Origin of the sequence: Faecalibacterium sp. 9, assembly GCF_048320955.1 — a bacterium.
Taxonomy (GTDB): Bacteria; Bacillota; Clostridia; order Oscillospirales; family Ruminococcaceae; genus Faecalibacterium; species Faecalibacterium wellingii.
In genome coordinates, this window is record NZ_JBLWGB010000002.1 from 110,729 (window position 1) to 168,399 (window position 57,671).

Sequence of the window (57,671 nt, forward strand, 5' to 3'; positions counted from 1 at the left end):
AGAGTAGCTGGGAGCTGCCTCCACAGCGGCCGGACGGGCAGGCGCTGCGTTCTGGTAGGCGGGAGCAGAATTATTCTGATAATTTGCTCCGCCGCCTGCATTGCTGCTCTTGGGGCCTGCGAAGTTGATGTTGTTGGCTACCACTTCCACAGCGGTGCGGTTGTTGCCATTCTTATCCTGATACTGGCGGGTCTGAAGACTGCCTTCAATGGCAATCAGACTGCCTTTCTGGAAATACTTGCAAACAAAATCGGCCTGCTGGCGCCATGCAACGATATCAATGAAATCGGCCTGACGCTGCTCGCCCTGACGCGCAAAATTGCGGTCACAGGCAATGCGGAAACTGCACACATTGGTACCCTGCTGGGTGGTGCGCAGTTCAGGATCCGCCACAAGACGGCCCATGATGGCAACAACATTCAACATACTACGGTCTCCCTTTCTGCCACGGAAGGATTACTCCTCGTGAGCAATGATCAGGCTGCGCATAACGCCTTCAGTGATCTTGTACACACGGTCCAGCTCAGCGGGGAAGCTGGGCTCGCTGGTGAAGTCGATCACGGTGTAGACGCCTTCCTCCTCGTCGTTGATGGGATAGGCCAGACGGCGCTTACCCCACTCGTCGATGGAATCGATCGTACCGTTAGCCTCGATCAGGGACTTGAACTTACCAACCAGAGCGGCGGTAGCCTCCTCGTCGAGAGCGGCGCTGGTAATCAGCATGGTTTCGTACTTTGCCATTTTGTAGCACCTCCTTTTGGACTTAAGGGTCCTGCAATCACAGGACCAAGGGTACACACAAAACGCGGCGTCGCGCCTTGTGTGCGGCGTGTCTGTTCAGACAGCAATTCATTATAGCAAGCTGTAAAGGATCTGTCAAGTGTTTTCTGAAAAAAGATACAACAAAAAATGTTTTGATTTTTTGTTGAAAGAGGACTATAATATAGTCGCTTTCAGAGGATGAACAGAAGGGCAGCCGGGGATCGGCCGTCTCTCTGCTCTCTGTTATCCGTCTTCGAAAGAAATGTATATATGGTTTTGGGAATTTTATAGTAAAGGAAGGATTCTTTGTGTATTTGGTTTTCCGTGATCTGGCAATTATCATCCTCAGCGCAAAGTTCTTTGGCCTTGTGGCCCGCAAGTGCAAGGCACCGCAGGTGGTGGGCGAGATCATTGCCGGCCTGCTCATCGGTCCGTGCATCCTGAACCTCGTGCAGACCAGTGATGCCATCTCCACCTTTGCGGAGATCGGCGTGGTCATGCTGATGTTCACCACGGGCCTTGGCACCAATCTGAAGGAACTTATCAAGGCTGGCCCCATCGCCACCTTGGTCGCCTGCGTGGGCGTTGCCGTTCCGCTGGTGGGCGGCACCCTGCTGTACAGTGCGTTCTACGGCTTCTCTGCCGTGGGCAGCCCTGAGTTCTACCGTGCCCTGTTCATCGGCACCATCATGACCGCCACCAGCGTGTCCATTACGGTGGCGACCCTGCAGGAGCTGGGCCACCTGAAGAGCTTTCTCGGCACTACCATCGTCAGTGCCGCCGTCATTGATGATGTCATCGGCATCGTAGTCCTCACCTGCGTACTGGGCGCAAGCTCCGGCACCGGCACAGGTCTGGGCAAGGTGCTCATCAATACGGTGCTGTTCTTTGCCACTGCCGTGGGCGTGGGCGTTGTGGCTCACTTTGCTATGACATGGCTGGACAAGCGCAATCCCCACACCCAGCGCATCACCATCGTGAGCATGGCGTTCTGCTTTGCCATGGCCTACATTGCCGAGGAATACTTCGGCATTGCAGATATCACCGGTGCCTATATCGCCGGTATCGTTCTGTGCACCATGGACGATGCCCCCTACGTGGAGCGCCGCGTGGACATCAGCAATTATATCATTTTTGCACCCATCTTCTTTGCATCCATCGGCTTGAAGACCGACATCAGCGGCCTGACGCCGGAAATCTTCCTGTTCTGTGTCTGCTTCGTCATTGTGGCACTTATCACCAAGATCATCGGCTGCGGTTTGGCCGCAAAGCTCTGCCGCTTTAACTGGGGCGACTCCCTCAAGATCGGCGTTGGCATGATGACCCGCGGCGAGGTGGCACTGATCGTGGCCCAGAAGGGCCTGGATGTCGGCGTGGTGGACTCGGTCTACTTTACCGCTGTGATCCTGCTGATCGTGGTGTCCAGTGTGGCAACGCCGCTGGTGCTCAAGGCACTCTTTACCAAAATGCCGCCGCAGCTGCACCCCAGTCAGGCGGAATAAAGAATGAGGCTGCTACGCAAATGATGTGGCTTACGCCATGATGTCTGCTGTGCAGATGATGTGCACCGCACAGCGGTGCAATGAAAACACCCCGGAAGCTTTCGCATTCCGGGGTGTTTTTTTGCTGTCGTATCGTCCTTCATGCGCCGCAGCGCGCATCATTTTTGCGAAGCAAAATATCATTTGAAGAACATCATTTGCGCAGCAACCTCATTTATTTACAGTGTCTTGCAGAACTCCTTCAGGTACTCGCGGAAGGCTTCGCCGATCTCCGGATGCTGCAGGGCCAGCTCCACCTGAGCCTCTACCACCTTGAGCTTGTTGCCCATGTCGTAGTGCTTTCCGGTGAACTCTACGGCCGTCATTCCGCCGCAGGTGCGGGCATACTCGGCCATGGCATCGGTCAGCTGGATCTCACCGCCGGCACCGGGCTTGGTGTGGGCGAGGATCTCGTAGATCTGCGGAGTCAGCAGCACACGGCCCAGAATGGAGTAGTTGCTGAACTCCTGCCCTTTCTTGGGCTTCTCAATCATGTCATCCACAAAGAAGTAGTTGTCGTGGATGGGGGTGGTCTTCAGGCTGCAGTACCGGCTCACATCCTCCCAGGGCACAGCGGAAACACCCGCGACCGGGCGACCGAACTCCTCGTAGGCGCGGATCAGCTGAGCGCAGACCGGGTCCTCGCCCCAGATCACATCATCGCCGTAGATGACAACGAAGGGATCGTCACCGGTGAAGGCCTTGGCGGTGTTCACGGCATGGCCCAGACCCAGCGTCTGCTTCTGACGCACAAAGAAGATGTTTGCCATGTTGGCGATGCCAAGGCACTCTTCCAGAGCCTTTTCCTTGCCGGGCTTTGCCAGCTTTTCTTCCAGCTCAGGGCTGCGGTCAAAGTGATCCTCAATGATGCTCTGGTTGCGGCCCAGAATGATGAGGATATCGGTGATACCGGAACGCACCGCCTCTTCCACCAGATACTGGATGGCAGGCTTGTCCACAATGGGCAGCATACCCTTGGGCATGGCCTTGGTAGCGGGCAGCACGCGGGTGCCAAGACCGGCGGCAGGAATGACAGCTTTTGTGACTTTCTTCATCATGATCCATATTCTCCTTACGATTTTGAAATCCGCAATGCCAGCCTTTGCAGGCGGCATTGCAGATCAGAGCATCCCGACCAAAGCGTCCAGATTCGGGCCCATGAGCATGGTGGCACAGGCACCCAGAACCATCAGCAGCACAAAGGCACCGATCACACCGGCGATGCTCACGCCGCCCTGTGCAGACAGGACCGCACGGCGCTGAGCAGCGTCCGGGAACTCGGCACGGATGCGGCGGATGCGCTCGGCTGCGCTTTTGCGGTACAGCCACTTGGCGTACAGGGTGCGCAGCATCACCAGCGCAAAGCTGAACACTGTCATAATGCGGGAAAGCACGACGATGGCAGTGCTGCTGATGCCCGCAGTGAGCGGACTGCCGGTGGCCTGCATCATGCTCAGCAGGGTGGGCAGGGCAACCACCAGCTCTGCGGCCAGAAAACCAAAGGCCGGCTTCCACGCCTTGCGGTAGAAGAAATAGAACGGGCCGAACACCAGCGCCGAGAAGCACATGGAAATTTTGGTGTGCTGCAGCTGCATCCGGCTGTAATCGTTCAGGTAGACGGGCGCGGCCTTGCCAATATAATCGTTCCAGTCGCTGTAGGGGATGCCGTCGATCAGCTCTTCTTTGCCAAAGGCCGCCTGCACGTTGCGGCGGGTGGGCTCCTCCACCGTCTGCTGATACTGGCGGTAAAGGTCGTTGTAATCAAAGCGTCCGTCTGTGTCGGTGCCGGGCTGGCTCTGGGTGGGCGGCTCCGGGCACTGGCTCTCCGGCGGAAGAACGGCACCGCAGCAGCGGCAGCGCTCTTCGGTGCGCAGGGTGCGCTCACCGCAGCTGGGGCAGGTGCGCAGAGCATCGTCTTTGTACGGGAACGTCCATTCATAGCCCGCGCCATGGGCGGGGGTGTGGATGCAGCGGCCAAGCTTTTCGTAGCACTCGCGGTGATAGGGTGCGCCGCAGTCCGGGCAGACCACGATATCATCGGTCAGCGCCAGCGGTCTGCCGCAGCCTTCGCAGGGACAGCCATAATATTTTGGCATGATTTCCTCCTGTTATATGATTCATACTGGTATTATACTCCCCTGAGAACGAAAAGAAAAGGCAAAAATCTTCAAAATTCCAGCAGGATAATCCATTTACCTCTTTACTTTAACACAGATTCTCGGTATACTAGTGAAGTATCTGTGTATAAACTGTGTCTTTTGAGAATAAAAGACTTTACCTTATTATCATTTCGAGAGGAACTGAAAGAATGATCACGATTGACGAACTGAAGGTGCAGCTTGCCGATTATGGCAAGGCGGTCAAGGACCTGGAAGAGGCTCTGGCCATCGATGCCTCCCGCAAGCGCGTGCAGGAGCTGGAGCACACCATGTCCCGCCCCGGCTTTTACGATGATGCAGACCTGAGCAAAAAGGTGTTTGACGAGGTGGGCGACCTGAAGGGCAAGCTGAGCCGTTTTGAAAAGCTGCAGGGCCTGTACGATGACGCCGAGACCATGCTGGAAATGCTGGATGAAGAATATGACCCTGCCATGATCCCCGAAGCAGAGGAGTCTGTGAACGCTGTGGGCAAGGCGGTGGACGAGCTGCAGCTCATGACGATGCTGAACGGTGAGTACGACCACAGCAACGCCATCCTCACCTTCCACGCCGGTACCGGCGGCACCGAGGCACAGGACTGGGCCGAAATGCTGTACCGCATGTACAATAAGTGGGCTTCCAACCACGGCATGACCGTGGAGGTTCTGGATTATCAGGACGGTGATGAAGCCGGCATGAAGAGCGCCTCCATGATGGTGAAGGGTGCCAACGCCTACGGTCTGCTCAAGAGTGAGAACGGCGTGCATCGTCTGGTGCGTGTGTCGCCCTTTGACGCTAACGCCCGCCGTCAGACCAGCTTTGCTTCGCTGGAAGTGATGCCCGAGCTGGACAACACCATTCAGGTGGATATCCGCCCCGAGGATATTGAGATGCAGGTGTACCGTTCCTCCGGTGCCGGCGGCCAGCACATCAACAAGACTTCTTCCGCTGTCCGTCTGATCCACAAGCCCACCGGCGTCGTGGTCAGCTGCCAGACCCAGCGCAGCCAGTTCCAGAACCGTGACTACGCAATGGAAATGCTGAAGGCAAAGCTGTATCAGATCGCAAAGCAGCAGCATATGGATAAGATCGACGACATCAAGGGCGTGCAGAACGAGATCGCATGGGGTCACCAGATCCGCAGCTATGTGTTCATGCCCTACACCATGGTCAAGGATCACCGCACCAACTACGAGACCGGCAATGTGGACGCCGTGATGGACGGTGATCTGGACGGTTTCATCTTCGCATACCTCAAGGCTGCAAGCCGCGGGGAACTGCAGGATACCTGATCTTGAACGTATAAAATGCAAAAGCCGTGCTTCCTTTTGTGGAGGCACGGCTTTTTTTGTGTTCTTATGCCAGATCGGGCAGAATGGTGTCCCAGAGGTTTTCCTCCTGCCGCAGGGCGTTGAAGCAGCAGTCCAGATACATTTTGTTTGCCGCTGCAAGGATCGTGCTGCGCAGAAGCAGCTTTTCATCTGCGGCATCCACGGCAAGGTCACGGATCTCCTTGGTGCAGCCGAATACGAACGGCAGGCAGTTCTCCATCTCGTCGCAGAAGTAGTCGTAAGCTGCCCCGGCGGAACAGTGCGCCCGCTGCATTTTAAACAGGGCATCGATGTTTTCCATCGAAAGAACGGTCTTGGAGACTGCAATGTACATCAGGGATGCGATCTGATCGCGGGCATACTTCTTGCGCACCGGGTGGGACAAAATGCCCTTTTTGACGTAGTTGCTGACCATGGAAGAGGTGAGCTCCATGCCGCAGAAGGTGCGGAAATAGCTGTTGACGTACTGCACGGTCTGGTCAAGGTAAAGCCCCATCTGCGGGAGATCGGCGTACCGGGGCAGGGCAAACCCGGCGGCGCAGGCCGCAACGCGGCATTTGGTTTCAGTTTTCATATCGTAAGCAGTTCTCTAAGGTTGGCGCAGCTGGGCTGCGCGGGATACAGAAAATGGTTTTATGGCGGTATTATAGCGCAAATCTGTACTTTGGTCAACGGATTTTTAAAACTTTTGAAAGAATGCATAAAATCCCTTGACAGGTTTTTGAAAAACTGCTATGATGTCTGCAGTGAACCGAAAAAACCATGCAGGCAGAAGTGCGTGTAAGGCACGGAAAATACAAAAATGACCTGCTATCACAAAATAGATTTGGAGCGTGCATTTTATGAAAACCAAGATCGTTGTGGATTCTTCGTCCAGCCTGTATGCCCTGCCGGGCGTGGATTTTGCCTGTGTGCCGTTGAAGATCGTCACGGATGAACAGGAATATCTGGATGACGGCACTCTGGATGCTGTGGGCATGGCCCGGTCTCTGCGTACTTACAAGGGCAAGACCAGCACCTCCTGCCCCAATGTGGCAGATTGGCTGGCTGCTTATGAGGGCGCAGAGCAGATCTTTGTTGCCACCATCACGGGCACACTGTCCGGCAGCTACAATGCTGCACTGCTGGCAGCGGAAGAATACAAGGAAACACATCCGGAGGCCCGTATTTTTGTGCTGGACAGCCTGTCTGCCGGGCCGGAGCTGCGTCTACTGGCGGAGCGTCTGCGGGACCTCGTCCGGATCGGGATGGAGTTTGACGAGATCTGTGAGGCGATCCTGGCTTACCACAAGCACACGCATCTGGTGTTTTCGCTGGAATCGCTGGCAAATCTGGCCCGCAACGGCCGTGTGAAGCCCGCCGTTGCCGCTGTGGCACGGATGCTGGGCATCCGGGTCATTGGTCAGGCCAGTGAGAGCGGCGAGCTGGAGGTGCTGTGCAAGACCCGTGGCGAGCACGGCGCACTGGAGCGCATCGTGCTGGAATTGAAGGATCACGGCTTTACCGATGGCAAAGTGCACATTGCCCACTGTGATAACCCGGAAGCTGCCAAGCGCCTGAAGCTGATGATCCATGCGGTGTTTGCAGGCGCACAGGTGGATGTCACCGAGTGCGGCGGCCTGTGCAGCTACTACGCTGAGCAGGGCGGCCTGATGGTGGGCTTTGAGGACGGCGAAGCCGAAGCATAAAGCGGCTTTCAATGGCTCCGCATTTGCGCGGGAACTGCAATAGCTGTCTCTTTGACGAAAAAATCATTTCTTTGTTTGCCGACCGGAAAAATCTGCGGATTTTTCCGGTCGGCTTTTTGCGGGGCGCATCAGGAAACAACGCAAATCTTGAAAAAGCTGCAAAACCGCGCTATACTTACACATATTATAATAAAGGAGGAGGGCAGGCCGATGTTTTTTCGTTCGCCGATCGTGCGCTTTTTCAACCGCATCCTGAACCGCGTCACCATCACGGTGGTGCTGGTAGCGCTGCAGCTGCTGTGGCTGTGCTGGGTGTTCTATTCCATTACCACCGGTACAGGCCGTGTATGGGTGAACGGTCTGCTCAACGCCCTGAGCCTGCTCATTATCCTGTACCTTGTGCGCAAGGATGAGAACAGCGCCTATAAGGTGGGCTGGATCGCACTGATCGGCATCCTGCCGCTGCTGGGCGGTGCACTGTATCTGGCCTTTGGCAACAAACGCCCGAGCAAGCGCCTGAGCCTGAAAATGCATGCTGTGGACAGCGCACATAAAAAAGACCTGCAGCAGCAGCCGGGCGTACTGGACAGTCTGGATGCCGGCGGGCAGGGCCAGAGCCGTTATGTGGCAAAGTATGGCCCCTATCCGGCATGGCAGAACACCCGTGCGCAGTATTTTGCCAGCGGCGAAGCGATGTATCCGCAGCTGCTGGCCGATCTGGAAAAGGCCCAAAAGAGCATCTTTCTGGAATTTTTCATCGTGAGCCATGGCTGCATGTGGAATGGCATCGAGAAGGTCCTGCGCCGCAAGGCGGCACAGGGTGTGGATGTGCGTCTGATCTACGATGATTTTGGCAGTCTGCTGGGCCTGCCTGCCGATTTTATCGTGCGGATGGAGCGGGCGCACATCCGCTGCATCCCGTTCAACCCGGTGGTGCCCCTGATCTCGCTGGTGATGAACCACCGCGACCACCGCAAGATCGTAGTCATTGACGGTACGGTGGCCTACACCGGCGGCGTGAATCTGGCAGATGAGTATATCAACGCCGAGCAGCGCTTCGGCTACTGGAAGGATGCAGCCCTGCGTGTGGAAGGCGACGCCGCGTGGAACTTTACGGTGATGTTCCTCAACTTCTGGAATGCTTTTCGCCCCAGCGAGACGGATTATGATGCGTTTCGCCCCATGCCGCGGGTGCCGCTGGTGCCGGACGGCGTGGTGCAGCCCTATGCAGACAGTCCGCTGGACGAGGAGCCCATGGCAGAAACCGTTTATCTGAATATCCTTGCGCAGGCAAAACAGTATGTCTACATCTATACACCCTACCTTGCGATCGGCGAGGAAATGCTGGATGCGCTGAAAAACGCCGCCAAGCGCGGGGTGGATGTCCGTCTGGTGCTGCCGGGCATCCCGGACAAGAAGCTGGTATTCCGGTTGAGCCGGTCGTACTATCTGCCGCTTTTGCGGGCGGGTGTACGCATTTACGAGTTCACCCCCGGCTTCCTGCACGCCAAGTGCTGGGTGAGCGACGACAGCACCGCTGTGGTGGGCAGCATCAACATGGATTACCGCAGCCTGTTCCTGCACTTCGAGTGCGGCGTGCTGCTGCAGAACAACAGTCAGGTGACCGTCCTGCGGGATGACGTGCGGGATACACTGCTCAAATGCCGGGAGGTACAGGTATCGGACTGCCATACCGGTCTGCTGGGCACTGTGCTGGACAGCGTGCTGCGGCTGCTGAGCCCTTTAATGTAAAAGAAACGACAGACCGCGGTAGACGCGAAATAAAACCGCTGCTTTCCGGGCAAACTAGCCCAAAAGCCCCTTTACGATGGGGCAGGAAAGGGAGCGTTTCGATGATAACGAAAAAGATATCCTGCACGGTTTTGGGCTGCACGCTGGCGGCGGCGCTGACACTCACCGCCTGCGGTGGGAGCGGCTCCGGTTCTTCCGGAAGCATGAGCACAGGCATGGGCGGCAGCTCGTCCCAGACCACGCAGAACGCCGCATGGCGCACCGGCCTTGGCATCTTGACGGAAGCGGACGGAGAGGAGCGTGCCGGGAAGATCAACACGATTGCTGCCGCCGTTTTGCTGGATGCTGAGGGGAAAGTGGCCGATGTGATGCTGGATGAGGTGGAACTTTCTGTAACGGGGGACGGCACCGGCAAGGTGACGATGCCCGGCGAAACTCTTACCAAGCGCCAGAAAGGGGAGGACTACCCGCTGGCTGCGGTGTCCTCGCTGAAAAAAGGCTGGGCAGAACAGGCAGATGCCTTTGGCGATTTTCTCACAGGTAAGACGCCGGACGAGGTGAAAAAGCTTGCCACCGACGATGACGGCAAGCCCAAGGATGCCGACCTGCTTTCCGGCTGTACCATTGCAGTGGACGGCTATCGGGATGCAGTGGTGCGCGCCTGTGAGAACGCAAAGGCGGTGGGTTCGGCCCGCGGCGACCGTGCTGTGCTGGGCGTGTCGGTGCGCAATGATACCAAAGATCTGACCGCCGCCGACGACCACGATGTGACTGCGCAGGTGGATATTACGGTGACAGCTCTGACGTTGGATGCCGACGACCGCGTGACTGGTGCCATCGCTGACGTGACGGAGCCTGCCCTGACAGTGAGCGCGGACGGCACCGTATCGGCACCGGAGCTGGTGAAAACCAAGCTGGAGCAGGGTGATCAGTACGGGATGCGCAGTGCATCCGCTCTGGACAAAGAATGGTATGAGCACAGCGAGGGCTGGTGCGACTACCTCAAGGGCCGGACCCGCGCAGAGGTGGCGTCCATCCCGGATGACGGCTCGGATGCCGACCTTGCGGCGGTATGTACTATTTCAGTGACTGAGCTGCAAAAGGCGGCACTGGCAGCGTTCGCAGAAGAATAAGCAATCGGAAAGGGGAAAGACACTGCGTCTTTCCTCTTTTACTTGTGCAATTCAACAAGAGACGAAACGAAAAGAAAAAAATAAAGGGCAATATGCACTAACTTTTATATTTCCTCTTGCCAAATGCCCTCAAACGCGCTATTCTATAGTCACGGTTTAACACTTTAGCATGATAAAACGCTAAACCGAGAGGGAACATCTTTTGGGAAATAACGAGGGAGGAAACCTGTTATGAAACGTTTAGTCTCCGCTTTTCTGGCCGGTGCCATGGCACTGAGCCTTGCCGCCTGCGGCGGTGCCGCATCCACTTCCACCGTGGCATCTTCTGCCGCGTCCGGCAGCGCAGCTGCTTCTGCTGCCGAAACCGCTGCCAGTGATCTGGATTACATCAAGGAAAAGGGCAAGATGGTCATTGGCTACACCGTCTACGAACCCATGAACTACACCGATGCAGACGGCAACTTCACCGGCTTTGACACCGAGCTGGCAACGGCTGTGTGCGAAAAGCTGGGGGTCGAGCCGGAGTTCGTGGAGATCAACTGGGACACCAAGGTGGTTGAGCTGGATGCCAAGAGCATCGACTGCATCTGGAACGGCATGACCCTGACCGATGATATCATGGCCAACACCGCCACCACCAAGGCCTACGCCAAGAACGCACAGGTCGTGGTCGTGAAGGATGGTACCGACTACAGCTCCACTGCAGATCTGGTGGGCAAGACCGTAGTGGCTGAAGCCGGCTCTGCCGGTGAGGCTGCCATCGAAGGAGACGAGAATCTGGCACAGGCCGATTACGTTTCCAAGAGCGTGCAGACCGACTGCCTGATGGAAGTTGCCGCAGGCACTGCAGATGCTGCTGTTCTGGATCTGACTCTGGCCAACGCCATGATCGGTGAGGGTACCGACTATGCAAGCCTGAAGATCGTGGACGAGCTGAACGCTGAGGAGTACGGCGTGGCCTTCCGCAAGGGCAGCGATACCGCCGCCGCTGTGGATGCCGTCTTTGACGAGCTGAAGGCTGACGGCACCATGCAGGCTCTGGCCGACAAGTACGATCTGGCTCTGGCCGATTAAGCATTTACATTTAAAATGATCGGAGCGCCCCCTGAGCGGGGCGTTCCCTTTGTTAAAAACGGATTGATGGGTGTGTTCTTGTGTCTGTGATTCTGGGGCGCCTTTCCGGCGCGTTTCTGCTCAACTGTGAACTGTTTGCATTGACCCTGCTGTTTGCGCTGCCGCTGGGTCTGGTGGTCGCTTTCGGCTCCATGAGCCGGTGCAAGCCGCTTTCCGGCGCGGTGAAAACTTTCGTGTGGGTCATCCGCGGTACGCCGCTGATGCTGCAGATCATCGTGATCTACCTTGGCCCCGGCCTGCTGGGCATGAATAATCCGTGGCCCTCCGGCTCCGGCGGACGCATGGTGGCAGCGGTGGTAGCCTTTGCCATCAACTATGCCTGCTACTTCTCCGAGATCTACCGCGGCGGCATCGAGGCTGTCCCCAAGGGCCAGACCGAGGCCGGTCAGGTGCTGGGCATGACCAAAACGCAGATCTTCTTCAAGGTGACGCTGCTGCAGGTGGTCAAGCGCATTCTGGCCCCCATGGGCAACGAGGTCATCACCCTCGTCAAGGATACCTCGCTGGCCAACACCATCGCCAACAAGGAGATCATCATGATGGCCAAGGAGTACAGCGCAAAGGGCCTGATCTGGCCGCTGTTCTCCACCGCCATCTTCTTCCTGGTGTTCGTGGGCGCGCTGACTTTGCTGTTTGGCTGGGCTGAAAAGAAACTGGATTATTTCCGCTGATGAAAGGAAGGAAACTGAATCATGGCACTGCTTGAAGCCTCCGGCATCGGCAAAAACTTTGGCGAGACCAAGGTGCTCAAAGATATTTCGCTGAACCTTGAGCAGGGTGAGGCGCTGGCCATTATCGGCTCGTCCGGTTCCGGCAAGACCACCCTGCTGCGCTGCCTGAATTTCCTTGAGAGGCCGGATACCGGCATCATCAAGGTGAACGGCGAGACCATGTGGGACGCCGCCGACCCCGCCACCCAACGGGAAAGCGAGGTGCGCAAAAAGCGGCTGCACTTTGGTCTGGTATTCCAGAACTTCAACCTCTTTCCGCAGTACACCGCCTTGCAGAACGTGATGCTGGCCGGTGAGCTGCTGGCAAAGGAGAGCCCGGATTACAAGGCCAACAAAAAAGCCATCCATGCCCAGCTGGAACAGCAGGCGCAGGAGCTTCTGGCCCAGATGGGCCTGTCTGCCCGTGCAGGCCACTATCCGCACCAGCTCTCCGGTGGTCAGCAGCAGCGCGTGGCCATTGCCCGCGCACTGGCCCTGCACCCGGACATCCTCTGCTTCGACGAGCCCACCAGCGCCCTTGACCCGGAACTGACCGGCGAGGTGCTGAAAGTTCTGCGTGACCTTGCTGACCGCAAGACCACCATGATCATCGTCACCCACGAAATGCATTTTGCCCGTGACGTGGCCGACCGTATCATGTTCATGGATGGCGGCGTTGTGGTGGAGGAAGGCCCTGCCCGGCAGCTCATCGAGCACCCGCAGGAGGAGCGCACCAAGCAGTTCCTTGCGCATTACTCGGAATAAGCAAAATCACCAATTCTTTCTGCAAAAATTCGTAAATGTTGATGCAATGCAAATCTTGTAAATCCTGCGTCACTCCGCTATAATACCATTCATGAATGCACACAACGTCCTGCCCCTTTCCGGCAGGGCGTTTTTCACGGCAAAAATACGCCGTTGAGCAGATTTTTCCGGGGCGTATCTGAAAAGCGGAAAACATGGTTTGTTTCTTTGCTTTGCTTTCAGATATCCCCTGAGTGGTAGGAGGTTTTGCCATGACAAAGGATATGACTCAGGGCAGTCCGCTGAAGCTGATCCTTGCGTTTGCGGTGCCGCTGATGCTGGGCAGTCTGTTCCAGCAGTTCTATAATCTGGCCGATACCATCATCGTTGGCCGCTTTGTGGGTGTGGAGGCGCTGGCGGCTGTGGGCAGTGTGGGCGGCCTGAATTATCTGGTGCTGGGCTTTGTGAACGGCATCGCCTGCGGTTTTTCCATCCCGATCTCCTGGACCTTCGGTGCCAAGGATTACAAGGAAATGCGCCGTTACACCGCCAATACAGTGTGGCTGTCCATCTTTTTTGCGGTGGTGCTGACCATCGTTACGGTGGCACTGACCCGCTCGGTGCTGGTGTGGACGAATACGCCGGAAAACATCATCGACCTTGCGGATATCTACATCCGCACCATTTTCTGGGGCATCCCGTTCACCCTGCTTTATAATGTGACCAGTGCGTTGATGCGCGCTTTGGGCGACAGCAAGCGTCCGCTGTACTTCCTGCTGGTGGCAAGCTTTTTGAACATCGCTCTTGACCTTGTATGCATCATCGTATTCGACATGGGCGCATTCGGTGCGGCTTTTGCTACCGTGTTCAGTCAGGCGGTGGCGGGCCTTGGCAGTCTGCTGTACATCATGCGCCACTACCCGGAGCTGCGCTGGAGCAGGGAAGAGGGCCGTTTCAGCCTGACCCACTGCGCAAAGCTGTGCAACATGGGCATCCCCATGGGCCTGCAATGCAGCATCACGGCCATCGGCAGCGTGGTACTGCAGGGCGCTGTGAATGGTCTCGGCAGCGACATCGTGGCTGCGCAGACTGCAGGCGGCAAGGCGGCGCAGTTCCTCAGCGTGCCGCTGGAGAGCATCGGCACCGCCATGACCACCTACACCAGCCAGAATATGGGTGCCAAAGACCTTGGCCGTGTGAATCGCGGCGTGAACACCGCCTTGGGCATTGGCTGTGTGTACAGCATTGTGTCCTTCCTCATCCTGCGCGTGACGGATAAGCTGCTCATCGGCCTGTTTTTGGATGCCAGCGAGACTGCCATCATGGCCAACGCCCAGAGCTTTATCTTCTGGAACAGTGTTTTCTATATCCCGCTGGCGGTGCTCATCATCTACCGTTACACCATTCAGGGACTGGGATTCTCCGGCCTTGCCATGTTTGCCGGTGTGGCCGAGATGATCGCCCGCGCCATGGTGGGCTTCTGGTTCGTGCCGCTGTGGGGCTACTTTGCGGCCTGCATCGCAAACCCGGTGGCATGGTTCTTTGCCTGCTTCTTCCTCATTCCGGCCTACTTTGTGGTGCGTAGAAAGCTGCAGAAGGAAAAGGACATCGAGAAAGCGCACGACGCGCAGGCGGCAAAGGCCTGACGCGGCAGCGCGAATATTTATAGTAGCACAAGCCAGCTGGGCCTTCGGGTCTGGCTGGCTTTTTTGTGTGGAAGAAAACGACTTTCTGCAAAAGTGCTGAAATTTCAAAAAGTCCTTGACAAAAATCCTCGGGGGGGGGGGTATCATGAATGCGGAACCATGCCGGATCACCGGCATAATACGACCCGTGAGGAGAAAAGAAAATGAAATTGCAAAAGCGTTTTGCAGCAGTCCTTCTGTGTGCAATTATGACTTTGATGATGCTGACAGCCTGCAGCGGCAGCAGCGGTCCCGCACCGACAAAGCTGGAGTGGGCAAATTCACGCACCAAGCAGTATTTTGATGCAAAGGGAGTCACGCCACAGGAGTTTACGCTGACGGCAGATATTACAATGTCTGGACAAAAGGCTGGTCTGAAATTTGCCGTGAAGGGTAAGCGTGCCGGATATGAGACCGCGGTCGACCATAAGCTGCGTGTGGATGCTGACGGCAATGTTTACCTGATAGGTTCCAGAGGCGGCAACAAAGAATGGTGGAAGTATCCGGCTGGCAGCCCGACTGCAGATAGCTATGCTGCTTCCATCCGGGCATGTTACGGCTATTTTACGCTGCCGACCGATCAGAACGTTGGCTCCATTTCGGCAGGAAAATACAAAAAAGATGATAAGACGTATGACACGGAAACACTCAAGGTGCATCAGGAGAACGTTTATGCAACCTATACTTACTGCTACGATGGCAACGAGCTGAGCTTTATTCTGGTGGAACCCATTGTCGGCATGGAAAACATTGAGCTGAAACCCACTGCGGATGAAGCGGTGATCGCGATCCCGCCGGTTGACCGAGTGATAAATGATTGAACGAACAAAATCGGAAGCATCATACAAGGTGCTTCCGGTTTTGTTTTTGTCTGTTGACTCTTCTGATTTACAAATCCCGCCAAAAGCGTTATACTACATATGATTGTGTATCTGGCAGGAGGTGAGCGCATGGCAGAGCTGGAACAGATCGAAGGCACCGTGGAAGATATCATCTATGAAAACGAGGATAATGGTTACACCGTGTTTGAACTATCCGGCGGCGGGGTGGTCACGGTGGTGTGCGGCATCGTGGGGGAACTGCACGCAGGCGAAAGCGTGGTATGCCGCGGCCGGTATGAGAACCACGCCACCTATGGCCGCCAGTTCCACGCACAGGAGTGCGAGACCGACATGCCGAAGGATCTGGAAGCTGTCTACGCCTTTCTGGCCAGCAAGTCGCTGCCGTATATCGGAGCCAAAACAGCGGATAAAATCATCGATCTGTTCGGGGCTGAGGCACTGGAGGTGATCGCCAACGACCCGGCCCGGCTCACGCAGGTGCCCGGCATCTCTGCCGACAAGGCCGATCGTATCCAGCAGGAGTTCAAGCGGATGTTCGGGATGCGGGAGCTCATTGCCTATCTGGCTCAGTTCGAGATCAGTCCCCACAGGGCAATGGAAGTGTTCCGCACCTTTGGGCCCGGGGCCATGCAGGCCATTGCGGCAAATCCCTATCTGCTCTGCGGCGAACCGCTGCAGCTGGACTTCCGCCATGCGGACAGCATTGCCCAGTATTACCATATGGAGGGCGATTGCGCCCAGCGGCTGGAAGCAGCCCTGCTGCGCACCTTGCGCCACAACGCAGGCAACGGCCATACCTGCCTGCCGCGCACCCAGCTGCTGGAAACGGCGGCGGGCTTCATCCATCAGCCGCCGGAAAAGCTGGCCGCAGCACTGGATGAATGCATCCGAACCGAAGAGCTGCGGGTGAAACTGTTCGATGGCACACCTTATATCTATCTGCCCGACCTGCTGGAAGCCGAGGAGGACATTGCTGCCCGGCTTGCCATGCTGACAAAACGGGGCAAAAACACCGCCCGTGGGCTGGATAAAAACATTCAGATCCTGGAACTGACGCAGGGCTTTGCCTATGCACCTTTGCAGAAGGAAGCCATCCGCAAGGCCATGACCGAGAACTGCCTTGTGCTCACCGGCGGTCCCGGCACCGGCAAGACCACTACGGTCAACGCCATCCTGCAATTGCTGGAAGATCAGGCAGAGAGGGTGGCTCTGTGCGCCCCCACGGGCCGCGCAGCTAAGCGCCTGAGCGAACTGACCGGACGCAAGGCCAGCACCATCCACCGTCTGCTGGAGGTGGACTACACCGGCGGCGTGGTCAGCTTTATCCATAACGATAAGAACCTGCTCAAGTGCGATGTGGTCATTCTGGACGAAATGAGCATGGTGGATGTGAAGCTGTTTCAGGCCCTTATTGCAGCGCTGCGCTACAGCTGCCGCATCATCATGGTGGGCGATGCCGACCAGCTGCCCAGTGTGGGGCCGGGCAACATTCTGGGCGAGGTGATCCGCTCCGGGCTGGTGCCCACGGTCTGCCTGAACGAGATCTTCCGGCAGGCGGCGCGGAGCCTGATCGTGGAAAACGCCCACCACATCATCAGCAGTGAGCCGCTGCAGAAGGGCGGCAGGACCGACGACTTCTTCTTTCTGGAATCGGACGGCGACGCGGCCCGGAAGCTGGTGTGCGATCTTGTTACCACCCGCCTGCCGCGCAGCTATGGCTTTGACCCGATCCGGGATATTCAGGTGCTCTGCCCCACAAAGCTGGGGCCCACCGGCACGCAGGCGCTGAATGTGGAACTGCAGAATCTGCTCAACCCGGAGCAGAAGGGCAAGCCTCAGCTGCAAAGCGCGTCCCGGGTGTTCCGGGTCGGCGATAAAGTGATGCAGGTGCGCAACAATTACGAGATCGTCTGGAACCGCATCGGCGGGGAACAGGGAGTGGGTGCCTACAATGGCGATATCGGCATCGTGGAGAGCATCAACCCCCGTGACCGCTCCATGGTGGTGCGCATGGATGACCGGCGGCTGATCTATCCGGTAGAGAACCTGGGCGAGCTGGAGATCGCTTACGCCATCACGGTGCACAAGAGTCAGGGCAGCGAGTTCCCGGCGGTGATCCTGCCGGTGGCGCAGGTGCCGCCGCGGCTGTGCTACCGCAACCTGTTCTACACCGGTGTCACCCGCGCACGCAAGCTGTGCATCGTGGCAGGTCGGCGGGACGTTGTGAACCGCATGATGGGAAACGTCCGCCAGAATCTGCGCTACAGCGGCCTGTGCTATCTGCTGCAGGCAGAGCTGCCGCCGGAGCAGATAAAAACAGAAGAATGACCGATGCCTGCAGAGCGGAATCTGCCCGGGAAGCCGTTCAAAACCGGTATACTTTTTACGGCAACTATGCTATACTGTAAGCTGGTATGATTTCCGGCCTGCATCAACAGGCCGTTGTTTCGATAGAGGAACCAGAAAGGAACAGAGAATTTATGGCACAGAACGATATCGGTATCGACCTTGGTACCACCACCATCATCATCGCACAGGCGGGGCAGGGCGTTGTACTCAACCAGCCCAGCGTTGTGGCAATGGACACACGTAAAAACACCGTGCTGGAAGTCGGCGATAAGGCTCTGGCCATGGTGGGCCGCACCCCGAACTATATTTCCGCGATCTTTCCGCTGAAAGACGGCGTTATCAGCGACCACACCATGACCCGTGAGCTGATCTGCCGCTTTGTCAAGCAGGTATACAACTCCCATATGGTCAAGCCCCGGGTGGCAGTCTGCGTGCCTGCTGCGATCACCGGCATCGAAAGCGATGCTGTGGTGGAAGCTGTGGTGGCTGCCGGTGCTCGTCAGGTGTATCTGATCGACGAGCCCATTGCCGCCGCTCTCGGTTCCGGCATCGACATCACCCAGCCGGAAGGCCGCATGATCATCGACATCGGCGGCGGCACCACCGATATTGCAGTGCTGAGTCTGGGCGGTAAGGTCAAGGCCACCAGTGTGCGCGTGGCCGGCAACCACTACGACGAAGAGATCCTCAAGTTCGTGCGCAACAAGTACAGCGTGGCCATCGGCCAGCGTACCGCTGAGGAACTGAAAAAGAATGTGGCCTGCTGCCCCCAGAAGACCGATTTCCACGAGACCATGGAGATCAAGGGCCGCAGCCTGCTCACCGGCCTGCCGGTGCGCGTGAATGTTTCCACCGATGATCTCTACGATCCGGTCATGATGCTCAGCGAGCAGATCGGCACCGCAGCCCATCAGGTGCTGGAAAAGACCCCGCCGGAGCTGGCCGGTGATATCTACCGCAACGGTGTCATGCTCACCGGCGGCGGTGCACAGCTGCATGGCCTGACCGAGTATCTGAGCGAGGAGCTCAAGGTGGAAGTAACGGTTTCGCCCGACCCCGTGAACTGCGTGGCGCTGGGCACGGCCATGAGTCTCGGCCTGAACGACAAGCTGGAGACCGGCTTTATGGACGCAACGCCCCGCATCGGCCGCCGGTAAGCCCGACAGGCCGCAGCAGAGAAAAAGGCGGACACGATTTATCCATGCACCCGAATGAAAGCGGCAAAAAGAAAAATTGTCGGTTTTTATTGAAATGAATTGGAAAATAAGGTATAATATTTCCAAATTGATTTTCTGCTGACGACCTCGGGGCCGGATGCGGATTCTGAAAAACAGGAGGAAAACCATGGATTTAGGTTTTGACGTGGTCGTTACCATTACCGGCATCGTACTGGTGTTCTTGATCCTTATCCTGCTGATGGCCATCATCACGCTGGAAGGCAAGATCTTCGATTCGATGGGGACCAAGAAAAAGGCCGCAAAGGAAGCCGCCAAGGCTCCCGCCGCAAAGCCCGCTGCACCCGTGCAGCAGGCCGCAGCCGCTCCCGCTCCTCAGGTGGAAGAGGGCATCCCCGGCGATGTGGTCGCTGCCATTATGGCTGCGATCCACGCAATGGGCAACGGCAAGTACACCCTCAAGGCCGTGCGCCGCAGCAAGAACGGCTGGGGCAATGCGGGCGTGAATGACACCACCGCACCGTTTTAACAGAGGAGGAAGAGCATGACACAGTTTATTGATACTCTGGTCGGTATTTTCCAAAGTTCCGGCTTTGCACGCTTCGGTGAGCCGGGCGGCTACCTGTACGCGATCATGATCTGCGTGGGCTGCTTTTTGCTGTACCTGGCCATCGTCAAGGAATTTGAGCCGCTGATCCTGCTGCCGATGGCATTCGGCATGATCCTGGCAAACCTGCCCGGCAGCGGCGTCATCCACATGCAGTATTTCGTTGGTGACGGTCTGGAACACCCCATGTGGGTGGAGATCCTGAACAACGGCGGTCTGGCCGATATGCTCTATATGGGCGTCAAGCTGGGCATCTACCCGCCGCTGATCTTCCTGGGCATTGGCACCATGACCGACTTCGCACCCCTGATCTCCAACCCCAAGAGCCTGCTGCTGGGCGCTGCCGCTCAGTTCGGTATCTTCGGTACTTATATGGGCGCCCGCCTGCTGACCGCTACCGGTCTGGTGGACTTCACCCAGAAGCAGTCTGCTGCAATCGCCATCATCGGCGGTGCAGACGGCCCTACTGCCATCTTCGTCACCTCCCGTCTGGCTCCTGAGCTGCTGGGCTCCATCGCTGTTGCGGCGTACAGCTACATGGCTCTGGTGCCCGTCATTCAGCCGCCCATCATGAAGGCTCTGACCACCAAGAAGGAACGTACCGTCGTGATGAAGCAGCTGCGCACCGTCTCCAAGACCGAAAGGATCATCTTCCCCATCATGGTCACCATCGTGGTGTCCCTGATCGTGCCGGATGCCGCTGTTCTGGTCGGTATGCTGATGCTGGGCAACCTGATGAAGGAGTGCGGCGTTGTGGATCGTATCCAGAAGACCGCCGGCAATGAGCTGATGAACATCATCACCATCTTCCTGGCACTGTCTGTTGGCTGCACCACCTCTGCAAACACCTTCCTGAACACCCGCACCCTGTTCATCATTGTGCTGGGCCTGATCGCATTCTCCTTCGGCACTGCCGCAGGTGTGCTGTTCGGCAAGCTGATGTATGTGCTGAGCGGCGGTCAGGTGAACCCGCTGATCGGTTCTGCAGGCGTTTCCGCTGTGCCTATGGCTGCCCGTGTTTCTCAGAAGGTCGGTCAGAGCGAGAATCCCTCCAACTTCCTGCTGATGCACGCAATGGGCCCCAATGTGGCCGGCGTTATCGGCTCCGCTGTTGCTGCCGGTATCCTGATCAACATTTTCAGCTAAGCGCTTTCTGAAAAGCATTTTTTCCGCCCGTCGGTTCGCAAGAGCTGCCGGGCGGTTTTTGTTTTACGATTTGAAATGCCCGCCGCGTTTGCTTTGGGCATAAAATAAGGAAATTATATTATTTATTTCGTGTTTGTCGCAGCCTGCGGGCTGATCCAAACACATTTTCACAAAAAGGCCGTAACGAAAAACGGCTGCTGTTTTATCAGATGCAATTTTTCTCTACGACCTCTTTCGTGAAAAAGTAACTCCGAAAAGCCCGCAGGCTTTTCGGAGTTACAAATTATAAAAATATTTTTTCCGCTGAAAATAGCCAGAGCGAACGCGGCGGCTATTCTCAATCGTTTTAAAATGTGGTATACTGTACTTTGATAGTATAAACATAAAAGGAACAGGGGAAACCATGGCAACAGATCTCACACAGGAATTCTGCGCTCTGCGCGATACCTATATCGAAAAACAGTTTGGCCGCCTGAACGATATGCAGCGGCAGGCGGTGTTCACCACTGACGGCCCGCTGCTCATTCTGGCCGGTGCGGGCAGCGGCAAGACCACTGTGCTGGTCAACCGCATTGCCAATCTCATCCGGTTCGGCTCAGCCCACGGCTCCAGACAGACGCCACGCCCGGCCACCGAGGATGATGTGAAGGCTCTGCGCAACGCCATTATGACAGGCACTGCCGTGCCCGGCTGGCTGGATGGGATGCTGCGCCAGAACGCGGTGCGCAGTTGGAACGTAATGGCAATCACCTTTACCAACAAGGCGGCAGGGGAGCTGAAAGAGCGTCTGCGCCGGATGCTGGGCGGTGAAGAAGGCGATGAGGTGTTCGCATCCACCTTCCACTCGGCCTGTGTGCGCATCCTGCGCCGCTGGGCGGAGGAGATCGGCTATCCCCGCAGCTTTACCATCTATGATACAGACGACTCCCAGCGTGTGATGAAGGCGGTTTACAAAGACCTGAATGTGGACGATAAATTTCTGCCCATCAAAGCGGCCATCAACCAGATGAGCCGCTGGAAGGATCAGCTTGTCAGCCCGGAACAGGCCCTCGCCAGCCCTGCAAAGGACACCAAGGGTGCGCTGACCGCCCGCATCTATGCCGCTTATGAAAAGCGCCTGAAGGAAGCCGGTGCCTTTGATTTCGACGACCTCATTTACCAGACCGTGCAGCTGCTGGCCGAACATCCGGATGTGCGGGAGTTCTACCAGAACAAATACCGCTACCTGCTGGTGGACGAATATCAGGATACCAGCGTGGCACAGTTCCGTCTGGTCAGCCTGCTCACCGGTCCGGAGCGCAACATCTGCGTGGTGGGCGATGACGACCAGAGCATCTACCGCTTCCGTGGGGCTACCATTGAGAACATCCTCAACTTTGAAAAGCTCTATCCTGGCACAAAGACCATTCGCCTGGAACAGAACTATCGCTCTACCTCCAATATCCTGAATGCCGCCAACTGCGTCATCCAGCACAACACCGAGCGCAAGGGCAAGACTCTGTGGACCGACAACGGCGAGGGTGACAAGGTGCAGGTGTACACCGCCGAAAATGAGCAGGATGAGGCCAGCCACATCGCGGATGTGATCGGCCAGCACCTGAAAGCGGGTGGGCATCTGGCAGATCATGCGATTCTGTACCGTATGAATGCCCAGTCGGCCCCCATCGAAAGCTACTTTACCCGCGCGGGCATCCCTCACAAGATCGTGGGCGGCCAGCGCTTCAATGACCGCAAAGAGGTCAAGGACATCCACTCCTATATGTCTATTGTAGCGAACCCACGCGATGATGTGCGCCTGCGCCGCATCATCAACGAGCCTGCCCGCAAGATCGGTGCCACTACCGTGGAGGTCATTGCCGATCTGGCCGGGCAGGAGGGCGTGAGTATGCTGGATATCATCAGCCACGCCGACCAGTACGCAAAGCTCAGCCGTGCCGTAATGCCGTTGCTCAAGTTCTGGCAGATCTATCAGCGCCTGCAGGACTCTCTGGAGACCCGCACACTGGACGAGTTTGCAGCCGATGTGATCGAGCTGACCGGCTATAAGGCAATGCTGGAAGCGGACGCTGCCAAGGGCCACGAGGACGCGGCAGACCGCCTGCAGAACCTTGGTCAGCTGGTGAACAACGTCAAGAACTACTGCGACCAGCACGGCGAGGAAGCCACGCTGGAAGGCTATCTGGAAGACATCGCCCTCATCAGCGATATCGACAGCTACAACGAGAGCGCAGATCAGGTGGTGCTGATGACCATTCACTCTGCAAAAGGCCTTGAATTCCCTTACGTGTTCCTCATTGGAATGGAAGAGGGCGTGTTCCCCAGTGAGATGAGCAAGTATTCCGAAGCAGACCTTGAAGAGGAACGCCGTCTGGCTTATGTGGGCATTACCCGCGCCAAAAAGGAGCTGTACATCTCCAACAGCGTTTCCCGGATGCTCTATGGCCGCACCCAACGCAATGAGCCCAGCCGCTTTTTGCGAGAGATCGAGCCAGAGTATATCGAGGAGACCCGCAGCCCGGTGCTGGAACAGCGCTCCCGCTTTGGCGGTTGGGGTGACAGCTATAGTGATACGGTGCCCGGCGGCGCATCCGGCTATTCCGGGCCATCCGGCTGGGGCCGCAGCGCAGGCGGTTACGGGAACGGTTACAGCAGCCGCAGCGGTTATCTGAACCGGGAGTACAATGCAGGCGAGAGCCGCGGCTTTGGCTCTGCCTACGCAAACCGGGGCAGCAGCGGCGGCTATGGTTCCGGCTACGGCCGCAGTGGTGGAAGCACTGGTTATGGTGCAGGCTATGGTTCTCAATATGGTTCTGGAAATTACAGCGGTGCAGCGCAGAAAAAAACTGAAAAGCATATTTCCTTTACAGGCGCTCCTGCCCAGAAACCGGCCTCTGCCGGTCCCAAACACTACGAACCCGGCGACATTGTGGAGCACAAGGTGTTCGGCCGGGGTCAGGTGGTGGCCGTGAAGCCCGCCGCCGGAGATCAGATCGTGGAGATCAACTTTGAAAAGGTAGGCATCAAAAAGACCATGGCCAATTTTGCACCCCTCACCAAAATCACTGCGGAGGAATAACAAACTTATGATGACTGTTCGTTTGATCGCCCATACCCCGGAACCCGAAAAGGTAGTGGCCGCAGCGGCAAAGCTGTGCTATTCCGATGCCCACATCACCGATCTGCTGGACGGGTTGGACGAAGAAAAAACTGCAAAATTCCTGACGATGCTCAGCGATCTGGGCCATGCCAGCCCCATTGAGCACGCCAGCTTCACCTTTGGCATCGAGGGGGTCAGCCGCACCCTGCTTGCCCAGATCACCCGCCACCGTATCGCGTCCTTCAGCGTGCAGAGCCAGCGCTATGTGCGGCTGGATGACTTCCGCTATGTGGTGCCGCCGGAGATCGAAGCCATTCCGGAAGCAAAGGCGGCTTTCCTTGCCAGTATGGAAGAGGACGCCAGACGTTATCTTGATCTGGCTCACAAGCTGGAAGAGGGCCACACCGCCCGCCTGATGGCCGAAGGAATGCCCGAAAAGCAGGCCCGCGCCAAGGCCAGCAAGCAGGCCAACGAGGACGCCCGCTTTGTGCTGCCCAACGCCTGCGAGACCAAGATGGTGGTCACGATGAACGCCCGCAGCCTGCAGAACTTTTTCCACCTGCGCTGCTGCAGCCGTGCCCAGTGGGAGATCCGGGAGCTGGCCGAAAAGATGTTTGGGCTGGTGTATCCGGTGGCACCGCATATCTTTGCAAAGTCCGGCCCGGCCTGCGTGAGCGGCCCCTGCCCGGAGGGAAAAATGTGCTGCGGAAAAACCGCTGAGGTGCGCGCAAAATATGCATCCATCAAGGAGGCTGCAGGCGTATGAGCAAGGGAAAACTGATTGCCATTGAAGGACTGGACGGCAGCGGAAAGGCCACGCAGGCAAAGCTGCTGGCCGGGTATCTGGCTGCACAGGGCCTTGCGGTGCGCGAGGTGAGCTTCCCGAACTATAGTAGTGACTCCAGCGCCCTTGTAAAAATGTATCTGGCCGGGCAGTTTGGTCAGCATCCGGACGATGTGAACGCCTATGCGGCCTCCAGCTTTTACGCGGTGGACCGCTACGCCAGCTACAAAAAAGACTGGGGCAGCTTTTACGAGAACGGCGGCATCGTCATTGCAGACCGGTACACCACCTCCAATGCGGTGCACCAGTGCTCCAAGCTGCCGCCGGAGCAGTGGGAAAGCTTTCTCGGCTGGCTGTTTGATTTTGAATTCCATCTGCTGGGCCTGCCTGCGCCGGATGAGGTGATCTACTTACAGGTAGACCCTGCCGTGAGCCAAAAGCTTATGACCCAGCGTTACCACGGCGACGAGAGCAGGAAGGATGTGCACGAAAAGGACACAGAGTATCTTGCCCGCAGCCGCCGCGCCGCCGAGTATTGTGCCGCGCACCTTGGCTGGGCCGTCGTGCATTGCACCAGCGGGGACAACATGCGCAGCATCGAAGACATTCAGGCCGAAGTGCAAAAAATCGTTCTAAAAATCTGAAAGACGAACAAGTTTGCAGGGCCTGTGTGTCGGCAGCTTTCTCCTCAGACACGAAATACGGGTTGCGGCACCCAGCAGCTGCTTCGCATCCGCTTGCATCTCGCTGGCCGCGGCCCCAACAACAGCTCCCTATTTCCGCCACTGGCGGCGGTCACTGTTGTTGCAAACCATTCCATCGCTCGGCCCTATTGTTTACGGCAACAGGGTCCCACCCCAGCGGACGGTCTTCGGAGAAACTACCGACCCACAGACTGATGACAGCGTTTCTGACATAAATTTCGATAAGAGGGGGTATCCTGACAGATGTATCGTTTGATGCAGCCGGAAGATAAACCGGCAGTGCTGGCCTTATGGCAGAGCCAGCGCAATGAATCGGAAGAATTTGCCCAAAAGGCCATTGAGCAGTTTGCAGGCGAGCAGAATGTCTATGTCGCAGAAGAAAACGACGAGATCGCAGCTGTAGCGCTGGCAGTTCCTGTCACGCTGCAGGGCCGCACCGGCACCTATTTATATGGCCTGTGCGGCGAGGGAAGCCTGATCCTGGCGGGCTTGCTGGATTATCTGTGTGCCCAACAGAAGCTGCGCGGCGCAGGCTTTACAGTGGCCGTGCCCACTGGCCCGGAGCAGGCCGCGCTTTTGCAGGACAAGGGCTTTGCATGGGCATTCCCGCTGCGGTGTCTGCCCCGCGAGGTGGAGCGCAACTTGTGGAGTCAGGCGGAATTTGACTCGGTCACAGCCAAAAAGCTGTGCGAGCTGCGGGAGCGTTTCTGGCCCGATACGGTGCAGTTCAGCCCGGAGCGCATGGCGGTGGTGCTGGGCGACCTCTATTCTGCCGGTGCAACCATCGTTTCTACAGAACAGGCATACGGCATCTATTTCCGCAAGGAGGATACCCTCTATTTTGTGGAGCTGCAGGCTGACAATGACCGCGCTGCCGAAGTGCTGATGGAAGCCGCCCGCGAGAAGGAAGTGATCGTGGAAAAGGCAGTCATCACCGTGGGCGCAGCGCAGCCGCTGTTCCTCGGCGAGGGCAAGCGGCAGGAATACGGGATGATCCGCTTCGATGCGGAACCCTTCGATGTGAGCGAAAGCTACATGCGTCTGATGCTGGAAAACTGATATAAAAAGGAGTGCTTATGGCACAAAAAAGCTCTCATGCCGCCCGCAAAAAGGGCGGTGTATGGAAGATCCTGCTGGTGCTGGTGGTACTGCTGGCACTGGCCGTTGGCGGGGCGCTGCTGTTTGCGCGCAATGAGATCAGCGGCAATGGCAGACCCGGTGCGGAGGTAACGGTGAGCATCCCGCAGGGCAGCGGCGTTTCCGCCATTGCGCAAAAGCTAAAGGATGCGGGAGTTATCCGCTCGACCTATCTGTTCCGCTGGTATGTGGGGCAGAAGGGCGCGGCGTCAAAGCTGCAGTATGGCGATTTCACCCTGCAAAAGAGCGCCTGTTCTTACGATGCCATTATTGCGGCCCTGTCCACCTACGCCAAAGCCGAGACGGTGCGCGTGACCATTCCGGAGGGAACGACTGCCATTGCCATCGCCCAGAAGATGGAAGCTGCGGGTCTGTGCAGCGCGGAGGATTTTTTGAAGGAAGCCAACGAGGGTGATTTCAGCAAGTACGCCTTCTGGCAGTATGTGCCGGACGATGCCGACGCCCCTGACCGGTTTATGAAGTGCGAGGGCTATCTCTTCCCGGAGACCTACGAATTTTTGAAGGATGATACTGTGCACAACTATGTGGCAACCTTCTATGCGCAGTTCGATGCACAGATCACAGAGGAAATGTACGCAGAACTCGAAAAGCAGGCTATGACCCTGCCGGAGCTGATCACACTGGCATCTTTTGTTCAGGAGGAAGCAGGAAACAGTCAGGACTCCAATGTGGCGCAGGTGTTCCGCAACCGTCTGGCCGATGGCTCACCCTATCCGCGCCTGCAGAGCAACACCTCCAGCCACATCCAGAGCGACGATGACAACAATTATCTCTGGAACTGGGTGGCACCCTACTATGGCGGCTGGGATAAGATCCCGGAAAATATTGTGGCTGCGTATGATACCTACAGCTGCACCGGCCTGCCTGCCGGGCCGATTTCAAACCCCGGCCTTGCGGCTATCAAGGCGGCGCTTACCCCTGAGCCGGATGAGGCTGCAAAGAACGCGTATTTCTTTGTCACCGACCTCAAAGGCAGCTATTACTATGCGCATACCCTGAGCGAACACAACGCCAACTGCAAGACCGCAGCGGCGGTGAACAAATCTATGAATACGGAAAAATGAGAGGAATTTGAATTATGCTGCAAATCCCGGAACTGCTGGCTCCGGCAGGCGATCTGGAACGCCTGCGCTATGCCATCAACTACGGTGCCGACGCCGTCTACTGCGGCCTGCCTGAATTTGGCATGCGGTCGGCACCGGCCAATTTTACACCGGAACAGTTGGCAGAGGGCGTCATCTATGCCCATGCCCGGGGCCGCAAGGTCTATCTGACCATGAACACCCTGCCCACCAATGAGGAAGCAGACCGTCTGCCGGAAGCGATCCGGGAAGCGGCCAAGGCCGGTGTGGATGCCTTTATCGTGGCAGACCTTGGTGTGCTGGATGCCTGCAAGACCTTTGCACCGGACATCGATGTGCACATGTCCACCCAGACAGGCATCACCAACTGGGCTGCGGCCCGCGCCGCCTACAACATGGGCGCAAAGCGCGTGGTGCTGGCCCGTGAGATGACCCTGCAGGATATTGCGATCCTGCGCGATAAAACACCGCCGGAGCTGGAGATCGAAGCCTTTGTGCACGGTGCTATGTGCATGAGCGTCTCGGGCCGGTGCCTGCTTTCCAACTACATGGCGGGCCGCGATGCCAACCGCGGCCAGTGCGCCCAGCCCTGCCGCTGGAAATACTATCTCAGCGAGGAGACCCGCCCGGGGCAGCTGTACGAGATCGGCGAGAACGAGAACGGGAGCTACATCCTCAACGCAAACGATATGTGCACCGCCCCCTTCCTTGACCTGATCTGCAAGGCAGGTGTGGACAGCCTGAAGATCGAAGGCCGCGCCAAGACCTTCTATTATGTGGCCAGCGTTACCGCTGCCTACCGCAAGGCGCTGGACGCCTATCTGGCAGACCCCGCCAACGACAACTTTGAGCTGCCTGCCGAGGTGTACGAAGAACTCACCCGTACCAGCCACCGCCACTACTCGCCCGGCTTCTACTTTGGCCGCGAGCAGGCCAGACAGGCTACCGACAGTGCCACTTACATCCGCGAGTGGGAGTTTGTGGGCACTGTGGAAGGCTGGGAGAACGGCGTTGCTTCCTGCCAGCAGCGCGGCAAATGGAGCCTTGGGGATACGCTGGAGGCCCTTTGTCCGGATGGCCGCAGCATCCCGCTGAGCCCCGAGTGGATCGAGAACGAAGCCGGGGAGCGGGTGGAAAGCACTCCCCACGCCATGGAAAAATACACCATTCCCACGCCGGAGCTGCCGCCCATGAGCCTGCTGCGCCGCAAGACGGTGTAAAAAGCTGCGTCCATTCGGCGCACTCTGCCTGCAAAAACGGATCCTGAGCCATATTTTGGGCCAAACAGAGACGCAGCGAAAGATCATTGATTTAAGAGGGAAAAGAGACTATGGAAGCAACACGCCTGTGCCCCTACTGCCTGCAGCCGCTGCCCGATGGAGCACAAAGCTGCCCGCACTGCGGCAAAAGCTTTGCAGGACGCAACCCCGGCGGCACACTGCCGGTGGGAACGGTGCTGGCCGGGCGCTACACCGTAGGGGAAATGCTCAGCATCGATGGCGAGGGCATCCTGTACCGCGGCGCAGAAAATCTGGGCCGCTTCCGGGTGACCATCAAAGAGTACCTGCCAATCACCCTCACGGCAGAACGTACCGTCGGCAGTGTGCTCCGCCCCAAGACCGGCAGCGAGGTGCTGTTCAAGACCACCCGTATGGATTTTGCAGATCTGTACCACTCCATCCAGCGCATCACACCGGCAAACGGTCTGGAAGCGGTGCTGGATGTGGTGGAAACGAACAACACCGTCTATGCCGTGCTGGAAAATCCGGGCGGGACCCCGCTGGATCAGTGGCTGGAAAACCACCCCGGCCCCATCCGTCCGGACGACGCCTGTGCGATGCTGCAGCCGGTATTTGAGGGCGTGGCTGCAATGCACAAGATCGGTCTGGTGCACCGGGGCATCTGCCCGGAGAACATCCGGGTGATGGAAAACGGCCGCTGCCGTCTGGCGGGCTACGCCACAGTGGGTCTGCGCACAGCGGGGAGCGGCCTGCACGAGCAGCTCTATGAGGGGTATTCTGCCCCGGAACAATACTCCACTGCACAGTTCGAGGGCCGCTATACCGATGAATACAGCCTTGCAGCGGTGTTTTACCGCATGGTGTGCGGGCAGGCTCCGGTGCCTGCAGCACAGCGTGTGGTCGCAGACTCCAACCCGCGGGCAAAGTCCGTTAACGGCAGCCTGCCGCTGTATGTTTCGCAGGTGCTGCAGCTTGGCCTGCGTCTGCGGCCCATGGAGCGCATCCAGACCGTGCCGCAGCTGTATCAGGCACTTTCCTCCAAGGAATACACGGCAGAGCTCACCCGCACCATGAAGCCGGAGACTCCCGTGCGCACGGCCCCGCCGGAACCGGAACGCAAGGAGCATCTGCTCAGCCTGAAAGCGCTGCTGGCAGGTATCCTGATCCTGCTTTCCATTCTGATCCTGCTCACGCTGTGGGGCATTCTGGGCCGTAAAAATGAGTCCGCCTCCTCGGCAGTGGAGCCGGAGCCTGCCAGCAGCGAAGTGATGGTGCCGCAGAACCTTGTGCCGAACTTTATCGGCATGGACTACACGCAGGTGCAGAACAACCGGGAGTACACCAGCATGTATCTGTTCTACGTCACCGAGGAATACAGCGACACCGCCCCGGCGGGCCAGATCATCCAGCAGCAGCCGGATGCAGACACCGTGCTCAAGGCAGGGGAGACGATCCGTCTTGTGGTGAGCAAAGGCCCGCAGATGGTGGAAATACCCAACATCATCGGCTTTACGCAGGATGGCGCAGTGAAGGAGCTGGAAGCCCGGGGCCTTGTGGCCAGCTGCTTTATGGTGGTGAACGACGGCTCCTATGCATCGGGCTGTGTCGTGCGCACCAGCGAGGAGCCCGGCACTCGTGTAGAGGTGGGCACAGTCATTACGGTATATATCGCGGCAGATCCCAGCGTGCAGATCACTGTCACGCCGGAGGAGCCTGCAGTGACAGAGCCCACCACGGAGCCGGAAACGCCGCCTGCGGCAGGTGCTGCCGACCCGGCGGTAGATACGAATTAAACAAAAGGAAAACGGGCCCGCCCTCTCAGGCACTGACGATAACAGAATAACAAAAGCAGAAGCGGGAGCCTTTACGGGCTCCCGCTTCTGCTTGTTTAGGATAGGAAAGAGAATGGCTTGGTTAAAAATGCAGCTGCCGCCTTACGGAGCTTACAGGTTGGTGTAGCCCATCAAAAAGCGGTCAACCTCGGCGGCGCAGTCGCGGCCTTCGCGCAGGCCCCAGACCACAAGGCTCTGGCCGCGGCGCATATCGCCGCAGACGAACACCTTTTCTACATTGGTCTTGAAGGTGTGGTCTGCCACGTTGCCGCGTGCGGTCAGCTCAACGCCGAATGCATCGGCTACGTAGTTTTCGCAGCCGGTAAAGCCTGCGGCGATGAACGCCAGCTGGCAGTTGTAGGTAAATTCTTCGCCGGTGGGCACCATGTTGGTGCGGCCGGTCTCGGGATCCCGCTCCGGCTTCAGGTAACTGATCACGGCACCGGTCAGATTGCCGGCATCGTCCTTCAGGAATTCCTTCACGGTGGTCTGGTAAACGCGGGGATCCTTGCCGAACTTGGCAAGGCACTCGGTCTGGCCGTAGTCTACCTTCAGCACACGAGGCCATTCCGGCCACGGGTTGGAAGCTGCACGCTCCTTGGGCGGCTGAGGCATCATTTCCAGAGCCACCAGATCGGTGCAGCCCTGACGCAGGGCCGTACCCTGACAGTCGTTGCCGGTGTCGCCGCCGCCGATGACCAGAACATTCCTGCCCTTGGCATCGATGGCTTTGCCATCTGCAAACTGGCTGTCCAGCAGGCTTTTGGTCACGCTGGTCAGGTAGTCCACCGCAAAGTGCACGCCGTTGGCGTCGCGGCCCGGTACGTTCAGGTCGCGGGCCTTCTTGGCACCGCAGCACAGAACCACGGCGTCAAAACTGTTCAGCAGTTCTTCGGCGGCGACCGCACCGCCCACGTCCATGTTGGTGCGGAACTCCACGCCCTCGGCCTGCATGATCTTGACCCGGCGCTCGATGACGGATTTGTCCAGCTTCATGTTGGGAATGCCGTACATCAGCAGGCCGCCCACGCGGTCGGCACGCTCGAACACAGTCACCGCGTGGCCGCGCTTGTTCAGGTATTCGGCTACCGAAAGGCCGGAGGGGCCGCTGCCCACCACGGCTACGCTCTTGCCGGTGCGGGAGGGCGGCGGTGCGGCGTGCAGCCAGCCCTTGGCGTAAGCTGTCTCAATAATGGCGTGTTCGTTCTCGCGCACGGTCACGCTGCTGCCGGTCACATCGCCGCAGGTGCAGGCTGCTTCACACAGGGCAGGGCACACCCGGCTGGTGAACTCCGGAAAACGGTTGGTAGCCATCAGCCGATGCATGGCCAGCTCCCATTTGCCATGGTAAACAAGGTCGTTCCACTCCGGGATGAGATTGTTCAGCGGACAGCCGGAGGCCATGCCGCCGATCATCATGCCGGCCTGACAGAAGGGAACACCGCAGTCCATGCAGCGTGCCGCCTGCGTCTGCTGCTCCTCGCGGGAGAGCCAGACGTGAAATTCGTTGAAGTTTTCAATGCGCTCCAGCGGCGGTACATCCGTGCTGGTTTTGCGCGTATAATCCATAAATCCTGTTGTCTTACCCATGACGCTGCCCTCCTTACTTCTTCTTCTGCACCGTATAGAATGCTTCGATCTGCGCCTGCTCACCGTCCAGACCGCGCTCCTCAACGGATGCGATCACGCGCAGCATGCGGTCGTAATCGTAAGGCAGAACTTTCTTGAACTTGGGCAAAAATTCGCTGAAATTGTCCAGGATCTCCTTGCCGCGGGGGGAGCCGGTGGCTTCCACATGCGCACGGATGAGCTCTTTCAGGGTAGCAACATCGTACTTGTGCTCGACGGGCTCAAGGCTTACCGTCTCCTTGTTGACGCGCTGGTAGAAATCCCAGTTCTCGTCCAGCACATAGGCAATGCCGCCGGTCATACCGGCTGCAAAGTTTTTGCCGGTCTGACCCAGCACCACCACGGTGCCGCCGGTCATGTATTCGCAGCCATGGTCACCTACGCCCTCCACAACGGCGGTAGCACCACTGTTGCGCACGGCAAAGCGCTCACCGGCCACGCCGGAGATATAGGCCTTGCCGCTGGTAGCACCGTACAGGGCCACGTTGCCGGTGATAATGTTCTCCTCGGGCTTGAAAGTGATGCCCTTGGGCGGGCGCACGACGATCTTGCCGCCAGACAGGCCCTTGCCCATATAGTCGTTGCAGTCGCCCACAAGATCCAGCGTCAGGCCGTTGGGGATGAAGGCACCAAAGCTCTGGCCGCCTGCACCCACGCAGTGGGCGGTGTATACGTCATCCGGCAGAGTGTTGCCGTATTTGCGGGTGATCTCGCTGCCAAAGATGGCACCAAAAGCACGGTCGGTGTTGGAGACGTTCAGCTCCACGCTCTGTACAGCCTTGCTGTTCAGCTTGAACTTCTTCATCAGCACCTTCATGTCGAGGGTATTTTCCAGATGGAAGTCGTAGGTGTCCTCCTTGACAAAGTGGACGTTGCTGTTCTCAATAGCGGGGTTGTGCAGGATGCAGTCGAGGTTCATCTTGGAAGCACGGCTGCCGGATGCAGTCTCCTTCACGCGCAGCAGGTCAGTGCGGCCCACCAGTTCATCGATGGTGTGCACGCCCAGCTTTGCCATGTACTCGCGCAGCTCTTCGGCCACGAAGGTGAGGTAGTTGATGATGTACTCCGGCTTGCCGTGGAAGTTTTTGCGCAGCTCCGGGTTCTGGGTGCAGATGCCCATGGGGCAGGTGTCCAGATTGCACACTCGCATCATCACACAGCCTTCGGCCATCAGCAGGGTAGTACCAAAGCCGAACTCTTCAGCACCCAGCATACAGCTGATGGCAACATCACGGCCGGAGAGCAGCTTAGAGTCGCTCTCAATGCGCACGCGGGTGCGCAGACCGTTCAGGATCAGGGTCTGGTGGGTCTCCGCAATGCCCAGCTCCCACGGCAGGCCTGCGTGCTTGATGGAGGTACGCGGTGCTGCACCGGTGCCGCCGTCGTAGCCGGACACCAGAATGACCTGTGCGCCGCCCTTGGCAACACCGGCCGCAATGGTGCCGACGCCTGCCTCGCTCACCAGCTTGACGTTGATGTTGGCGTTGCGGTTGGCGTTCTTCAGGTCGTAGATCAGCTCAGCCAGATCCTCAATGGAGTAGATATCGTGGTGCGGCGGGGGAGAGATCAGGCCCACACCGGTGGTGCTGTGGCGGGTCTTTGCGATCCACGGATATACCTTGGCACCGGGCAGATTGCCGCCCTCACCGGGCTTTGCACCCTGTGCCAGCTTGATCTGGATCTCTTCCGCAGAAACGAGGTATTTGCTCGTTACACCAAAGCGTGCAGAAGCCACCTGCTTGATCTTGGAATTGCTCTCGCTGTGGTAGCGCTCCTCGGGCTCGCCGCCCTCACCGGTATTGCTGCGGCCGCCCAGACGGTTCAGGGCAATGGCAATGGTCTCATGGGCTTCGCTGCTCAGTGCACCGTAGCTCATGGCTGCGCCCTTGAACCGCTTGACGATGCTGGACACCGGCTCCACCTCTTCCAGCGGGATGCCGCCGTCAGGAGCATAGTTGAAGTCCAGCAGGCTGCGCAGATGCACGCCGTCGGTACCCATGTTGTCCACCGTGCTGGTGAACTGCTTGAAAGCAGAGTAATCGTTCGTCCAGCAGGCTTTCTGGAACAGATGGATGGTCTGGGGGTTGAACAGATGTTCTTCCTTGCCGCTGCGGAACTTGTGGGCACCGCTGTCGGCCAGCTCCATGTTGATGTCCAGACCCAGCGGGTCAAAGGCTGCATTGTGCAGGGCCTCCACATCGGCCTGAATGTCCTCAACGGTAATGCCGCCCACACGGCTCACGGTGCCGGTGAAGTACTTATCAATGACATCCTTGGAGATGCCCACTGCCTCAAAGATCTGGCTGCTCTGGTAGCTCTGGATGGTGGAAATGCCCATCTTGGAGGCGATCTTTACGATGCCGTTCAGGATGGCGTTGTCGTAGTCCTCCACGGCTGCGTAGTAATCCTTATCCAGCAGGCCCTCGTCGATGAGCTGACCAATGGTCTCGTGTGCCAGATAGGGGTTGATGGCGCAGGCACCGTAGCCCAGCAGGGTGGCAAAGTGGTGCACCTCGCGGGGCTCTGCGCTTTCCAGAATGAGGGCCAGCGCAGTGCTCTTCTTGGTGCGGATCAGGTACTGCGAAACCGCCGACACTGCCAGCAGACTGGGGATGGTCACATGGTATTCATCCACATCGCGGTCGGACAGGATGATGATGTTGGCACCCTCCTTGTAAGCACGATCCACCTCAAGGAAGACGCGGTCAATGGCCTTTTCCAGACTGGTATTTTTATAATAGTTGATCGAGACCGTGGCGACCTTGAAGCCGGGCACGTTCATGTACTTGATCTTCAGCAGGTCGGTGTTGGTCAGAATGGGGTTGTGCACCTTGAGGACCTTGCAGTTCTCGGGCTTATCCTCCAACAGGTTGCCGTGGGCACCGATGTATACACTGGTGGAAGTGACCACCTTTTCGCGGATGGCATCGATGGGCGGGTTGGTGACCTGCGCAAAGCGCTGCTTGAAATAGTTGAACAGCGGCGGATGCTGGTTGCTCAGCACGGCCAGCGGGGTGTCGGTGCCCATAGCGCCGGAAGGCTCTGCGCCTGCCCGGGCCATGGAGAGGATCATGGTGTTCACATCCTCATACTTGTAGCCGAACACCTTCTGCAGGCGGGTGAGCTGGCTGCCGGTGTAGCTTTCCACCTTCACATTGGGGATCTTCAGCTTGCTGAGCTGCACCAGATTGCGATCGATCCACTCACCGTAGGGCTCACGGCTGGCGTAGAACTCCTTGAGCTTTTCGTCATCCACCACTTCACCCTTGACGGTATCCACCAGCAGCATTTTGCCGGGGCGCAGACGATCCTTGACCAGAATGTTATCCGGCTCGCATTCCAGCACACCCACCTCGGAGGACAGGATCATGCGTCCGTCCTTAGTGATGTAATAACGGCTGGGACGCAGGCCGTTGCGGTCCAGCACAGCGCCCATCACGTCACCATCCGAGAAGAGGATGGCAGCGGGGCCGTCCCAGGGCTCCAGCATAGTGGCATAATACTGGTAGAAATCGCGCTTTTTCTGGCTGATGTTCTTGTTGTTCTCCCATGGCTCGGGAATGGTGATCATCACGGCCAGCGGCAGATCCATGCCGTTCATCACCATAAATTCCAGCGCGTTGTCCAGCATGGCAGAGTCGGAACCGGAAGTGTTGATGATGGGCAGGATCTTGTTCATGTCGTCCTGCATGATGGAGCTGGAAATGCTCTCTTCACGGGCCAGCATGGCATCCGTGTTGCCCTTGATGGTGTTGATCTCACCGTTGTGCAGGATAAAACGATTGGGGTGTGCGCGCATCCAGCTGGGGTTGGTGTTGGTGGAGAAGCGGCTGTGCACCATGCCAATGGCAGACTCGTAATCGGGGTCCTGCAGGTCGGCATAGAACAGGCGCAGATCATGCACGAGGAACATGCCCTTGTAAACGATGGTGCGGCTGGACAGGCTGGGCACATAGGTGCCGTTGCTGGCCTGCTCGAACACGCGGCGCACGATATACAGCTTGCGGTCAAAATCAATGCCCTTGCTCACCTTGGCGGGCTTTTTGATGAAGCACTGCCAGATGGCAGGCATGCAGTCGCGGGCCTTCTGACCAACGGCGTCCGGGTTCACGGGCACCTTGCGCCATGCCAGAAACTCAAGGCCCTCCTTGCGGGTGACCACCTCGAACAGCTTCATGGCCTGCGCCCGCAGATGCTCGCTCTGCGGGAAGAAGAACATGCCCACGCCATATTCACGCTCGTTGCCAAGGCTGATGTTCAGCTCTTCGGCCACTTTGGAGAAGAACTTGTGGCTGATCTGCAGCATGATGCCCACGCCGTCACCGGTCTTGCCTTCCGCATCCTTGCCGGCACGATGCTCCAGCCGCTCCACAATGGACAGCGCATCGTCCACCGTCTGATGGCTCTTGCGGCCCTTGATATCCACCACAGCGCCAATGCCGCAGGCATCGTGCTCAAACTGTGGGTCATACAGACCAAGGGTGTTTTTCTGCTCTGTAAAGTTTTCCATAGACTTTCCCATCCTTATCTAAAATCCTCACCGGATGCGGCACCCTCCGCATTCTGACAAAAAAGAAAAGCGCCCCGCAAAGGGCAAAATAGCCCCTTGCAGAACGCCTTTGTTCCGGTAACTATTATTATACAGAACGCTGAAAAATCTTCAAGTGACAGCTGCACCAAATGTGGGTACACCGACCCTCTTTTTTCTTGTTCAAAACAGACACACCCGGTGGGCAGAAGTATGGCTTTTTGCAGGCTGCTGCCGGGCCAAAACGCCGGACGGCCCCGGCAGGGAGCCTTTGATGGCTCCTGCAAAATCGGCAGTCTATGGTTCCCGCAAAATTGGCGGCCCGTGGAAACGATACCGGTTTTCCCGGGACTCCCGAAAAAGAGGATGATTTTTGATGCTTTTCGGCGTGATGTCCATAAATCTTGGCGAATTATCGCACAAGATGCACATAAAACTGCAGAAAATTTGGTAAAAAATGCTCTTGCGCACATGGAATGGGGGGGTAGAATGAGAAAAAGCGGGCAACCCGCAAAACGATTGGAGGAAAAAATTTATGCGGTTACGAAAAAACATGAAGCGGACGGCGGCGGCCGCCCTGGCCCTGAGTATGGCAGTCTCTACAGCAGCGGTACCTGCATCGGCTGGCTATACCATTGATATGTCCGATGCAAAGATCACCGGCGATGTGGAGATCAGGCAGGATGCGGACGGCAGCGGCACAAAGATCACCATCAGCGTGGACGGTCAAGATAAAACAAAAGATTTCTCAGACGGTAAAGAGGACGACAAGATCACCATTACCGGCGACAACACGGTCACAAAGTCTGCCGCCACCACAACGGCCGCTGCAGATGCTGCGAAGGACGATACCAAGGCCCCGGAGACCACGGTAACGGAGAACAAGGACGGCACCGTGATCAGCTATACCGGGGAGCTGGACGCTCAGCCGGATCAGGAGGTCTCCCGCCCGGACAGCCAGAATGACCAGAACGACCCGGAAGCCGACCAGAAGAATCAGGGCGACCAGGCCGACCAGAACGACCCGGAAGCCGACCAGAAGAACCAGAACGACCAGAAGAACCAGAGCGACCCGGAAGCCGACCAGAGCGGCCAGAAGAACCAGAACAAGGACTCTGAGGATGCAGATGCGGGCATCATGACCTATGAGGCCCCGGCTCCAACGACCCTTACCAGTGCGGTGGCAGCTGCCGTCCGCAATGTCATCAAGATCATCAATAATGTCGCCGGAGCGGAAAATGCCCTCAATATCACGCTGGACAATGCAAAGATCGAATCCGACAGCGATGCCGCCATGAAAATTTCGGGTGAAGGCGATGTCAACATTGAGCTGAACCACAGCAATGTCCTGACCAGCGGCAATGCTCATGCCGGCTTGGAAAAGAGTGACGGGGACTCTAAAGGCAGACTGACCATCCGGGATGACCTCAGGAACGATGGCACAAAGAAGGATGATGAGGAGAAAAAGGCCGAGGAAGATGCAGTTGCTGCCGGAAAAACCGGCGATGCTGTCAAGGACGTTGGCAGCCTGACTGCTACGGGCGGTAATGGTGTCGGAGACTATGGCGGCGCTGGTATAGGAGGAGGAAATAAAGCCTATTACTCGGGTGATCTAAGTACCAGCAGTATCGTGATCAATGGCGGAAAGATCACGGCAACGGGCGGCGGAAGTGCTGCCGGCATCGGCGGAGGCGCTGGCGGCAATGGCGGCAAGGTCAATAGGAAAGACCCGGATGACCGCAGCCAAACGATCACCATCAACGGCGGCAATATTGAGGCTACCGGCATTGGCGGCGGCTCCCTCTATAACAGGGGCCACGACGGTGCAGTGACCATCAACGGCGGTCATATCCAGTCGAAGGCTGAGTATGGCGCTGGTATAGGCGGCGGCTGGAGCGACGATTATGGCGGCGATGGAGATGTGCTGATCACCGGAGGCGTGATCGAGGCGGAGGGCCTTCGTGGTGCCGGTATTGGCGGCGGTGGCGCTGACAATGACGATACCGGTAACTATGACGGCTGTCTGGGTGGAGATGCTAAGGTCGAGATCCGCGGCAAAAACACCATCATCAAAAAGGCTGTGGGCCACCTTGGTGCAGGCATTGGTGGTGGAAGCGCTTTCGTTGCTGCACCAGGCTCTCTCCTCTATGACGGCGGCTCCGCAGAGATAGAAATTACCGACGGAGCCACGGTGCAAGAGGCTGTTGGCGGCAACGGCGCAGCCGGCATTGGTTCTGGTGCTGGTGACGGTTACCATTCCTACGCTCCAGACAAAACGTATGCGCATGTGACGATCAAAAATGCTACGGTCGAGTCTGCCAAATCGGGTTCTCCTTCGAGGTATAATACCTACGGTGCTGGTATTGGCGGCGGCGGAACCAAAGGTGACTACTGGAATGGCGAGAACGTGATAACGATCATCAACTCGGTCATTGGTCGGTTCCAACTGGATCAGAACGGCAACCGCCAAAAAGATGAGAACGGAAACTATCTTCTGGAAGATGGGACAGGGGCTTTAGGCAACAACGGATCAGAGGGCATCGGAAGAGGCGCAAATGAACGCGGAGAACTGTCTGAAATTCTGGATGGCAAAAACGACGTAATTATTGATAACTCCTGGGTCCCCAACGGAGACGGAGACACGATGAAACAGGAGTTTAATCACAAATGGAGCGACACGGAAACGCTTCCTACCTGTACGGAAGCTGGAGAAAAGGGCAAGGTGTGCAGCCGCTGTGGCATGGAGACAACGGAAAAGATCCCCGCCCTGGGCCATGATTGGGGCGCCTGGACAGTGACCACCCCCGCTACCTGCACCAAAGAGGGCGTGGAGACCCGTATCTGCAACCGTGACCCCAGCCATGTGGAGACCAGAACCATCCCCACCACCGGCCACAACTGGGTGGACAACGGCAACGGCACCCACACCTGCACCAACTGCGGTGCCACCGAAGCCTTCGGCGCCCTTGAGCTGCGGGTGGTGGATGCCGAGGGCATGAATAAGTCCTTTACCGTGAGCCAGAACGGCACCCTGCGCACCTACACCGGTGCCTACGACACGGCCACCCTTACCGGCGACCTGAACACCCTGCGCTACCTGCAGGATCACGGCGCACAGACCATCCAGTTCGTCACCAATGGCCAGACCAGCAGCTTTGACATCAACGACCTGCTGGCACAGGGCAGCGGCAGCGAGGTGTTCTACCTCACCCACCGTGGGACCGAAGAGCCCACCCTGCTGCTGGTGGAGGCAGACCACAGCGAACTGGTGAAAGACTAACCATCCCCGGAGGCGGAGTTTACCGCAAGGCTCCGCTTTCCTCCATATTGCAAAAGCAGGCCCCCCGGCACTTCCGCATGGTGCCGGGGGGCCTGCTTTGTCTTTGTTTGGGGCGGCGGGGCAAACCAAATAAAATCCTCACCGGATGCGGCACCCTCCGCATTCTGACAAAAAAGAAAAGCGCCCCGCAAGGGTAGACTCCACCCTTGCGGAACGCCTTTGTTCCGGTACTTATTATTATAGCGGCTCGTGAAGAATCTTCAAGTGACAGCTGCACCAAATATAACAACAGCTTTCCACTGCTTCTTGTGCGAAACGCCGCGTACGGCGGTCAGTTGTAGCTATAGTGAGAACAGTGCAGGCTCAATGTCTGCCCAGAATGGCCTGCAGGTCGGCTTCCGGGGTGGCAATGGGCTTGAGGCCGTACCGTTCCTGCAGGGTGCGCACCACCCCCGGCGAGAGGAACGGGGGCAGGGTAGGCCCCAGCCGGATGTTCCGGATGCCCAGCGCCAGCAGCGCGATGAGGATGCACACGGCCTTCTGCTCAAACCAGCACAGTACCAGCGAGAGGGGCAGGTCGTTGACGCCGCAGCCAAAGGCGTCGGCCAGCGCCAATGCGATGCGGATGGCGCTGTAGGCGTCGTTGCACTGGCCCACGTCCAGGATGCGGGGCAGGCCGGTGCCCGGCACGGTGCCAAGGGGCAGGTTGTTCAGGCGGAACTTGCCGCAGGCCAGGGTCAGCAGGATGGTGTCGGGCGGGGTAAGGCGGGCAAACTCGGTGTAGTAGCGGCGGCTGGGCCGGGTGCCGTCGCAGCCGCCCACCAGAAAGAAGTGCCGCAGCTTACCGTCCCGCACCGCCTGCACGATCTCGTCCGCGTGCTGCAGCACGGCGGTGCGGGCAAAACCGGTGGTCACCGTGGAGCCGCCGTTCAGGCCGGGCAGCAGGGTGTCCTGCGCGTAGCCGCCCAGCTCCAGCGCCTTTTCGATCACCGGGGAAAAGTCGCGCCCTTCGTCGATGTGGGGCACGCCGGGGTAAGCCACCACCGAGGTGGTGAACACCCGGTCGGCGTAGCTGGCGCGCAGGGGCATGATGCAGTTGGTGGTGAACAGGATGGGCGCGGGGATGTCCTCGAACTCCCGCTGCTGGTTCTGCCATGCGGTGCCAAAGTTGCCCTTGAGGTGGGGGTAGCGGCGCTTCAGCTCCGGGTAGCCGTGGGCGGGCAGCATCTCCGAGTGGGTGTAGACGTTGACGCCCCGGCCTGCGGTCTGTTCCAGCAGCTGCTGTGCGTCGTAGAGGTCGTGGCCGGAAATCACGATAAACGGCCCCTTTTCAATGGTCAGGGGCACCTGCACCGGTTCCGGATCGCCAAACGCGCCGGTGTTGGCCGCATCCAGCAGCTCCATGCAGCGGTAGCTGGCTTCTCCTGTGGCCTGCACCAGCTGCCACAGGGCGTCGGTGGTCTGGCCGGGGTCGCCCACGGCCTGCAGGGCGGTACAGAAGAACCGGTCCAGCTCCGGGTCGATGCGGCCCAGCACCCGGGCGTGGTAGTTGTAGGCGGCCATGCCCCGCAGGCTGAACAGCACAAAGCATTTCAGGCTGCGCCGGTCGGCGTCCGGTTCCCGCCAGAGGGCCTGCATGTCGTAGTCCGGGCCGGTGCCGGGGCTGGCGTCGTGCACCCGGCGGGTCAGCGCGTCCACGGCGGCGGGGTCAAAGTTCACGTTGGTAATGGTGGTGAACAGCCCCTGCATCAGCAGCCGGGCCTGTTCCGGGGCCGGGCCGCGCCCCGCCGCGATGAGCTGCCCGGCAAACGCGATGAGCGCCCCGGTGAGCCGGTCCTGTGCGGCGGCTGTCTCGGCCGACTTGCCGCACACCCCCGCTGCGCCGGTGCAGGCGGTGCAGCCCGCCGCCTGCTCACACTGAAAACAAAACATCTGCTCGTCCATACAAAACTCCCTTTCTGCCATAAGATACTGCCAGTGTGGGCAGAGCGGGGCGGGGTTATACCAAAAAAGAGCCGCACCCCTGCGGGCGCGGCTCTTAGACGACGCGGTATGACTTAGTAGGTGATGCCCTGAGCCATCATAGCGGTTGCAACCTTCAGGAAGCCGGCGCAGTTTGCACCGACCATCAGGTTGCCCTCGGAACCGGCAGCCACAGATGCATCGTAGGAAGCATGGAAGATGCCCTCCATGATGCCCTTCAGCTTGGCATCGACCTCTTCAAAGGTCCAGCTCAGACGCTCGGAGTTCTGGCTCATCTCCAGACCGGAGGTAGCCACGCCGCCTGCGTTGGAAGCCTTTGCGGGTCCGTACAGGATGCCGTTGGACAGGTAGACCTCGATGGCCTCCGGGGTGCTGGGCATGTTGGCGCCCTCGCAGACCACGGTGCAGCCGCCCTTCACCAGAGCCTCAGCGGACTCCTTGTTGATCTCGTTCTGGGTTGCACAGGGCAGGGCGATGTCGCAGGGGACAGTCCAGACCTTGGTGCAATCTGCAACATAAGTTGCACCCTCGTGGGTCTCGGCGTACTCCTTGATGCGGCCGCGGCGGACTTCCTTCAGATCCTTGACGTAGGCCAGATCGATGCCGTTGGGGTCGTAGACGTAGCCGTTGGAGTCGGACATGGTAACGACCTTGGCACCCAGCTGGGTAGCCTTCTCGCAGGCGTAGATCGCCACGTTGCCGGAACCGGAGATGACCACGGTCTTGCCCTGGAAGCTGTCGTTGCGCATGCACTTCAGAGCTTCAGCGGTGAAGTAGCACAGGCCGTAGCCGGTAGCCTCGGTGCGGGCCAGAGAGCCGCCGAAGGTCAGGCCCTTGCCGGTGAGCATGCCGCCCTGGAAGCTGTTGGTCAGGCGCTTGTACTGGCCGAACATATAGCCGACCTCACGGCCGCCGACACCGATATCACCGGCGGGGCAGTCCACGAACTGGCCGATGTGGCGGTACAGCTCGGTCATGAAGCTCTGGCAGAAGCGCATCACTTCCATGTCGCTCTTGCCGTGGGGATCGAAGTCAGAGCCGCCCTTGCCGCCGCCCATGGGCAGGGTGGTCAGGCTGTTCTTGAAGGTCTGCTCAAAGCCGAGGAACTTCAGGATGCCCTGATTGACAGAGGGATGGAAGCGCAGGCCGCCCTTGTAGGGGCCGATGGCGCTGTTGAACTGCACACGGTAGCCGCGGTTCACCTGAACCTTGCCCTGATCGTCAACCCAGGGCACACGGAAGGTGATGATGCGCTCCGGCTCGACCAGACGCTCGATCAGAGCGGCCTTCTCGTACTCGGGGTGCTTCTCCACAACGGGCTGGATGCTCTCCAGAACCTCGCGCACAGCCTGCAGGAACTCAGGCTCGTTGGCATTGCGCTTTTCCAGACCTTCGTAAACGCGCTTCAGGTATTCATTTGTCAGCATAGTAGAATACTCCTTTTCCCAATTACTCTATAAAATTTGAAAAAGACGAGACCGCCCGGCCCGCCACACAGCGGACGCGCTGCTAAAACGCTTTGGGGACGATCCCGGATTTCCGTTCTTACACACCGGCCTGCTTATGGCTGCAGACCGCTTTATTATTATAAAGCTTTCCTGTGGGTTTGACAATAGCGAAAAAGCAGAAAATGTTTCAAAAAAACAGATGAAAAGTTGAAACCGCTTCACAAAACGAAAAATAAAAGAAAAAAACCGCATGACGCCTTGTTTTTTAAAGCGGAAAAGAATGCCTTTTGCACAGATGTCGCTTCCGGCAGCAAAAAGGCTGCTGCACAGCAGTTTGTGCAGCAGCCAGAGGGTCAGATCATTTCAGCAGCTTTTCGCAGGCGTCTGCGGCACCTTCCAGATACTCGCCGCCGTAGGTCTCGATCATGCCGGCATCGGACAGCTGAGCCAGCTGGGGATCGATGGGACACTTTGCCAGCACGGGCAGGTGATGCTTTGCGGCCACCTCGTCCACATGGCTGTTGCCGAACACATTGATGTGCTTGCCGCAGTCGGGGCAGACGATGTAGCTCATGTTCTCCACGATGCCCAGCATGGGCACCTTCATCATTTCAGCCATGTTCACGGCCTTGGCCACGATCATGCTTACCAGCTCCTGCGGGCTTGCCACCACCACGATGCCGTCCACCGGCAGGCTCTGGAACACGGTCAGGGGCACATCACCGGTTCCCGGGGGCATGTCCACGAACAGGAAGTCCACGTCCTTCCAGACCACATCGGTCCAGAACTGCTTGACGGCACCGGCAATGACCGGGCCGCGCCACACAACGGGGTCTTCCTCATTTTCCACCAGCAGGTTGATGCTCATAACATCGATGCCCATGCGGCTCTGGATGGGCCAGCAGCCCTTGTCGTCGGCCATGGCGCGGCCATGGATGCCGAAGAGCTTCGGGATGGAAGGGCCGGTGATGTCGGCATCCAGAATGCCGCAGTGGTAGCCGCGGCGTGCCATGGCGCAGGCCAGCAGGGCGCTGGTCATGCTCTTGCCAACGCCGCCTTTGCCGGACACAACGCCGATGACCTTTTTGACGCTGCTGTTGGGGTTGGGTGCGTCATGCTTGGGCGCTGCATCGCGGGAAGAACATGCTGCTCCGCAGCTGGAGCAGTCATGGGTGCATTCTTCGCTCATTCTCTTTTTGCGCACGGCGGGCGCGGGGCGTTTGCCGTGTGCTTCCTCCTTGATCAGAATACGGCTGCAAAGGCCGCCCCTTTACTATACCATAAAAGTGCGCGGGAAACAACCCGCCGCGCCGCTCGTCTTTTTCAGAGCGCAGATGCATAGGCTGAAAAGAGAGACTGTGACCGTCAGGAGGGGTGCGCCATGCGGCAGAGCTATTTAAAAAATGCAGCGCTGCTTACCGGCTCAGACGTGGTGCTGCGGCTGGCCGGTATGGGGCTGCGCATCTGGCTGGCAAACGAGCTGGGCGGCGAGGGGATGGGCCTGTATCAACTGGTGCTGGCGGTGTATTCGCTGTTCATCACGCTGGCAACGGCGGGCGTCTCGGTGGCAGCTACCCGGCTCATGGCCGAAGAACTCAGCGGCCCGGACTCTGCCCGCGGTGCGGCCCGGGGAATGCTGCGGCGTCTGCTGGCGACGGGGCTCCTGCTGGGGCTGTTTGCCGCCGTGCTGCAGCTGGCAACAGCGGATCTTGCAGCCCGGTGGTGGCTTGGCGATGTCCGCGCCGCCGGAGCGTTGCGCGTTTCAGCGCTGGGAATGCCATGGATGGCAGTGTCTGCGGTCCTGCGGGGTTTTTTCATCGCCCGGCGGCATGTGGCCCCCAATGTGTTCAGCCAGCTTACGGAGCAGACGGTGCGCATCGCGCTGGTGGCACTGGCGCTTACCCGCACCGAGGGCCTTGCGGTGGGCGTGCGCTGTATGCTGGTGCTGGGAGCTACTGCCGTCAGCGAAGCGGTGTCGGCGCTGTGCATGCTGATCTTTTACCGGCGGGATGCCCGCAGCGCTTTTGCGGGGCAGAGAGCCGTCCGCCCGGCAGACCCGGCCCGCCGTCTGTGGGAGATCCTGTGGCCGGTGGAGGGCGGGCGGGTGCTGGCAAGCGCCCTGCACACCGCAGAGAACATGCTGGTGCCCGCCTGCCTTGCGGTATATCTGGCAAAAGCAGGCGGGCGCAGCGCAGCACTGGAGCAGTACGGGGTGCTCAAGGGCATGGCCCTGCCGCTGCTCACCTTTCCCTTCGGGCTGCTGGGAAGCCTTTCGGTGCTGCTGATGCCGGAGATCACGCAGGCACATATTCTGGGTCAGACCAAACGTCTCAATGCGCTTTTGAATCGGATGCTGCGGCTCACCGGTTATTTTTCTGCATTGGCGGGGACGCTGTTCTGGGTGTGGGGACGCCCGCTGGCGCAGCTTTTATACCGCAGCGCCGAAGCCGGGCTTTATCTGGAAACGCTGGCCCCCGCCATGCCGCTGATGTATCTGGAAAGCATGGTGGACGGAGCCATGAAAGGGGTGGGGGAGCAGAAGGCCGCGTTCCGCTACAGCGTGTGGGACTCCATCCTGCGCATTGGCGGGGTGGTGGTGCTGCTGCCGCGCTTTGGCATGAAGGGCTTTCTGGCAGTGATCCTGCTTTCCAGCCTGTACACCTGCATTGCCAACACCGGGCGGCTGTTGTTTTCCAGCGGCACGCGGCACGCTTTCCGCCGCTGGCTGGGTGCGCCTGCTCTGGCGGCGCTGCTGGCAGCAGGGGCGGGTGCTTTTTTGAAAGGGCTGCTTGCGGACGGACTGAGGTCGGAACTGCCCATGCAGCTGGCGGCTCTGGGGGCGGGCGGCTGCATGACGGCGGCAGCATTCCTGCTGGCGGCATGGCCGCTGGGGCTGGGGGAGGAAGTGAAAGCCCTCCGGACAAAAAGCAGGCAGCCTGCTGCGGGGCGCACCCGCGCCGGATGAGGGGGATTTGGGGTAAAATACTGCTGTCCTGCGCCCTCATCAGCCGCATGAGGCGGCAGCTTCCCGCAAGGGGACGCCTTTCCTGCAAATTTTCTGGACATTCCCCGCGCTTCTGAGTATAATATAAAGATAGGACTGTCCGGTGCGCCGGGCAGGCCGGAACGCCGGAAGCTCCTTCCGGAAAAAACAGCGGCGTTTTACGCCGTGTGCAAAAAGAGGACTTTTTTGTGAAAGATAAAAAAAACACGCCGCAGGTGCTTGCGCGCCGGGCGCTGCTTGTGCTGCTGGATGCAGCCATTGTTGCATTCAGCTTTTATTTTGCGCTTCTGCTGCGGGCAGACGGAGCAGTGGAAGCTGCCTGGTGGCCGCATAATCGTGAGCTTCTGTACGAAAATTTGCCATGGATCGTGGCGGTGTACATTGCCAGCTTTCTGTTCAGTGGGCTGTACTCCGTACTGTGGAAGTACGCCGGTGAACGCGACCTGATGCGTCTGGCGGCAACGGTGGCTGTGCCTACCGTTGTCGTCTACGGTGTCAACCGTCTGTGCATCCACGGTGTGCTGTTCAACTCTGCCAACTGCATGGCAGCAGTGCTCATCTTCCTGCTGGTGGGCGGCAGCCGTCTGGCATGGCGGCTGTTCCTGAACCACCCGCTGGGCGAAAAGCTGCGCGGCTCTGCCAGCAGAGACCCCAACCGGCCCGTGATGATCGTGGGTGCCGGAGAGGCCGGTGCATGGGCCATCAACGTGTGCAAGTCCAATAAGGAATACGGGCATGCTGTGGTGGCGGTTGATGACGACCCCGCAAAGCTGAACCAGACCATCCACGGGGTGCCGGTGAAGGGCACGCTGGAGGATATCCCGGAGCTGTGCAATCGCTACGGCATCCACAGCATCATCATTGCCATCCCTACCCTGAAGGGCAGCAAACTGAACCATGTCATCGACCTGTGTGTCAGCACCCATTGTGCGGTGCAGCTGCTCAGCGACCCGCAGCTGGTGGGCAGCGGCGCACCCCAGCAGGGAGCCTTCCGCGAGCTGAACCCGGCGGATTTCCTTTCCCGCGATGAGGTGACGCTGGATACGGATCAGATCTCCGGCTACCTTACCGGCAAGACCGTTCTGGTCACGGGCGGCGGCGGCTCCATCGGCAGCGAGCTGTGCCGTCAGGTGATGCGCTTCAAGCCCGGCAAGCTGCTTATTTTTGATATCTACGAGAACTGCGCCTATGAGCTTTTGATGGAGCTGCAGCAGAAGTACGGCCGGGATATCCCGGTAACGGTGCTGGTGGGCTCCATCCGGGACAAAAAACGGCTGGACGAGGTGTTTGAGACCTATCACCCCACGGTGGTGTTCCACGCGGCGGCTCACAAGCATGTGCCGCTCATGGAGGTGAGCCCTGCCGAGGCCGTGAAGAACAATGTTCTGGGAACCAAGAACCTTCTGGTGAGCGCCAGCGAGCACGACGTGGAGCGGTTCGTGCAGCTTTCCACCGATAAGGCTGTGAACCCCACCAGTGTGATGGGATGTACCAAGCGCATCTGCGAAATGCTCATCCAGACCTTTGCGGGCAACACGGATATGAAGTGCGTGGCTGTGCGTTTTGGCAATGTGCTGGGCAGCCACGGCAGCGTCATTCCGCTGTTTGAGGCCCAGATCAAAAAAGGCGGGCCTGTCACCCTGACAGACCCCAACATTGAGCGCTACTTTATGACCATTCCGGAAGCGGCCCAACTGGTGCTGCAGGCCGGTGCGCTGGCCGAAAGCGGCAATATCTATGTGCTGGATATGGGCGAGCCGGTCAAGATCATGGATCTGGCAAAGCAGCTCATCCGCTTTTACGGCTATGAGCCGGGTGTGAATATGGAGATCAAGATCGTGGGTCTGCGTCCGGGCGAGAAGCTCTATGAAGAGCTGATGATGGACGAGGAGCAGGACAAGATGCGCCGCACCCAGCATAACAAGATCTTTGTGGCCTCGCCCCGCAGCATTGACCTTGCCGAGTTCTACGAGCAGCTGCAGGAGCTTGCCAAAGCCGCCCAGCACAACGATGAGGGTGTGGTGCAGCAGCTGGCAAAGATGATCCCCACCTTTACCCCCACCCGCCAGAATCTGAAGCTGTAAGCTCCCCCAGTCTGCTGCACAGACAGCCCCCTCAAAGAGGGAGGCGGCATCGCGTCAGCGATGACGGGAGGAGCTTCTACCAACGTCACTGCGGCAATCGGCCGCGTGTATATAAAATGAGAGGGATGTTACTATGGAAAAGAAACCGTTTCTGACCGAGGCGATGGCACAGGAGATCATTCAGGATGTGCCCACGCCGTTCCATGTCTACGACGAGAAGGGCATCCGTGAAAATGCCCGCCGCATCAACAAGGCATTCAGCTGGAACAAAGGCTTCAAGGAGTATTTTGCAGTCAAGGCTCTGCCGAACCCTGTCATTCTGCAGATCCTCAAGGAGGAGGGCTGCGGCGTGGACTGCTCGTCCCTGACCGAGCTGATGCTCAGCGAGGTGTGCGGCTTCTCCGGCAGCGATATCATGTTCTCCTCCAACCAGACTCCCGTGGAAGATATGAAGAAGGCCTACGAGATGGGTGCCTATATCAATCTGGACGATGCCACCATGGTGGAATTTCTGGAGCGTGTCGCCGGTGTGCCGGAGAACATCTTCTGCCGCTACAACCCGGGCGGCACCTTCAGTCTGGGCGAGAGCGAAGAGGGCTTTCAGGTCATGGACAAGCCCGGCGATGCCAAGTATGGTATGACCGAGGAGCAGATGGTCGAAAGCTACAAGAAGCTGGCTGCAAAGGGCGCCAAGAACTTCGGCATCCACGCTTTCCTGGCCTCCAACACCATTTCCGATGAATACTATCCGGAGCTGGCAGGCATCCTGTTCCAGCTGGCAGTCCGGGTGCAGAAGGCCACCGGTGTGCACATTGGCTACATCAACCTGTCCGGCGGTGTGGGCATCCCGTACCGTCCGGAGCAGACCGAAAATGATATCATGGCCATCGGTGAGGGCGTGCGCAGAAAGTTTGAGGAGATCCTGGTGCCTGCCGGCATGGGTGATGTGGCCATCTTTACCGAGATGGGCCGCTTTACCACCGGCCCCTACGGTGCTCTGGTGGCAACGGCCATCCACGAAAAGCACATCTATAAGGAGTACATCGGTCTGGACGCCTGCGCTGCCAACCTGATGCGTCCCGCCATGTATGGTGCTTACCATCACATCACTGTGCTGGGCAAGGAGAACGAGCCCTGCGACCACATGTATGATGTGGTGGGCGGTCTGTGCGAGAACAACGACAAGTTTGCCATCGACCGTATGCTGCCCAAGATCGACATTGGCGACATCGTTTATATCCACGACACCGGTGCACACGGTTCTGCCATGGGCTACAACTACAACGGCAAGCTGCGCAGCGCAGAGGTGCTGCTGTGCGAGGACGGCACCCACCGTCTGATCCGCCGCGCCGAGACTCCGCGTGATTATTTTGCAACGCTGGACTTCCTGCCCCTGATGAAGCCGCTGTTTGAGGATTGACCCTCTCAGCTTCGCTGCGCTCAGCAGCTCCCCCGAAGGGTGGAGCTTTTCCTCTGCTGACCGAAAGGTTATCCTCCCAACGATGGGAATACTTTCCCGTTAGTGCATAAGAGCTCGTCCTTCGGGAGAGCAGGCAAAGCCGACAGGCTTTGCCTGAGAGGGTTATAAATTCAATACAACGAGGTACAACAGATGTTTTTTGGTTTTCAGCTCACCCTTGGCCTGATGATGGTATTCTACGGCTATTCGGTCATGAAAAATCCCCGTGTCTGGGGCGATCAGGGCCGTCGTGCCGTCAAAGCGGAGCACTTTGAGGAATACTGCCGCCAGAATGGCCTGTTCTTCCTGAAGGCAGGCTGTGTGGTGGCGGTGATCGGTGCACTGGATGCGCTCATCACGCTGGATGCCCTGCTGTACGCTCTGCTGTACCTCTTCGGTCTGGCCTTCGCGTTCTATCCGCTGGTCAAATGGTGCCGCGAGAATGAGGGCTTCAGCTGGCCATGGCCCCATGTCCAGAGCGAGAAAAAGCGCATCAAAGAGCTGCGCCGTGAACAGGAATCGCAGGAAAAGGTGGAGCAGGACTCCGACAAAAAGTAAAGAACAAAGAGAAAAACGGCTGCTGTACGGTAAAGTACAGCAGCCGTTTTTTACAATTCATCAATGCTTTTTTGAAGCGTTTGATAAAACTGCCCCAGGTGATACCCATCGATGAACCGGTGGCTCACCTCAAGGCTCATGCCCAGCGTTTCGCGGCCGTTTTCCGGGACATACTTGCCCCATGTGATGCGGGGGATGGCGTCGTCTTTGTCAAAATCCCGCTCGTTGGTGCAGCTGGTCAGATCAAACCACGGCGTGGTGGAAATATAGATCAGCACGTCCGTCTCGCAGTCCTGATCCAGAAAGCTCTGCTGTGCTGCGCTCTTAGCTTTTGCGGCGCAGCAGAACTCGTCCAGCGTGCCGGTCTTGGGCAGTGTGACGATGTGGAACTGCTCACTGCCGGGCTTCAGGTCGGTCAGGCTGGGGATGCGCTTATCCAGAAGCCAGACCTCGCCGTCCCGGATGGTATAGCGGAAATTCACCACGCTGTTCACAGCATCGGTCACGAGATAGCCGAGGGCATAATAAAAGGAAATGCCGCGGGCTTTGGTGTAGGCATGGAGATTCGTCACGTCCACCCGGAAGGTGACGCTGTAAAATGGCTGTGACACTCCGGAAAAGAACCGGAACAGCTCTGCCCGCGGCCACGTGTTCATGTCGATTTTATGCATGGCCGTTTTCCCCATCCGCCTTGTTTTTATCCAGTGCATCAAACTGCTTTACGATTTGCGGGTCCTTCAGCTTGATGACCTTGCCGGAGAGGTAATGCAGGCTGTTCTCCTCAGGAATGTCCAGAAAGCTGACGCGCACGGCGCACAGGGCCTGCGTTTTGGTGCCGGTGCGCTCGTTCATTTTGCGGTTGCCGTACTTGATGTCGCCCAGTACCGGGCGGCCAAGGTAGGCAAGGTGGGCGCGGATCTGGTGGGTGCGGCCGGTGATAAGGCCGATCCGGCACAGCGCAAAAGGCCCGGCGGTACGCAGTACGTCTACATCCGTAATGATCTGCTTGCGGCGCTCGTCCTGCGACTGGTGTGCGTGGATGCTCACCTTATTGTTTTTTTCGTCGTGCTCCCACCATGCGGTGAACCGTCCCGACTGCGGGATGCCCACCGTAATGGTGTAGTATTCCTTCTTGAGCAGATCGGTGCGGATGATCTCATTCATGTCACGCAGGGCGGTATAGCTCTTGGCTGCGATCACAAGGCCCTCGGTGCCGCGGTCCAGCCGGTTGCAGATGCCGGGCTTGAAGCGGTTCTCGCCGTGGGGGTCGTATTCGCCTTTTTCGGCCAGATACTGGGTAAAAGCGTCCACAAGGTTTGCGTCGCCGGTGCGGTCACTATGGCACAGCAGGTGGGTGGGCTTGTACAGAACAGCAATGTTTTCGTCCTCGTAGATGACAGTCACCTTGGGCTGATTGGGCTGCTTTTTGGGGGCAGCCTTCTGCACCGGCTTTGCACCCTCCGTCGGGAAAAACTCGTCGTTGATGTACAATTCGATCAGATCCCCCGTCTGGATGCGGTACTCCGGCGCGGCCTTTTTTCCGTTCACCTTCACACGCTTGTTGCGGAAGCTCTTGTACAGCAGGCTGGTGGGAAAATCGCGGGTCACGCTCTGCACAAAGCGGGAAAGACGAACGCCGTCGTCGTTGGCGGTTGCAGTATACTGTTTCATAAATGGTTCCTCAAATCTCAAAAGATACCTTTATAGTAATACAGCCACGGCTGCAAGTCAACGCGGAAACGTCCCGGATCGAAACTATTTTTCCCCAAAGCCTTGAGTTCCCGATGCAAAATGGGTACTATTATAGGGAATGAACAAGAAGGAGAGTACCGGCAATGGCAGAATACAAACGGCATCAGGGGCATCGCCAGCGGATGCGCGAACGGGTGCAGAACTACGGGCTGGACAGTCTGGCCGAGCACGAAGCACTGGAATATGTGCTGTACCTCACCAATGCGCAGAAGGACACCAACGGCATCGCACATGACCTCATCGACCGTTTTGGTGATTTTGCGGCGGTACTGGAGGCCAGTGAGGAGGAGCTGTGCACCGTGGAGGGTGTGGGCCCTGCCACTGCCCGGATGCTGCATCTGCTGCCGCAGATCTGCCGTTATTACAGCCGCAGCCGAACCAGCACCACCCGCTGCATCAAGACTACCGAGCAGATGGGCAGCTACCTCATGGCAAAGTTTGCATGGTCAGACTACGAGCGCGCCATGCTGGTGAGTCTGGACAGCCGCAAACGGGTGCGGGCGGCGGTCTGGCTGCGGGAAGGCACCTCTGACCGGGTGAGTCTGGAGATCAAGAGCGTGGTGGCTGCGGCTATCAAGGGCGGCACCGACACGGTAGTGCTCTGCCACAATCACCCCAACGGTGCGGCACTGCCCTCCATGGAGGACATAGAAGCCACCGGCAGCATCGCTCAGGCACTGGGTCTGGTGAACATCTATTTGCTGGACCACTTCATCCTGACCGATACGGAATATTTCTCTATGCGGGATGCCAACCGCCTGCCGATCTATGATTTCAGGACCGGTACGTTGTTCTGGCCGTGAGCTTTATCGGAAACGGGAAGCGGCTTTCATCATGTGCCGGCCGAATTAACAGCTGTCAGGATGGTTTTCACAAAGAACTGTTTACATTATAAAACTGCTGTGCTATAATCAAAACGTAAAATACAACTGATTGTGGTTCTTTGCGCAAGGGCCGGAGAGGAGAGGGAAGATGGCAGACGAAAAATTTGAACTGGTATCCTCTTACCAGCCCACCGGCGACCAGCCGCAGGCTATTGAAACACTGGTGGAGGGCGTGGAGCGCGGCGACCGCTGCCAGACCCTGCTGGGCGTTACTGGCAGCGGCAAGACTTTTACCATGGCAAATGTGATCGCAAAATGCAACCGCCCCACGCTGGTGCTGGCCCACAATAAAACACTGGCGGCGCAGTTGTGCACCGAGTTCCGCTCCTTTTTCCCTAACAATGCGGTGGAGTATTTCGTCAGCTACTACGATTACTACCAGCCGGAAGCCTATATCCCCAGCACCGACACCTATATCGAAAAGGACAGTGCCATCAATGACGAGATCGACCGTCTGCGCCACTCGGCCACGGCGGCACTTTCGGAGCGGCGGGACGTGATCATCGTAGCTTCGGTGTCCTGCATCTACTCGCTGGGCGACCCTATCGACTACCGCAGCATGGTCATCAGCCTGCGCCCCGGCATGCAGATGGAGCGCGATGCGCTGTGCCAGAAGCTTGTGACACTGCAATATGAACGCAATGATGTGAATTTTGTGCGCAATAAGTTCCGCGTCCACGGCGACATCGTGGACATCTACCTTGCCTATATGAGCGAGCTTGCCATCCGGGTGGAGTTTTTCGGGGACGAGATCGACCGCATCACCGAGTTCAATCCGCTTACCGGTGCCAAGCAGAATGTGGTCAAGCATGTGGCCATCTTCCCGGCCAGCCACTACATCGTCAGCGCCGAGAAGAAGGCCGCCGCGCTGGAAAAGATTCGTGCCGAGTGTGACGCGCAGGTAAAGCAGTTCACCGCAGAGGGCAAACTCATCGAAGCCCAGCGCATCGCTCAGCGCACCAATTACGACATTGAAATGCTCAACGAGGTGGGCATGTGCAAGGGCATTGAGAACTATTCGGCAGTGCTCTCCGGCCGAAAACCGGGCAGTATGCCCACCACCCTGCTGGATTATTTCCCGGACGATTTTCTGCTGTTTGTGGATGAGAGCCATGTGACCCTGCCGCAGGTGCGCGCCATGTACGGCGGAGACTACGCCCGCAAAAAAACACTGGTGGAGTATGGCTTCCGCCTGCCGTCGGCCTTTGATAACCGACCGCTCAAGTTTGAGGAAGTGGAATCCAAGCTTAACCAGATGATCTTTGTTTCGGCTACGCCCGGCGACTACGAGCGTCAGAACAGCACGCAGGTGGCGCAGCAGGTCATCCGGCCCACCGGCCTTCTGGACCCGCTGATCTCGGTGCGTCCGGTGGAAGGGCAGGTGGTGGATCTGCTGGGCGAGATCAACACCCGCATCCAGCGGCATGAGCGCGTTCTTGTGACTACCCTGACTAAGAAAATGGCCGAAGACCTGACCGATTATCTCACCGAGCAGGGGATCAAGGTCAAGTATATGCACCATGAGGTGGACACCTTCGAGCGGATGGAGATCATCAAGGATCTGCGGCTGGGCAGCATCGATGTTGTGGTGGGCATCAACCTGCTGCGCGAGGGTCTGGACCTGCCCGAGGTGAGCCTTGTGGCCATTCTGGACGCGGATAAAGAGGGCTTCCTGCGCAGTGAGACCAGCCTGATCCAGACCATTGGCCGCGCAGCCCGCAACGCCGAGGGCCTTGTGATCATGTACGCGGATGTCGTCACCGACAGTATGGACCGTGCCATCACCGAAACCGAACGCCGCCGCGCCATCCAGATGGCCTATAATCAGGAACACGGCATCGTGCCCAAAACCATCGTCAAGGCCATTGCAGACAGCATTGAGATCAGCGATAAAGCGGAGAACGCTAAGCTGAACACCCGCCGCATGGGCAGGATGGAGCGGGAAGCCGCCATCGAGCGCCTGACCCGTGAGATGAAGGAGGCAGCGAAGCTGCTGGAATTTGAACATGCAGCCTTCCTGCGTGACCAGATCGACCGCCTGCGCCGCGGCGAGAACCCGACGGTAGACTCTGCCGCTGAGACGGAGCGCAAACAGAACCATTCACAGACACAACGAAAAGGGAGAAAATACCTTGGCAAACGATAAGATCGTCATCAGAGGTGCACGCGAGCACAACCTGAAAAATGTAAATCTGACCCTCCCACGGGAAAAGCTGATCGTCATGACCGGACTTTCCGGTTCGGGTAAGTCGAGCCTTGCTTTTGACACCATCTACGCCGATGGTCAGCGTCGCTATGTGGAAAGCCTTTCCAGCTACGCACGCATGTTTCTGGGCCGAATGGATAAGCCCGATGTGGACGAGATCACCGGCCTTTCGCCGGCAATTTCCATCGACCAGAAAACCACCAGCCACAACCCCCGCTCTACGGTGGGCACTGTGACCGAAATCTATGATTATCTGCGTCTTTTGTACGCCCGCGTGGGCGTGCCCCACTGCCCGGTGTGCGGGCGGGTGATCAGCCAGCAGACTGTGGACGAAATGGTGGATGCGGTGCTCAAGCTGGAAGAAGGTACCAAATTTCAAGTGCTGGCACCGGTGGTACGGCAGCGAAAGGGCACCCAGCAGAAAGAGCTGGATGCCGCCCGCCGCGGTGGTTATGCCCGCGTGAAAATTGACGGAAACATGTATGATCTGGACGAAGAGATCAGGCTGGAAAAAAACATCAAGCACACAGTGGAGATCGTGGTGGACCGTCTTGCCCTGCGCAAGGGCATCCGGGGCCGTCTGGCCGATTCTCTGGAGACTGCGCTGGCGCTTACCGGCGGCATCGCCGAGGTGGATGTGATCGGCGGCGAGTGCATGACCTTCAGTCAGAACTTTGCCTGCCCGGAGCACGGCATTTCCATCAGCGACCTGTCGCCGCGGCTCTTCTCCTTCAATAACCCGCTGGGAGCCTGCGAAAAATGCACCGGCCTTGGTACCTTTATGCGGGTGGACGAGGAGCGCATCCTGCCCAACCGGAATCTTTCCATCCGGGAGGGAGCCATCAAGGCCAGCGGCTGGTACTATGCTGAAGGGTCTGTGTCCGAAATGTATTATCTGGGCCTTGGGAAAAAGTACGGCTTCACGCTGGATACGCCCATCAAAGAGATGAGTACTGAGGCCGTCAATGCTTTGCTGTACGGCACCAATGGCGAAAAAATTGAGATGCACCGCACCAACGAGTTCGGCAGCGGAGTGTATTATAATACCTTCGAGGGCATCGTGGAGAATCTGGAGCGCCGCTTCCGCGAGACCAACAGCGAGTGGATGAAGGAGGAGATCGGCAGTTTCATGTCCGGCGTGGAGTGCCCGGACTGTCACGGCAAGCGCCTGAAGCCGGTAGTTCTGGCCGTGACCATTGGGGATAAGAATATCAGTGATTTCTGCGAAATGTCCATCCGGGATGAGCTGGCCTTCATCAAAGAAAATGAGCCGCACCTGACCGAAAAACAGAAGCAGATCGGCGGGCAGATCATGAAGGAGATCCGGAACCGCCTGCAGTTTTTACAGAGCGTGGGTCTGGATTACCTCACGCTGGCCCGTTCCGCAGGCACCCTTTCCGGCGGCGAGAGCCAGCGCATCCGCCTGACCACCCAGATCGGCAGTGCACTTTCCGGTGTGCTCTACGTGCTGGACGAGCCCAGCATCGGTCTGCATCAGCGTGATAATGACAAGCTCATTGCTACGCTGAAAAATCTGCGGGACCTCGGCAATACGGTGATCGTGGTAGAGCACGATGAGGACACCATGCGCAGCGCGGATTATATCGTGGATGTAGGCCCGGGGGCCGGTGTTCATGGCGGCGAGATCGTGGCTGCGGGCTCTGTCAAAGATATCTGTAAAGCAAAGCGCAGCATCACTGGCGATTACCTCTCCGGACGCAAGCGCATTGCCGTGCCGCAGACCCGCCGCACCGGCAACGGCAATTTCCTCACCGTGAAGGGCGCACGGGAAAACAACCTGCGCAACATCGACGTAAAATTCCCGCTGGGCGAGTTTATCTGCGTCACCGGAATTTCCGGCTCTGGCAAGTCCAGCCTGATCAACGAGATCCTGTACAAGACCCTTGCCTGCGAGCTGAACGGTGCCCGTTCCCGCGCGGGCAAGTGCGATGGGGTAGAAGGGCTGGAATTTGTGGATAAGGTCATCGGCATCGACCAGCAGCCGATCGGCCGTACGCCCCGCTCCAATCCTGCCACTTATACCGGTGTGTTCAATGATATCCGCACGGTGTTCTCCCAGACGCAGGATGCCAAAATGCGCGGCTACGGCCCGGGGCGTTTCAGCTTCAACGTCAAGGGCGGCCGTTGTGAAGCCTGCGAGGGCAACGGCATCCTACAGATCGAAATGCACTTTCTTCCGGATGTGTATGTGCCCTGCGAA

General features: G+C 58.2%; 43 protein-coding genes (2 of these 43 running past the window's edge). 31 read left to right on the forward strand and 12 right to left on the reverse strand.

Annotation, left to right across the window (positions count from 1 at the left end; translation table 11 throughout):
- Together ACKXF9_RS09135 and rpsF are read right to left on the reverse strand one after the other, a co-directional pair.
- Positions 1-426, reverse strand: the 5' portion of a protein-coding gene (locus ACKXF9_RS09135; protein WP_339395825.1) for a single-stranded DNA-binding protein. The gene continues 57 nt to the left of window position 1, outside the view; only the first 426 of its 483 coding nucleotides appear in the window; its start codon is at positions 424-426; its stop codon lies off the left edge, out of view.
- Between the two features lie 30 nt (positions 427-456).
- The gene (gene rpsF / locus ACKXF9_RS09140; RefSeq protein WP_005938979.1) at positions 457-741 is read right to left on the reverse strand and encodes a 30S ribosomal protein S6; all 285 of its coding nucleotides are present in this window, start codon (positions 739-741) and stop codon (positions 457-459) included.
- A 329-nt stretch (positions 742-1,070) separates the two neighbouring features.
- Between rpsF and ACKXF9_RS09145 the strand changes: the two genes are divergently transcribed.
- Positions 1,071-2,264 carry a cation:proton antiporter gene (locus tag ACKXF9_RS09145; RefSeq protein ID WP_249236820.1) on the forward strand — a complete coding sequence of 398 codons (1,194 nt, stop codon included), beginning with the start codon at positions 1,071-1,073 and terminating at the stop codon, positions 2,262-2,264.
- Positions 2,265-2,289: 25 nt separating this feature from the next.
- Positions 2,290-2,451 carry a hypothetical protein gene (locus ACKXF9_RS09150; protein WP_418265965.1) on the forward strand — a complete coding sequence of 54 codons (162 nt, stop codon included), beginning with the start codon at positions 2,290-2,292 and terminating at the stop codon, positions 2,449-2,451.
- A 31-nt stretch (positions 2,452-2,482) separates the two neighbouring features.
- On the opposite strand, the gene ACKXF9_RS09155 is transcribed toward ACKXF9_RS09150, so the two are convergent.
- Together ACKXF9_RS09155 and ACKXF9_RS09160 are read right to left on the reverse strand one after the other, a co-directional pair.
- Positions 2,483-3,358: a UTP--glucose-1-phosphate uridylyltransferase gene (locus ACKXF9_RS09155; protein WP_249238714.1), complete on the reverse strand. Its 876-nt coding sequence runs from the start codon at positions 3,356-3,358 to the stop codon at positions 2,483-2,485.
- 66 nt (positions 3,359-3,424) lie between these two features.
- Positions 3,425-4,399 carry an RING finger protein gene (locus tag ACKXF9_RS09160; RefSeq protein WP_418265966.1) on the reverse strand — a complete coding sequence of 325 codons (975 nt, stop codon included), beginning with the start codon at positions 4,397-4,399 and terminating at the stop codon, positions 3,425-3,427.
- A gap of 212 nt (positions 4,400-4,611) precedes the next feature.
- Between ACKXF9_RS09160 and prfB the strand changes: the two genes are divergently transcribed.
- Complete coding sequence (prfB, locus tag ACKXF9_RS09165) at positions 4,612-5,733, forward strand: peptide chain release factor 2 (protein ID WP_097775423.1); 1,122 nt, start codon at positions 4,612-4,614, stop codon at positions 5,731-5,733.
- 64 nt (positions 5,734-5,797) lie between these two features.
- Here prfB and ACKXF9_RS09170 read toward each other — a convergent pair whose 3' ends face one another.
- Complete coding sequence (locus ACKXF9_RS09170; protein ID WP_418265967.1) at positions 5,798-6,346, reverse strand: DUF1836 domain-containing protein; 549 nt, start codon at positions 6,344-6,346, stop codon at positions 5,798-5,800.
- 268 nt (positions 6,347-6,614) lie between these two features.
- Here ACKXF9_RS09170 and ACKXF9_RS09175 point away from each other — a divergent pair, with 268 nt between their 5' ends.
- From ACKXF9_RS09175 to ACKXF9_RS09265, 19 genes are all read left to right on the forward strand, one after another.
- Positions 6,615-7,460: a DegV family protein gene (locus ACKXF9_RS09175; RefSeq protein WP_249236816.1), complete on the forward strand. Its 846-nt coding sequence runs from the start codon at positions 6,615-6,617 to the stop codon at positions 7,458-7,460.
- Positions 7,461-7,670: 210 nt separating this feature from the next.
- Entirely contained in the window at positions 7,671-9,212 is a 1,542-nt protein-coding gene (cls, locus tag ACKXF9_RS09180) for a cardiolipin synthase (RefSeq protein ID WP_418265968.1), read from the forward strand.
- Positions 9,213-9,313: 101 nt separating this feature from the next.
- Positions 9,314-10,345 (forward strand): hypothetical protein, encoded by a 1,032-nt coding sequence (locus ACKXF9_RS09185; protein WP_418265969.1) that lies wholly within the window; start codon positions 9,314-9,316, stop codon positions 10,343-10,345.
- 231 nt (positions 10,346-10,576) lie between these two features.
- Positions 10,577-11,419, forward strand: a complete 843-nt coding sequence (locus ACKXF9_RS09190) for a transporter substrate-binding domain-containing protein (RefSeq protein WP_418265970.1) — start codon at positions 10,577-10,579, stop codon at positions 11,417-11,419.
- Between the two features lie 86 nt (positions 11,420-11,505).
- A complete protein-coding gene (locus ACKXF9_RS09195) occupies positions 11,506-12,150 on the forward strand; it encodes an amino acid ABC transporter permease (protein WP_249238713.1) in 645 nt (214 codons plus the stop codon).
- A gap of 21 nt (positions 12,151-12,171) precedes the next feature.
- A complete protein-coding gene (locus ACKXF9_RS09200; protein ID WP_339395831.1) occupies positions 12,172-12,954 on the forward strand; it encodes an amino acid ABC transporter ATP-binding protein in 783 nt (260 codons plus the stop codon).
- 251 nt (positions 12,955-13,205) lie between these two features.
- On the forward strand, positions 13,206-14,579 hold the full coding sequence (locus tag ACKXF9_RS09205; protein WP_418265971.1) for an MATE family efflux transporter: 1,374 nt from the start codon (positions 13,206-13,208) through the stop codon (positions 14,577-14,579).
- A gap of 203 nt (positions 14,580-14,782) precedes the next feature.
- Complete coding sequence (locus ACKXF9_RS09210) at positions 14,783-15,439, forward strand: hypothetical protein (protein ID WP_418265972.1); 657 nt, start codon at positions 14,783-14,785, stop codon at positions 15,437-15,439.
- A gap of 129 nt (positions 15,440-15,568) precedes the next feature.
- Positions 15,569-17,788: an ATP-dependent RecD-like DNA helicase gene (locus ACKXF9_RS09215; protein ID WP_418265973.1), complete on the forward strand. Its 2,220-nt coding sequence runs from the start codon at positions 15,569-15,571 to the stop codon at positions 17,786-17,788.
- Between the two features lie 152 nt (positions 17,789-17,940).
- Positions 17,941-18,966 carry a rod shape-determining protein gene (locus tag ACKXF9_RS09220; RefSeq protein WP_249236805.1) on the forward strand — a complete coding sequence of 342 codons (1,026 nt, stop codon included), beginning with the start codon at positions 17,941-17,943 and terminating at the stop codon, positions 18,964-18,966.
- Between the two features lie 187 nt (positions 18,967-19,153).
- A complete protein-coding gene (locus tag ACKXF9_RS09225; protein ID WP_249236803.1) occupies positions 19,154-19,513 on the forward strand; it encodes an OadG family transporter subunit in 360 nt (119 codons plus the stop codon).
- 15 nt (positions 19,514-19,528) lie between these two features.
- Entirely contained in the window at positions 19,529-20,737 is a 1,209-nt protein-coding gene (locus ACKXF9_RS09230; protein WP_339395834.1) for a sodium ion-translocating decarboxylase subunit beta, read from the forward strand.
- A gap of 403 nt (positions 20,738-21,140) precedes the next feature.
- Complete coding sequence (locus ACKXF9_RS09235) at positions 21,141-23,813, forward strand: ATP-dependent helicase (protein ID WP_418265974.1); 2,673 nt, start codon at positions 21,141-21,143, stop codon at positions 23,811-23,813.
- Between the two features lie 7 nt (positions 23,814-23,820).
- Entirely contained in the window at positions 23,821-24,600 is a 780-nt protein-coding gene (gene thyX, locus ACKXF9_RS09240) for an FAD-dependent thymidylate synthase (RefSeq protein ID WP_249236800.1), read from the forward strand.
- Positions 24,597-25,262 (forward strand): dTMP kinase, encoded by a 666-nt coding sequence (locus tag ACKXF9_RS09245; RefSeq protein ID WP_418265975.1) that lies wholly within the window; start codon positions 24,597-24,599, stop codon positions 25,260-25,262. The genes thyX and ACKXF9_RS09245 overlap by 4 nt, the downstream gene beginning before the upstream one ends.
- Positions 25,263-25,565: 303 nt before the next feature.
- The gene (locus ACKXF9_RS09250) at positions 25,566-26,381 is read left to right on the forward strand and encodes a hypothetical protein (protein ID WP_418265976.1); all 816 of its coding nucleotides are present in this window, start codon (positions 25,566-25,568) and stop codon (positions 26,379-26,381) included.
- A gap of 17 nt (positions 26,382-26,398) precedes the next feature.
- The gene (gene mltG, locus ACKXF9_RS09255; RefSeq protein WP_418265977.1) at positions 26,399-27,544 is read left to right on the forward strand and encodes an endolytic transglycosylase MltG; all 1,146 of its coding nucleotides are present in this window, start codon (positions 26,399-26,401) and stop codon (positions 27,542-27,544) included.
- A 14-nt stretch (positions 27,545-27,558) separates the two neighbouring features.
- Positions 27,559-28,782, forward strand: a complete 1,224-nt coding sequence (locus ACKXF9_RS09260) for a peptidase U32 family protein (protein ID WP_418265978.1) — start codon at positions 27,559-27,561, stop codon at positions 28,780-28,782.
- 110 nt (positions 28,783-28,892) lie between these two features.
- On the forward strand, positions 28,893-30,596 hold the full coding sequence (locus tag ACKXF9_RS09265; protein ID WP_418265979.1) for a PASTA domain-containing protein: 1,704 nt from the start codon (positions 28,893-28,895) through the stop codon (positions 30,594-30,596).
- Positions 30,597-30,746: 150 nt separating this feature from the next.
- Here the strand turns inward: ACKXF9_RS09265 and ACKXF9_RS09270 are convergent, their stop codons facing one another.
- Positions 30,747-32,225: a glutamate synthase subunit beta gene (locus tag ACKXF9_RS09270; protein ID WP_418265980.1), complete on the reverse strand. Its 1,479-nt coding sequence runs from the start codon at positions 32,223-32,225 to the stop codon at positions 30,747-30,749.
- Positions 32,226-32,238: 13 nt separating this feature from the next.
- Positions 32,239-36,774: a glutamate synthase large subunit gene (gene gltB / locus ACKXF9_RS09275; protein ID WP_418265981.1), complete on the reverse strand. Its 4,536-nt coding sequence runs from the start codon at positions 36,772-36,774 to the stop codon at positions 32,239-32,241.
- 96 nt (positions 36,775-36,870) lie between these two features.
- On the opposite strand from gltB, the gene ACKXF9_RS09280 reads away from it, so the two are divergent.
- Positions 36,871-37,431: a hypothetical protein gene (locus ACKXF9_RS09280; protein ID WP_418265982.1), complete on the forward strand. Its 561-nt coding sequence runs from the start codon at positions 36,871-36,873 to the stop codon at positions 37,429-37,431.
- The gene (locus ACKXF9_RS09285; RefSeq protein WP_418265983.1) at positions 37,382-40,072 is read left to right on the forward strand and encodes a hypothetical protein; all 2,691 of its coding nucleotides are present in this window, start codon (positions 37,382-37,384) and stop codon (positions 40,070-40,072) included. The genes ACKXF9_RS09280 and ACKXF9_RS09285 overlap by 50 nt, the downstream gene beginning before the upstream one ends.
- A 363-nt stretch (positions 40,073-40,435) precedes the next feature.
- On the opposite strand, the gene hcp is transcribed toward ACKXF9_RS09285, so the two are convergent.
- The 3 genes from hcp to ACKXF9_RS09300 form a co-directional block, all read right to left on the reverse strand.
- Entirely contained in the window at positions 40,436-42,016 is a 1,581-nt protein-coding gene (gene hcp / locus ACKXF9_RS09290) for a hydroxylamine reductase (protein WP_418265984.1), read from the reverse strand.
- 113 nt (positions 42,017-42,129) lie between these two features.
- Positions 42,130-43,482, reverse strand: coding sequence for an NADP-specific glutamate dehydrogenase (gene gdhA / locus ACKXF9_RS09295; RefSeq protein ID WP_418265985.1), 1,353 nt, complete (start codon positions 43,480-43,482; stop codon positions 42,130-42,132).
- Positions 43,483-43,861: 379 nt separating this feature from the next.
- Positions 43,862-44,692 carry an Mrp/NBP35 family ATP-binding protein gene (locus tag ACKXF9_RS09300; protein ID WP_249236790.1) on the reverse strand — a complete coding sequence of 277 codons (831 nt, stop codon included), beginning with the start codon at positions 44,690-44,692 and terminating at the stop codon, positions 43,862-43,864.
- A 192-nt stretch (positions 44,693-44,884) separates the two neighbouring features.
- Between ACKXF9_RS09300 and ACKXF9_RS09305 the strand changes: the two genes are divergently transcribed.
- The 4 genes from ACKXF9_RS09305 (at position 44,885) to ACKXF9_RS09320 (ending at position 50,608) form a co-directional block, all read left to right on the forward strand.
- Positions 44,885-46,468, forward strand: a complete 1,584-nt coding sequence (locus ACKXF9_RS09305) for an oligosaccharide flippase family protein (protein WP_418265986.1) — start codon at positions 44,885-44,887, stop codon at positions 46,466-46,468.
- 227 nt (positions 46,469-46,695) lie between these two features.
- Positions 46,696-48,591, forward strand: coding sequence for a polysaccharide biosynthesis protein (locus ACKXF9_RS09310; RefSeq protein ID WP_339395849.1), 1,896 nt, complete (start codon positions 46,696-46,698; stop codon positions 48,589-48,591).
- A 133-nt stretch (positions 48,592-48,724) separates the two neighbouring features.
- Positions 48,725-50,011, forward strand: coding sequence for a diaminopimelate decarboxylase (locus tag ACKXF9_RS09315; RefSeq protein WP_418265987.1), 1,287 nt, complete (start codon positions 48,725-48,727; stop codon positions 50,009-50,011).
- A gap of 192 nt (positions 50,012-50,203) precedes the next feature.
- Positions 50,204-50,608, forward strand: coding sequence for a hypothetical protein (locus ACKXF9_RS09320; RefSeq protein ID WP_339395851.1), 405 nt, complete (start codon positions 50,204-50,206; stop codon positions 50,606-50,608).
- A gap of 50 nt (positions 50,609-50,658) precedes the next feature.
- On the opposite strand, the gene ACKXF9_RS09325 is transcribed toward ACKXF9_RS09320, so the two are convergent.
- Both ACKXF9_RS09325 and ACKXF9_RS09330 read right to left on the reverse strand, forming a co-directional pair.
- Positions 50,659-51,219: a CatA-like O-acetyltransferase gene (locus tag ACKXF9_RS09325; RefSeq protein ID WP_418265988.1), complete on the reverse strand. Its 561-nt coding sequence runs from the start codon at positions 51,217-51,219 to the stop codon at positions 50,659-50,661.
- 52 nt (positions 51,220-51,271) lie between these two features.
- Complete coding sequence (locus ACKXF9_RS09330) at positions 51,272-52,279, reverse strand: RluA family pseudouridine synthase (RefSeq protein ID WP_418265989.1); 1,008 nt, start codon at positions 52,277-52,279, stop codon at positions 51,272-51,274.
- A gap of 164 nt (positions 52,280-52,443) precedes the next feature.
- Between ACKXF9_RS09330 and ACKXF9_RS09335 the strand changes: the two genes are divergently transcribed.
- The 3 genes from ACKXF9_RS09335 to uvrA all read left to right on the forward strand — a co-directional run.
- Positions 52,444-53,163 carry a JAB domain-containing protein gene (locus ACKXF9_RS09335; protein ID WP_418265990.1) on the forward strand — a complete coding sequence of 240 codons (720 nt, stop codon included), beginning with the start codon at positions 52,444-52,446 and terminating at the stop codon, positions 53,161-53,163.
- A gap of 169 nt (positions 53,164-53,332) precedes the next feature.
- The gene (uvrB, locus tag ACKXF9_RS09340) at positions 53,333-55,390 is read left to right on the forward strand and encodes an excinuclease ABC subunit UvrB (RefSeq protein ID WP_339395855.1); all 2,058 of its coding nucleotides are present in this window, start codon (positions 53,333-53,335) and stop codon (positions 55,388-55,390) included.
- Positions 55,377-57,671, forward strand: the 5' portion of a protein-coding gene (gene uvrA / locus ACKXF9_RS09345) for an excinuclease ABC subunit UvrA (protein WP_418265991.1). Its footprint extends 570 nt past the window's final position; only the first 2,295 of its 2,865 coding nucleotides appear in the window; it begins with the start codon at positions 55,377-55,379; its stop codon lies beyond the right edge, outside the window. The genes uvrB and uvrA overlap by 14 nt, the downstream gene beginning before the upstream one ends.

Bases quoted from the DNA above. Each gene is read 5' to 3' on its own strand.
- rpsF (WP_005938979.1), bottom strand. From the start codon at position 741: ATGGCAAAGTACGAAACCATGCTGATTACCAGCGCCGCTCTCGACGAG.
- ACKXF9_RS09155 (WP_249238714.1), bottom strand. From the start codon at position 3,358: ATGAAGAAAGTCACAAAAGCTGTCATTCCTGCCGCCGGTCTTGGCACC.
- ACKXF9_RS09160 (WP_418265966.1), bottom strand. From the start codon at position 4,399: ATGCCAAAATATTATGGCTGTCCCTGCGAAGGCTGCGGCAGACCGCTG.
- prfB (WP_097775423.1), top strand. From the start codon at position 4,612: ATGATCACGATTGACGAACTGAAGGTGCAGCTTGCCGATTATGGCAAG.
- ACKXF9_RS09170 (WP_418265967.1), bottom strand. From the start codon at position 6,346: ATGAAAACTGAAACCAAATGCCGCGTTGCGGCCTGCGCCGCCGGGTTT.
- ACKXF9_RS09175 (WP_249236816.1), top strand. From the start codon at position 6,615: ATGAAAACCAAGATCGTTGTGGATTCTTCGTCCAGCCTGTATGCCCTG.
- cls (WP_418265968.1), top strand. From the start codon at position 7,671: ATGTTTTTTCGTTCGCCGATCGTGCGCTTTTTCAACCGCATCCTGAAC.
- ACKXF9_RS09185 (WP_418265969.1), top strand. From the start codon at position 9,314: ATGATAACGAAAAAGATATCCTGCACGGTTTTGGGCTGCACGCTGGCG.
- ACKXF9_RS09190 (WP_418265970.1), top strand. From the start codon at position 10,577: ATGAAACGTTTAGTCTCCGCTTTTCTGGCCGGTGCCATGGCACTGAGC.
- ACKXF9_RS09200 (WP_339395831.1), top strand. From the start codon at position 12,172: ATGGCACTGCTTGAAGCCTCCGGCATCGGCAAAAACTTTGGCGAGACC.
- ACKXF9_RS09205 (WP_418265971.1), top strand. From the start codon at position 13,206: ATGACAAAGGATATGACTCAGGGCAGTCCGCTGAAGCTGATCCTTGCG.
- ACKXF9_RS09210 (WP_418265972.1), top strand. From the start codon at position 14,783: ATGAAATTGCAAAAGCGTTTTGCAGCAGTCCTTCTGTGTGCAATTATG.
- ACKXF9_RS09215 (WP_418265973.1), top strand. From the start codon at position 15,569: ATGGCAGAGCTGGAACAGATCGAAGGCACCGTGGAAGATATCATCTAT.
- ACKXF9_RS09220 (WP_249236805.1), top strand. From the start codon at position 17,941: ATGGCACAGAACGATATCGGTATCGACCTTGGTACCACCACCATCATC.
- ACKXF9_RS09225 (WP_249236803.1), top strand. From the start codon at position 19,154: ATGGATTTAGGTTTTGACGTGGTCGTTACCATTACCGGCATCGTACTG.
- ACKXF9_RS09230 (WP_339395834.1), top strand. From the start codon at position 19,529: ATGACACAGTTTATTGATACTCTGGTCGGTATTTTCCAAAGTTCCGGC.
- ACKXF9_RS09235 (WP_418265974.1), top strand. From the start codon at position 21,141: ATGGCAACAGATCTCACACAGGAATTCTGCGCTCTGCGCGATACCTAT.
- thyX (WP_249236800.1), top strand. From the start codon at position 23,821: ATGATGACTGTTCGTTTGATCGCCCATACCCCGGAACCCGAAAAGGTA.
- ACKXF9_RS09245 (WP_418265975.1), top strand. From the start codon at position 24,597: ATGAGCAAGGGAAAACTGATTGCCATTGAAGGACTGGACGGCAGCGGA.
- ACKXF9_RS09250 (WP_418265976.1), top strand. From the start codon at position 25,566: ATGTATCGTTTGATGCAGCCGGAAGATAAACCGGCAGTGCTGGCCTTA.
- mltG (WP_418265977.1), top strand. From the start codon at position 26,399: ATGGCACAAAAAAGCTCTCATGCCGCCCGCAAAAAGGGCGGTGTATGG.
- ACKXF9_RS09260 (WP_418265978.1), top strand. From the start codon at position 27,559: ATGCTGCAAATCCCGGAACTGCTGGCTCCGGCAGGCGATCTGGAACGC.
- ACKXF9_RS09265 (WP_418265979.1), top strand. From the start codon at position 28,893: ATGGAAGCAACACGCCTGTGCCCCTACTGCCTGCAGCCGCTGCCCGAT.
- ACKXF9_RS09270 (WP_418265980.1), bottom strand. From the start codon at position 32,225: ATGGGTAAGACAACAGGATTTATGGATTATACGCGCAAAACCAGCACG.
- gltB (WP_418265981.1), bottom strand. From the start codon at position 36,774: ATGGAAAACTTTACAGAGCAGAAAAACACCCTTGGTCTGTATGACCCA.
- ACKXF9_RS09285 (WP_418265983.1), top strand. From the start codon at position 37,382: ATGGCAGTCTCTACAGCAGCGGTACCTGCATCGGCTGGCTATACCATT.
- hcp (WP_418265984.1), bottom strand. From the start codon at position 42,016: ATGGACGAGCAGATGTTTTGTTTTCAGTGTGAGCAGGCGGCGGGCTGC.
- gdhA (WP_418265985.1), bottom strand. From the start codon at position 43,482: ATGCTGACAAATGAATACCTGAAGCGCGTTTACGAAGGTCTGGAAAAG.
- ACKXF9_RS09300 (WP_249236790.1), bottom strand. From the start codon at position 44,692: ATGAGCGAAGAATGCACCCATGACTGCTCCAGCTGCGGAGCAGCATGT.
- ACKXF9_RS09305 (WP_418265986.1), top strand. From the start codon at position 44,885: ATGCGGCAGAGCTATTTAAAAAATGCAGCGCTGCTTACCGGCTCAGAC.
- ACKXF9_RS09315 (WP_418265987.1), top strand. From the start codon at position 48,725: ATGGAAAAGAAACCGTTTCTGACCGAGGCGATGGCACAGGAGATCATT.
- ACKXF9_RS09320 (WP_339395851.1), top strand. From the start codon at position 50,204: ATGTTTTTTGGTTTTCAGCTCACCCTTGGCCTGATGATGGTATTCTAC.
- ACKXF9_RS09330 (WP_418265989.1), bottom strand. From the start codon at position 52,279: ATGAAACAGTATACTGCAACCGCCAACGACGACGGCGTTCGTCTTTCC.
- ACKXF9_RS09335 (WP_418265990.1), top strand. From the start codon at position 52,444: ATGGCAGAATACAAACGGCATCAGGGGCATCGCCAGCGGATGCGCGAA.
- uvrB (WP_339395855.1), top strand. From the start codon at position 53,333: ATGGCAGACGAAAAATTTGAACTGGTATCCTCTTACCAGCCCACCGGC.